Source organism: Parasphingorhabdus sp., assembly GCF_059726685.1.
This window is the reverse complement of record NZ_AP041068.1, coordinates 1-55,944: the sequence shown is the minus strand read 5'-3', so window position 1 is coordinate 55,944 and position 55,944 is coordinate 1. Positions and strand designations below refer to the sequence as shown.

53 protein-coding genes and 1 tRNA gene (1 of these 54 only partly in view) are annotated in these 55,944 nt (G+C 53.3%); 27 read left to right on the top strand and 27 right to left on the bottom strand.

Annotated elements, in window-relative coordinates; translation table 11 throughout:
* From fghA to AC6I9Z_RS00255, 4 genes are all read left to right on the top strand, one after another.
* On the top strand, positions 1–789 hold the 3' portion of the coding sequence (gene fghA / locus AC6I9Z_RS00270) for an S-formylglutathione hydrolase (protein ID WP_461458082.1). 69 nt of this gene lie to the left of the window's left edge; 789 of the gene's 858 nt are visible here — the last part of the coding sequence; the start codon falls outside the window, past its left edge; its stop codon occupies positions 787–789.
* Entirely contained in the window at positions 789–1,949 is a 1,161-nt protein-coding gene (locus tag AC6I9Z_RS00265; protein WP_461458084.1) for an acyl-CoA dehydrogenase family protein, read from the top strand. The genes fghA and AC6I9Z_RS00265 overlap by 1 nt, the downstream gene beginning before the upstream one ends.
* 112 nt (positions 1,950–2,061) lie before the next feature.
* Entirely contained in the window at positions 2,062–2,589 is a 528-nt protein-coding gene (locus tag AC6I9Z_RS00260; protein WP_461458086.1) for a c-type cytochrome, read from the top strand.
* A gap of 6 nt (positions 2,590–2,595) precedes the next feature.
* Complete coding sequence (locus AC6I9Z_RS00255) at positions 2,596–3,258, top strand: cytochrome b/b6 domain-containing protein (RefSeq protein WP_461458088.1); 663 nt, start codon at positions 2,596–2,598, stop codon at positions 3,256–3,258.
* A 4-nt stretch (positions 3,259–3,262) separates the two neighbouring features.
* On the opposite strand, the gene ggt is transcribed toward AC6I9Z_RS00255, so the two are convergent.
* On the bottom strand, positions 3,263–5,056 hold the full coding sequence (gene ggt, locus AC6I9Z_RS00250; RefSeq protein WP_461458089.1) for a gamma-glutamyltransferase: 1,794 nt from the start codon (positions 5,054–5,056) through the stop codon (positions 3,263–3,265).
* 364 nt (positions 5,057–5,420) lie between these two features.
* Here ggt and AC6I9Z_RS00245 point away from each other — a divergent pair, with 364 nt between their 5' ends.
* Positions 5,421–6,770: a DEAD/DEAH box helicase gene (locus tag AC6I9Z_RS00245; RefSeq protein ID WP_461458090.1), complete on the top strand. Its 1,350-nt coding sequence runs from the start codon at positions 5,421–5,423 to the stop codon at positions 6,768–6,770.
* Here the strand turns inward: AC6I9Z_RS00245 and AC6I9Z_RS00240 are convergent.
* The 3 genes from AC6I9Z_RS00240 to AC6I9Z_RS00230 form a co-directional block, all read right to left on the bottom strand.
* Positions 6,767–7,936, bottom strand: coding sequence for a CaiB/BaiF CoA transferase family protein (locus AC6I9Z_RS00240; RefSeq protein WP_461458092.1), 1,170 nt, complete (start codon positions 7,934–7,936; stop codon positions 6,767–6,769). The two genes, AC6I9Z_RS00245 and AC6I9Z_RS00240, sit on opposite strands and share 4 nt — an antisense overlap.
* A gap of 12 nt (positions 7,937–7,948) precedes the next feature.
* On the bottom strand, positions 7,949–9,403 hold the full coding sequence (locus AC6I9Z_RS00235) for a coniferyl aldehyde dehydrogenase (protein ID WP_254054214.1): 1,455 nt from the start codon (positions 9,401–9,403) through the stop codon (positions 7,949–7,951).
* Between the two features lie 96 nt (positions 9,404–9,499).
* Positions 9,500–10,375, bottom strand: coding sequence for an HpcH/HpaI aldolase/citrate lyase family protein (locus AC6I9Z_RS00230; RefSeq protein ID WP_461458095.1), 876 nt, complete (start codon positions 10,373–10,375; stop codon positions 9,500–9,502).
* A 212-nt stretch (positions 10,376–10,587) separates the two neighbouring features.
* Between AC6I9Z_RS00230 and AC6I9Z_RS00225 the strand changes: the two genes are divergently transcribed.
* Both AC6I9Z_RS00225 and AC6I9Z_RS00220 read left to right on the top strand, forming a co-directional pair.
* Positions 10,588–11,784 (top strand): O-antigen ligase family protein, encoded by a 1,197-nt coding sequence (locus AC6I9Z_RS00225; protein ID WP_461458097.1) that lies wholly within the window; start codon positions 10,588–10,590, stop codon positions 11,782–11,784.
* A gap of 204 nt (positions 11,785–11,988) precedes the next feature.
* Complete coding sequence (locus AC6I9Z_RS00220; RefSeq protein WP_461458099.1) at positions 11,989–12,342, top strand: hypothetical protein; 354 nt, start codon at positions 11,989–11,991, stop codon at positions 12,340–12,342.
* On the opposite strand, the gene AC6I9Z_RS00215 is transcribed toward AC6I9Z_RS00220, so the two are convergent.
* Genes AC6I9Z_RS00215 through AC6I9Z_RS00205 form a run of 3 tightly spaced genes read right to left on the bottom strand, consistent with a single transcriptional unit; the run spans position 12,339 to position 15,542 of the window.
* Entirely contained in the window at positions 12,339–13,406 is a 1,068-nt protein-coding gene (locus AC6I9Z_RS00215; RefSeq protein ID WP_461458101.1) for a mannose-1-phosphate guanylyltransferase/mannose-6-phosphate isomerase, read from the bottom strand. The genes AC6I9Z_RS00220 and AC6I9Z_RS00215 overlap by 4 nt on opposite strands.
* Positions 13,407–13,416: 10 nt before the next feature.
* Positions 13,417–14,175 carry a class I mannose-6-phosphate isomerase gene (locus AC6I9Z_RS00210; RefSeq protein WP_461458103.1) on the bottom strand — a complete coding sequence of 253 codons (759 nt, stop codon included), beginning with the start codon at positions 14,173–14,175 and terminating at the stop codon, positions 13,417–13,419.
* A 41-nt stretch (positions 14,176–14,216) separates the two neighbouring features.
* Complete coding sequence (locus AC6I9Z_RS00205; RefSeq protein ID WP_461458104.1) at positions 14,217–15,542, bottom strand: UDP-glucose dehydrogenase family protein; 1,326 nt, start codon at positions 15,540–15,542, stop codon at positions 14,217–14,219.
* Between the two features lie 306 nt (positions 15,543–15,848).
* Between AC6I9Z_RS00205 and AC6I9Z_RS00200 the strand changes: the two genes are divergently transcribed.
* Positions 15,849–17,756 carry a polysaccharide biosynthesis protein gene (locus AC6I9Z_RS00200; RefSeq protein WP_461458106.1) on the top strand — a complete coding sequence of 636 codons (1,908 nt, stop codon included), beginning with the start codon at positions 15,849–15,851 and terminating at the stop codon, positions 17,754–17,756.
* Between the two features lie 34 nt (positions 17,757–17,790).
* Here the strand turns inward: AC6I9Z_RS00200 and AC6I9Z_RS00195 are convergent, their stop codons facing one another.
* Genes AC6I9Z_RS00195 through cysD form a run of 3 tightly spaced genes read right to left on the bottom strand, consistent with a single transcriptional unit; the run spans position 17,791 to position 21,373 of the window.
* Positions 17,791–18,519 (bottom strand): 3'(2'),5'-bisphosphate nucleotidase CysQ, encoded by a 729-nt coding sequence (locus tag AC6I9Z_RS00195; RefSeq protein WP_461458108.1) that lies wholly within the window; start codon positions 18,517–18,519, stop codon positions 17,791–17,793.
* The gene (cysN, locus tag AC6I9Z_RS00190; protein WP_461458110.1) at positions 18,516–20,456 is read right to left on the bottom strand and encodes a sulfate adenylyltransferase subunit CysN; all 1,941 of its coding nucleotides are present in this window, start codon (positions 20,454–20,456) and stop codon (positions 18,516–18,518) included. Before cysN ends, AC6I9Z_RS00195 begins: the two co-directional genes overlap by 4 nt.
* Positions 20,456–21,373, bottom strand: a complete 918-nt coding sequence (gene cysD / locus AC6I9Z_RS00185; RefSeq protein ID WP_461458112.1) for a sulfate adenylyltransferase subunit CysD — start codon at positions 21,371–21,373, stop codon at positions 20,456–20,458. Before cysD ends, cysN begins: the two co-directional genes overlap by 1 nt.
* Before the next feature lie 251 nt (positions 21,374–21,624).
* Here cysD and AC6I9Z_RS00180 point away from each other — a divergent pair, with 251 nt between their 5' ends.
* Both AC6I9Z_RS00180 and AC6I9Z_RS00175 read left to right on the top strand, forming a co-directional pair.
* A complete protein-coding gene (locus AC6I9Z_RS00180) occupies positions 21,625–24,009 on the top strand; it encodes a xanthine dehydrogenase family protein molybdopterin-binding subunit (RefSeq protein WP_461458114.1) in 2,385 nt (794 codons plus the stop codon).
* 14 nt (positions 24,010–24,023) lie between these two features.
* Positions 24,024–24,479, top strand: a complete 456-nt coding sequence (locus AC6I9Z_RS00175) for a (2Fe-2S)-binding protein (RefSeq protein ID WP_461458116.1) — start codon at positions 24,024–24,026, stop codon at positions 24,477–24,479.
* Between the two features lie 22 nt (positions 24,480–24,501).
* Here AC6I9Z_RS00175 and AC6I9Z_RS00170 read toward each other — a convergent pair whose 3' ends face one another.
* On the bottom strand, positions 24,502–24,894 hold the full coding sequence (locus AC6I9Z_RS00170; RefSeq protein ID WP_461458118.1) for a hypothetical protein: 393 nt from the start codon (positions 24,892–24,894) through the stop codon (positions 24,502–24,504).
* 343 nt (positions 24,895–25,237) lie between these two features.
* Here AC6I9Z_RS00170 and AC6I9Z_RS00165 point away from each other — a divergent pair, with 343 nt between their 5' ends.
* From AC6I9Z_RS00165 to AC6I9Z_RS00145, 5 genes are all read left to right on the top strand, one after another.
* Complete coding sequence (locus AC6I9Z_RS00165) at positions 25,238–25,750, top strand: RNA polymerase sigma factor (protein ID WP_461458120.1); 513 nt, start codon at positions 25,238–25,240, stop codon at positions 25,748–25,750.
* Positions 25,751–25,798: 48 nt separating this feature from the next.
* Positions 25,799–26,812, top strand: a complete 1,014-nt coding sequence (locus AC6I9Z_RS00160; RefSeq protein WP_461458122.1) for a FecR family protein — start codon at positions 25,799–25,801, stop codon at positions 26,810–26,812.
* The gene (locus AC6I9Z_RS00155; RefSeq protein ID WP_461458124.1) at positions 26,796–29,228 is read left to right on the top strand and encodes a TonB-dependent receptor; all 2,433 of its coding nucleotides are present in this window, start codon (positions 26,796–26,798) and stop codon (positions 29,226–29,228) included. The genes AC6I9Z_RS00160 and AC6I9Z_RS00155 overlap by 17 nt, the downstream gene beginning before the upstream one ends.
* A gap of 208 nt (positions 29,229–29,436) precedes the next feature.
* Positions 29,437–30,012 (top strand): LCCL domain-containing protein, encoded by a 576-nt coding sequence (locus AC6I9Z_RS00150; protein WP_461458126.1) that lies wholly within the window; start codon positions 29,437–29,439, stop codon positions 30,010–30,012.
* 735 nt (positions 30,013–30,747) lie between these two features.
* The gene (locus AC6I9Z_RS00145) at positions 30,748–30,936 is read left to right on the top strand and encodes a hypothetical protein (RefSeq protein WP_461458127.1); all 189 of its coding nucleotides are present in this window, start codon (positions 30,748–30,750) and stop codon (positions 30,934–30,936) included.
* A 375-nt stretch (positions 30,937–31,311) separates the two neighbouring features.
* On the opposite strand, the gene AC6I9Z_RS00140 is transcribed toward AC6I9Z_RS00145, so the two are convergent.
* Complete coding sequence (locus tag AC6I9Z_RS00140) at positions 31,312–32,187, bottom strand: LysR family transcriptional regulator (protein ID WP_461458129.1); 876 nt, start codon at positions 32,185–32,187, stop codon at positions 31,312–31,314.
* Positions 32,188–32,272: 85 nt separating this feature from the next.
* Between AC6I9Z_RS00140 and AC6I9Z_RS00135 the strand changes: the two genes are divergently transcribed.
* The 4 genes from AC6I9Z_RS00135 (at position 32,273) to AC6I9Z_RS00120 (ending at position 37,142) form a co-directional block, all read left to right on the top strand.
* The gene (locus AC6I9Z_RS00135; protein WP_461458131.1) at positions 32,273–32,965 is read left to right on the top strand and encodes a hypothetical protein; all 693 of its coding nucleotides are present in this window, start codon (positions 32,273–32,275) and stop codon (positions 32,963–32,965) included.
* A 286-nt stretch (positions 32,966–33,251) separates the two neighbouring features.
* On the top strand, positions 33,252–33,671 hold the full coding sequence (locus tag AC6I9Z_RS00130; RefSeq protein WP_461458133.1) for a MarR family winged helix-turn-helix transcriptional regulator: 420 nt from the start codon (positions 33,252–33,254) through the stop codon (positions 33,669–33,671).
* A 157-nt stretch (positions 33,672–33,828) separates the two neighbouring features.
* Complete coding sequence (locus tag AC6I9Z_RS00125; protein ID WP_497811086.1) at positions 33,829–35,748, top strand: MBL fold metallo-hydrolase; 1,920 nt, start codon at positions 33,829–33,831, stop codon at positions 35,746–35,748.
* Positions 35,749–35,843: 95 nt separating this feature from the next.
* Complete coding sequence (locus AC6I9Z_RS00120) at positions 35,844–37,142, top strand: DcaP family trimeric outer membrane transporter (protein WP_461458136.1); 1,299 nt, start codon at positions 35,844–35,846, stop codon at positions 37,140–37,142.
* A 13-nt stretch (positions 37,143–37,155) separates the two neighbouring features.
* Here the strand turns inward: AC6I9Z_RS00120 and AC6I9Z_RS00115 are convergent, their stop codons facing one another.
* Positions 37,156–38,241, bottom strand: a complete 1,086-nt coding sequence (locus AC6I9Z_RS00115) for an AraC family transcriptional regulator (RefSeq protein ID WP_461458138.1) — start codon at positions 38,239–38,241, stop codon at positions 37,156–37,158.
* A gap of 128 nt (positions 38,242–38,369) precedes the next feature.
* Between AC6I9Z_RS00115 and AC6I9Z_RS00110 the strand changes: the two genes are divergently transcribed.
* From AC6I9Z_RS00110 to AC6I9Z_RS00100, 3 genes are all read left to right on the top strand, one after another.
* The gene (locus AC6I9Z_RS00110) at positions 38,370–38,807 is read left to right on the top strand and encodes a hypothetical protein (protein WP_461458140.1); all 438 of its coding nucleotides are present in this window, start codon (positions 38,370–38,372) and stop codon (positions 38,805–38,807) included.
* Positions 38,808–38,946: 139 nt separating this feature from the next.
* Positions 38,947–39,636, top strand: a complete 690-nt coding sequence (locus AC6I9Z_RS00105; protein ID WP_461458142.1) for an SDR family NAD(P)-dependent oxidoreductase — start codon at positions 38,947–38,949, stop codon at positions 39,634–39,636.
* 212 nt (positions 39,637–39,848) lie between these two features.
* Positions 39,849–40,274, top strand: coding sequence for a hypothetical protein (locus AC6I9Z_RS00100; RefSeq protein WP_461458144.1), 426 nt, complete (start codon positions 39,849–39,851; stop codon positions 40,272–40,274).
* A gap of 455 nt (positions 40,275–40,729) precedes the next feature.
* Here AC6I9Z_RS00100 and AC6I9Z_RS00095 read toward each other — a convergent pair.
* From AC6I9Z_RS00095 to dapB, 5 genes are all read right to left on the bottom strand, one after another.
* A tRNA-Arg gene (locus AC6I9Z_RS00095) sits at positions 40,730–40,806 on the bottom strand.
* 80 nt (positions 40,807–40,886) lie between these two features.
* Positions 40,887–41,303, bottom strand: a complete 417-nt coding sequence (locus AC6I9Z_RS00090; RefSeq protein ID WP_461458146.1) for a hypothetical protein — start codon at positions 41,301–41,303, stop codon at positions 40,887–40,889.
* 109 nt (positions 41,304–41,412) lie between these two features.
* On the bottom strand, positions 41,413–42,051 hold the full coding sequence (nth, locus tag AC6I9Z_RS00085) for an endonuclease III (RefSeq protein ID WP_109354132.1): 639 nt from the start codon (positions 42,049–42,051) through the stop codon (positions 41,413–41,415).
* The gene (locus tag AC6I9Z_RS00080; RefSeq protein WP_461458149.1) at positions 42,048–43,244 is read right to left on the bottom strand and encodes a M48 family metallopeptidase; all 1,197 of its coding nucleotides are present in this window, start codon (positions 43,242–43,244) and stop codon (positions 42,048–42,050) included. The genes nth and AC6I9Z_RS00080 overlap by 4 nt, the downstream gene beginning before the upstream one ends.
* A 37-nt stretch (positions 43,245–43,281) precedes the next feature.
* Positions 43,282–44,016 carry a 4-hydroxy-tetrahydrodipicolinate reductase gene (gene dapB / locus AC6I9Z_RS00075; RefSeq protein WP_461458151.1) on the bottom strand — a complete coding sequence of 245 codons (735 nt, stop codon included), beginning with the start codon at positions 44,014–44,016 and terminating at the stop codon, positions 43,282–43,284.
* Positions 44,017–44,068: 52 nt separating this feature from the next.
* Here dapB and AC6I9Z_RS00070 point away from each other — a divergent pair, with 52 nt between their 5' ends.
* Together AC6I9Z_RS00070 and AC6I9Z_RS00065 are read left to right on the top strand one after the other, a co-directional pair.
* Entirely contained in the window at positions 44,069–44,773 is a 705-nt protein-coding gene (locus AC6I9Z_RS00070) for an NAD-dependent deacylase (RefSeq protein WP_461458153.1), read from the top strand.
* Between the two features lie 14 nt (positions 44,774–44,787).
* On the top strand, positions 44,788–45,126 hold the full coding sequence (locus tag AC6I9Z_RS00065) for a GFA family protein (protein ID WP_461458155.1): 339 nt from the start codon (positions 44,788–44,790) through the stop codon (positions 45,124–45,126).
* On the opposite strand, the gene AC6I9Z_RS00060 is transcribed toward AC6I9Z_RS00065, so the two are convergent.
* The 7 genes from AC6I9Z_RS00060 to AC6I9Z_RS00030 form a co-directional block, all read right to left on the bottom strand.
* Positions 45,123–45,533: an MAPEG family protein gene (locus tag AC6I9Z_RS00060; protein WP_109354126.1), complete on the bottom strand. Its 411-nt coding sequence runs from the start codon at positions 45,531–45,533 to the stop codon at positions 45,123–45,125. The genes AC6I9Z_RS00065 and AC6I9Z_RS00060 overlap by 4 nt on opposite strands.
* A 67-nt stretch (positions 45,534–45,600) precedes the next feature.
* Positions 45,601–46,383: a HesA/MoeB/ThiF family protein gene (locus AC6I9Z_RS00055; protein ID WP_461458157.1), complete on the bottom strand. Its 783-nt coding sequence runs from the start codon at positions 46,381–46,383 to the stop codon at positions 45,601–45,603.
* The gene (locus AC6I9Z_RS00050; RefSeq protein ID WP_461458159.1) at positions 46,380–46,784 is read right to left on the bottom strand and encodes a hypothetical protein; all 405 of its coding nucleotides are present in this window, start codon (positions 46,782–46,784) and stop codon (positions 46,380–46,382) included. The genes AC6I9Z_RS00055 and AC6I9Z_RS00050 overlap by 4 nt, the downstream gene beginning before the upstream one ends.
* Positions 46,785–46,819: 35 nt before the next feature.
* On the bottom strand, positions 46,820–47,266 hold the full coding sequence (gene dut / locus AC6I9Z_RS00045) for a dUTP diphosphatase (protein WP_461458161.1): 447 nt from the start codon (positions 47,264–47,266) through the stop codon (positions 46,820–46,822).
* Positions 47,267–47,273: 7 nt separating this feature from the next.
* A complete protein-coding gene (locus AC6I9Z_RS00040; RefSeq protein ID WP_461458163.1) occupies positions 47,274–48,545 on the bottom strand; it encodes a bifunctional phosphopantothenoylcysteine decarboxylase/phosphopantothenate synthase in 1,272 nt (423 codons plus the stop codon).
* A complete protein-coding gene (gene ubiB, locus AC6I9Z_RS00035) occupies positions 48,542–50,107 on the bottom strand; it encodes a 2-polyprenylphenol 6-hydroxylase (protein WP_461458165.1) in 1,566 nt (521 codons plus the stop codon). Before ubiB ends, AC6I9Z_RS00040 begins: the two co-directional genes overlap by 4 nt.
* 13 nt (positions 50,108–50,120) lie before the next feature.
* Entirely contained in the window at positions 50,121–50,858 is a 738-nt protein-coding gene (locus AC6I9Z_RS00030; protein ID WP_461458167.1) for a class I SAM-dependent methyltransferase, read from the bottom strand.
* Positions 50,859–51,004: 146 nt separating this feature from the next.
* Here AC6I9Z_RS00030 and mutM point away from each other — a divergent pair, with 146 nt between their 5' ends.
* Together mutM and rpsT are read left to right on the top strand one after the other, a co-directional pair.
* Entirely contained in the window at positions 51,005–51,817 is an 813-nt protein-coding gene (gene mutM / locus AC6I9Z_RS00025; protein WP_461458169.1) for a bifunctional DNA-formamidopyrimidine glycosylase/DNA-(apurinic or apyrimidinic site) lyase, read from the top strand.
* A 127-nt stretch (positions 51,818–51,944) separates the two neighbouring features.
* Complete coding sequence (rpsT, locus tag AC6I9Z_RS00020) at positions 51,945–52,208, top strand: 30S ribosomal protein S20 (RefSeq protein WP_108811207.1); 264 nt, start codon at positions 51,945–51,947, stop codon at positions 52,206–52,208.
* A gap of 79 nt (positions 52,209–52,287) precedes the next feature.
* Here the strand turns inward: rpsT and AC6I9Z_RS00015 are convergent, their stop codons facing one another.
* Positions 52,288–53,304 carry a hypothetical protein gene (locus AC6I9Z_RS00015; protein ID WP_461458171.1) on the bottom strand — a complete coding sequence of 339 codons (1,017 nt, stop codon included), beginning with the start codon at positions 53,302–53,304 and terminating at the stop codon, positions 52,288–52,290.
* 413 nt (positions 53,305–53,717) lie between these two features.
* Between AC6I9Z_RS00015 and AC6I9Z_RS00010 the strand changes: the two genes are divergently transcribed.
* Positions 53,718–54,401 (top strand): DUF4136 domain-containing protein, encoded by a 684-nt coding sequence (locus tag AC6I9Z_RS00010; RefSeq protein WP_461458173.1) that lies wholly within the window; start codon positions 53,718–53,720, stop codon positions 54,399–54,401.
* A 51-nt stretch (positions 54,402–54,452) separates the two neighbouring features.
* On the opposite strand, the gene dnaA is transcribed toward AC6I9Z_RS00010, so the two are convergent.
* A complete protein-coding gene (gene dnaA / locus AC6I9Z_RS00005; protein WP_461458175.1) occupies positions 54,453–55,844 on the bottom strand; it encodes a chromosomal replication initiator protein DnaA in 1,392 nt (463 codons plus the stop codon).
* Positions 55,845–55,944 lie beyond the last annotated feature (100 nt).

The following is a 55,944-nucleotide window of genomic DNA, read 5'->3' as shown; positions in this document are numbered from 1 at the left end:
CAGGGGGTTTATTCCCATGCCTCCGCCGAAACCAAAACGGATATGGCTTTCGCTGTTTTTGTGCCCGCGTATGAGGATGGCGCGGCGCTGCCTGTGCTCTGGTATTTATCCGGTCTGACCTGCACCCATGCTAATGTGATGGATAAGGGCGAATATCGAAGGTTAGCGAAGGAATTGGGACTGATCATTGTCTGCCCTGATACGTCGCCACGCGGTGACGATATGGCGGACGATGAAGCCTATGATATGGGGCAAGGCGCAGGCTTCTATGTTGATGCGACAGAACAGCCTTGGTCAACCAATTTCCGGATGCGCAGCTATATTGAGCAGGAATTGCCTGCTTTGATCGCTGAAGCATTTCCGGCGGACATGAAGCGGCAGGGCATATTTGGTCATAGCATGGGCGGCCATGGAGCTCTCACCATTGCGCTGCGCAATCCTGATCGTTTCAAAAGTGTCTCGGCCTTTGCACCGATTGTGTCCCCGCTAAATTGTCCATGGGGACACAAAGCGCTGGGCGGATATCTCGGTGCCGATCAGAACGTTTGGCGAGACTATGATGCTTGTGCGCTAATTGAAGACGGGGCGCGGGTTGCGGATATTCTTGTCGATCAAGGCACGGCAGATCAGTTTCTCGAAGAGCAGCTTAAACCAAATTTGTTAGTGGCGGCATGTGAACGGGCGGCTATCCCTCTGACGCTGAATATGCGCGAAGGATATGATCATAGTTATTTCACGATCTCGACATTCATGGATGATCATTTGCGCTGGCATGCGGAGCGGCTCTGATGTGGAATGATACGCCAGAAATAGCGCAAATGCGCGAAGCCGTGCGCGCCTTGTGCAGCGATTTCCCTGGCCGTTATTGGCGGGAGAAAGATCGGGAGCGCGCCTATCCCAGAGAATTTGTCGATGCTCTCACAAAGGCTGGCTTTCTTGCTGCGCTGATCCCTGAGGAATATGGCGGAAGCGGGCTTGGTTTGTCGGCTGCAGCGGCCATCCTTGAGGAAATTCATGGCAGTGGCTGCAATGCCAGTGCGTGCCATGCGCAGATGTATATCATGGGTACGATCTTGCGCGATGGCAGCGAGGCGCAGAAGCAGCAATATCTTCCCAAGATCGCAACCGGTGAACTGCGATTGCAAGCCTTTGGTGTGACCGAGCCGGGGAGCGGAACCAATACCTTAGGTCTCAAAACCACCGCGGTTCGCGATGGCGACGACTATGTAATCAACGGCCAAAAGGTATGGACCAGCCGTGCGGAATATAGCGACCTAATGGTCCTGCTCGCTCGGACAACACCGCAGGATCAGGTGCAGAAGCGGACCGATGGTCTGTCTGTCTTTATCGTCGATATGCGTGAGGCGGTTGGCAATGGACTGACCATCAAGCCTATTCGAACCATGATCAATCACAGCACAACCGAGGTCTATTTCGATGATCTGCGTGTGCCTGCGAAGAACATCATTGGCGAGGAAGGCAAGGGGCTGCGCTATATTCTCAACGGTATGAATGCCGAGCGGGTTTTGATCGCGGCTGAATGTATCGGTGATGCGCGCTGGTTTACCAGAAAGGCGTCACATTATGCCAGTGAGCGAGAGGTGTTTGATCGTCCTATCGGCCAAAACCAGGGCGTTCAGTTCCCCATCGCGCGCAGCTATGCGCAAACCGAGGCAGCAGATCTGATGGTACGCAAGGCAGCAGCCATGTTCGATGCTGGCGAAGGCATGGCTGCGGAAGCGAATATGGCAAAAATGCTCGCGTCCGAAGCATCATGGGCGGCCGGCGAAGCGTGCATGCAGACCCATGGCGGTTTCGCCTTTGCCGAGGATTATGACATTGAACGCAAATGGCGCGAGACCCGGCTCTACCAAATTGCGCCGATCTCGACGAACCTGATCCTTTCCTATCTGGCGGAGCATGTATTGGATCTTCCGCGCTCCTATTAGTGATTATCCCCGGTATTATTGTTTTTATGGGGACTGGTCAGATTGGCAGTTTTCCTGTAATTCTTTCTAATCTCGACATTTCTCGGGAAGCTTAAAAGATATGGAGGCCTTGATGAAAACGCTTAGGGTAAAGATTGTAGCTCCGGCTATCGCAACAATGATGTTGCTAAGTGCATGTGGCGAAAGTGGCGGATCCGACGCTGCTTCAGAAGCCTCCAGCGAAGCGGCCACCGTACAACTACCCAATGGCATGACGATCCAGCAGCAGATTGAGGCACGACAGGGTCAGCTTGAAAAAGTGGGCGACGCGTTCAAGGCGATCAGCGATCAACTGAAAGCCAGCAGTCCCGATATTGCTGTCATCCAGGAAGCCGCAGCTGCGGTTCCGGAAGCCACCGAAGGCATGGCGGACTGGTGGCCGGAAAGCAGTGGTCCTGAGTCCGGTGTTGAAACGGACGCGCTCCCCGCCATCTGGGAAAATATGACAGACTTCCAGGAGAAGGTCGGCAATATGCAGGAGGCCGCCGCGACACTTAACACGACTGCACAGGGCGGCGATATGGCGGCCATTGGTGAGGCGTTCAAGGCAACAGGCGGCACCTGCAAGGCCTGTCATGATGACTATCGTCTGGACGACTAGCTTGCGATGACCTCCGGTACGCCGCAGACGCTGGTCTGGGACTGGACGATCCGCCTGTTTCACTGGCTGATCGTCCTGCTCATCCCGTTTCTTTGGTGGACCGCTGAAGAAGGCATGATGGACTGGCACCGGCGGCTGGGTCTGACCATGTTTACCCTCGTGCTGTTTCGTCTGATTTGGGGCTTTGCGGGCACATGGACAGCTCGTTTTGTCCCTATGATCAAAAGACTGGGATCGCTCCCTACCTATGTTCGCGGCCTGATCGCACGCCAGAACAGTCCATCTTTCGGCCATAGCCCGGTTGGCACATTAGCGGTTTTTGCGCTGTTGACGGCTTTGTCCATTCAGGTTGGAACCGGCCTGTTTTCTGTCGATGTCGATGGCCTGGAATCCGGGCCTTTGGCGATTCTGGTGAGCTTCAAGACCGGCCGCGAGATTGCCGACTTTCACGAACTGAACTTCGATATATTGGTAGCGCTGATTGCACTGCATATCATCGCTGTCGCCACCTACCGGTTGGTACTGAAAAATGATCTGGTTCGCCCGATGGTGACAGGCCGCCGCGGCGATGTCGAGCCGGTTTCGGTCGTGAAGATACGCCCTGTTGCCCTCATCGTCAGCGTGGCTATCGCCGCGGCCGGTCTATACGTGGTTATGAACGCCGGTTAGCCGCTCAATAGCCCAGCGCCTGCCCATCCTTCCGCATTTCGGTGGCGCCATGATAGACGCCTGTTTCCGGATCGCGGACTATCGCCTGATAGCCGCCGAACATCACGCCGTTATCAACCCGCTTGACCTTGTGACCCATCGCCTTGAGCCGCTCAACCGTGGCATCTGAAATGCCCGGTTCCACATTCAGCGTGCCGAGCAGATCCGCGCCAGTACCGGCCAGATCGTTGGTCGGTTGCCGTCCGCCATCATGGTTGAGCCGCGCGGCATCACCCGCTTCCTGCAGATTCATGCCATAATCGACCATGTTGATCATCACCTGCACATGACCCTGTGGTTGCATGCCGCCGCCCATCAAGCCGAAAGACATATAGGGTTTGCCGTCTTTTTTCATGAACGCGGGGATGATTGTCTGGAACGGGCGTTTGCCCGGCGCATAGACATTGGGATGGGCGGGATCGAGCGAGTAAAGCTCCCCGCGATCCTGAAACATGAAACCCAGACCATCTGCAACCAGACCACTGCCCATGCCGCGATAGTTGGACTGGATCAGTGACACCATCATGCCGTCCTTGTCGGCAACGGTCAGATAGGTCGTATCCCCTTCGCCTTCCAGCTTGGGCTCGCCCGGACCAAATTCCGGCGACGCCTTGGCTGGATCGATCAGCGCGAACCGCTCCTTGCCGTAAGCATCACTGAGCAGCCAATCTAGAGGGGCCGGCGACATGTCCGGATCCGCATAGAAACGCGCAACATCTTCAAAGGCCAGTCGTTTGGCTTCGGTGATATAATGCAGCACCTCGGCGCTGCCGCGTGGATATTGCGCGAGGTCGATATTCTTAAGGATATTGGCCATTTGCAGCGCCGCAAAGCCCTGGCTGTTCGGTGGAAGTTCACACAATTCATAGCCCTTGCGATAGGTCACACAGCCCGGTTCAACCCATTTGCTGCTATGGGCCGCAAAATCCTCATAGCGCAAATTGCCACCGATGCGTTTGAAATAGCTATCCATTGTCCGGGCGATTTCACCTTCGTAAAACACATCGCGGCCACCTTCGGCAATCTTCGTCAATGTGCTGGCGAGGTCCGGATTTTTGAAAATCTTTCCTTCCTTCGGCGGGCCATCCGCAAAATAGGTCGCGCGTGCATTGTCAAACTCTCCGATCATATCGAGACGTTCTTCAAAGCGTTTCAGATTGCGGCTGAAATAATAGCCGATGACTGGTGAAACGGGGTGGCCGTCATTGGCATAGTCAATCGTCGGCGCGAGTATATCGGCCATACTCAGCTTGCCAAACCGTTGATGCATTTCAAACCAGCCATCGATTGTGCCGGGTACCGTCACCGGTAAGGGGCCAAAAGGCGGGATGCTCTTTCGTCCATCAAGCTGCGCGATAAATTCATCATAGGATGTGCCCATCGGGCTTTTGCCCGAAGCATTGAGACCATAGAGCTTTTGCGTTTTGGGATCCCAGATGATGGCAAAAAGATCGCCGCCAATACCGTTGCCAGTAGGTTCCATCAGACCAAGCGCCGCATTGGCGGCAATGGCGGCATCGACGGCCGTACCGCCTTTCTTGAGGATATCAATCGCTACCTGGCTAGCCAAGGGATGGGCCGTCGCGGCCATGCCATTGGCCGCATAAACGGGACTGCGGGCCCACGCTTCGCCAACCGGCCGTCCACCGCCGCCAATTTCCAATACCGGTTTTGCGGCAGTTTCTTTTCCTTCTTGCGCAGAGGCAGGAGTGATGCTGAGCATCGAAACGAGCAAGGCTGGGAAGATGATTTTATTCATAAGAAAGTCCCTTGGGCTGGTGCGTTGCGTCCCTTGCAGGGCGACAGATGAGACAGCACTCTACCCACTCTGCGTGATGCATCAACAGGTTTCGGTCGTTCCGTGGCAAGTTATGATCAAGGCGGCGCAACAATCACAAAGCTTGACTTCGGCACGATAGTCCCTATGTTGCATTGCAGCAAAGGCAGATATCTGTCTGGCGAGAGTTCTGCGTGAGAGATAGAGAGCTATCTCGAACCTATCGCCTTCATTGCTTCTCATTTTCCGGCAGCCTGATCACGCGGGTCGTCTTAACCGACGGCGAACGCGCGCACGAGTTTTGCTCGTGCTGCGCCCACTGGCTGCTTATTTTAAGGTATTATTTTTGACATTATTTTCTGATTTCGCTCTGGCGAAACCTATTCAAACGCGTGTAGCCGAAGGCGGCTACACCAAACCGTCCCCCATTCAGCAGCAGGCCATTCCGCCAGCGCTTGAAGGCAAGGATATCCTTGGTATCGCACAGACCGGCACCGGCAAGACCGCTGCTTTCTCGCTGCCTTCTATCCATCACCTGTTGGACAACAAGCGCAAGCCTGGCCGTAACGAATGCCGGATGCTGGTACTCGCGCCAACGCGGGAACTGGCGCGGCAGATTGCCGACAGCATGACCGGCTATTCCAAGGGTCTTGGCATGTATGTGACATCTGCTTTTGGTGGTGTGCCGATCAATCGGCAGAAACGCATTTTGCAGCGCGGTGTGGACGTACTCGTCGCAACTCCGGGCCGCTTGCTTGACCTAGTTGATCAGCGCAGTCTTGACCTCAGCAAGGTCGAAATATTGGTGCTCGATGAGGCGGACCAAATGCTCGATCTTGGCTTTATCGTACCGCTGAAAAAGATTGTGCCGATGTTGCCAAAAAAGCGGCAGAGCCTGTTCTTCTCGGCCACGATGCCCAAAACAATTTCCGAGCTGGCCGACCGGTTCCTAACCGATCCGGTTCAGGTATCGGTGGCACCGCAATCGACGACTGCCGAGCGGGTTGATCAGCGAGTTACCTATATCAACCAGGACGACAAGCAGCGTCTGTTGAAGGATTTTGTGAACCAGGAAAACCCGGATCACATGCTGGTCTTCACCCAGACCAAACATGGGGCGGACAAGGTTGTGAAAAATCTGAACGCGGTCGGCATCCATAGCGCTGCGATCCACGGCAACAAAAGCCAGCCGCAGCGCGAACGTGCTCTGGGTGATTTCCGCAAGGGCAAGATCAATATTCTGGTCGCTACCGACATTGCCGCGCGCGGTATTGATGTCGATGGCGTCAGCCATGTGATCAACTTTGATATGCCCAATGTGCCGGAGCAATATGTTCACCGTATCGGCCGGACTGCACGGGCAGGCGCTTCAGGTATTTCCTATTCGATGGTTGCTCCAGACGAACGCCAGTTTCTGCGTGACGTAGTGAAGCTAACTGGCGTGAAACCGGAAGTTGTTGCACTGCCCGAAGGCTATGACGAACCGCCTCGCGAAGAAGTGGCGCCCCGTATCTATGGTCAAAAGCCAAAGAAATACGGTGCGAAACCAACCCGTGGTGGTCCGCCGAAGAATAAGCATAGTTCGCGCAAGGGTCGTCCCGGTGGAAAACCGGGTGGCAATAAAGGCGGTCCCAAGCATTGGAATAATGGCGCGAAATCATTCAAGCGCCGGCAGGCACGCAAAGCGGACGCCTAGTCGCTACGCAACGCCTTGGTATCCGACAGATGGGTTATTTCCCCATCTGTCAGGCCCAGCCAGTTTTTAAGCGCGGCGACATTATGTTCGCCGCGTTTCGCTGTTTTGGCGCTGCTGTCGATGCCGCTTTTCGATTTTGAAAACCGATAGGGCGACTGGACAGTCCTACGGGCATTGCCGGCATCGTCGGTGACATCGACAATGGTGCCGAGATGCCCGATACTCGGCTGGTCATAAACATCCGGGCCAAAGGGATGCACTTCACCCCAGGCCAGATTGAGCCGGTCGAGCGTCGCGGTCAGCGAATCAAAGCTGTCATGGGACCGGATATGCTGTTCCATGGCCTCTCGCCGTAACTTGACCTTGGTCGGAATATCCGCGCCCTCCGGTGTCGGATCTGCAAGGCCGTCTTTCGTCGAGAACATCAGCCACAGCCATTTCATGTCGCCGACAATCAGGATCTGGCGATCTTCAGGTGCTTCCCAGACCAGAGTTTCCGGCGGTTTCGGCCAGATATCATCCAGTGCGAAATGCGCATAATCATCGGCTGAGTGCAGGACATTGAGCATCGCGAGATCGATATGTTGCCCTTCGCCGGTCTGATCGAGCGTGCGCAAGGCCGACAGGATCGCGATAATCCCGTGCAGGGAGCTGTAACTGTCTGCCATCGCAAACTGGATATCGGTGGGATGGCCGCCACTCATTTCGGCTTGTCGCGCAATCAAACCGGTCTCAGCATGAAGGACTGGCGCATAGGCGGCTTTTTCCTTCTCCGGCCCGTTCTGACCATAGCCGGAGATGGACAGCATGATGAGCCGCGGATTGACCTTCGACAGATCGTCCCAGCCAACACCAAATTTGTCCATGATGCCCGGGCGGAAATTCTCCACGACAATATCGGCCTGCGCCGCGAGCTTCCTCACCAGTTCTGGCGCGCCTTCCGCTTTGAGATCGAGACAGATATTCTGTTTACCGATATTGAGCTGCAGATAATTGCCGCTGACGCCGCTTTCGCGTTTGGCCAGCTTCCGGGTGACGTCACCTTCCGGTGGTTCGACCTTCAATACTTCTGCGCCGAGATCGGACAGCATCCGTGTCGCATAAGGACCCGCGACCACGCGCGAGAAATCCAGGACCTTGAGCCCTGCTAAAGGGAAATCTGCCATATCCGTCTGACTTCAGAGTTTCATCTGCTGTTTCATGGTCTTTTCGGTAGCGGAACCATAAGGCGGCAGGAAACCGGCAATTTTGGCAATATTGACTTTCGGTTGACGGTAAACGGCCTTGGCGTGACTGAACTCCTTGAAGCCGTCTGGCCCGGTATAGGCGCCCATGCCTGAAGGACCTACGCCGCCAAAGGGCAGGTCGTGCTGCGCGATGTGGAAGATCACGTCGTTGACCGTGACGCCGCCTGATATCGTTTTGTCGAGCACCTTGCGTTTGTCCGATTCCGTTTCACCGAAATAATAGAGGCCGAGTGGACGGTCATGATCGTTCACATAATCGACAACTTCATCGAGGTTGCGGTAGGTTTTGACCGGCAAAACCGGACCAAAAATCTCTTCCTGCATCACCCGCATGTCTTCATTGACATTTTGCAACACGGTGAGCGGCATCTTGTTGCTGTTGGTGTTTGCGAAATCCTCATCGCCGGGATTGACCACGGTCTGTTTCGCACCCTTGGCAACCGCATCGTCGATCAAGCCCTGAAGGCGTTCCTTGTGCCGCCCGTTGATCACGGACGTATAATCGTCATTGGCAATCATTGTCGGATATTGCTCTGCGACATTGCTGGCGATGCCTTCAACGACGGCTTCTTCCTTGTCCTGCGGCACCATCAGATAATCGGGCGCCAGACAGATTTGCCCGGCATTCATCATCTTGCCCATGGCAATCCGCTGGGTCGTTTTCTGGACATCCGCATCCGGGCCGACAATGGTTGGCGACTTGCCACCGAGTTCCAGTGTAACCGGCGTCAGATTCTGTGCTGCTGCTGCCATCACATGCTTGGCAATTCCGCCGCCGCCGGTGAAGATCAGGTGATCCCAAGGAATTTCCGAAAATGCCTTGCCGGTTTCCGGACCACCGGTGATGACGACCATCTCTTCGGGCGCGAAATATTCGGAGACGAGCTTCTTCACCAGCTCGCCGGTTTCCGGACAGAATTCGGAAAATTTGATGATCACCCGGTTACCGGCGCCGAAAGCACCGATGGCCGGATCAAAAGCGAGGTTAATCGGGAAATTCCATGGCGAGATCACGCCGACCACGCCCTTTGGCTGATACTCCACCGCCCCGCTGGCACCAAGCAAACCAAGCGGGAAATCCATCTTGCGCTTCTCGGGCCGCATCCATTTGCGCAGGTTTTTTTTGTGATCCTTGGCATGGCCGACCACGGACATCAGGTCGGTCATAACAGTTTGAACCGAGCTGCGATGGCCAAAGTCATTGGATACTGCTTCACACAGCGCATCTTTATGATCAATGATCATTTGGGCAGTGCGGTTGATCCGGTCCATGCGGGTTTCATAACTGACCGGCAGTTCGGCATGAAAAGCATCGCGCTGCGCCTGAAATGCCGCCATGATTTCGTCTTTGCTGACTTCGCCAGCTGCTGCTTCCAATGCTTCCACGTCTCTTCTCCTGCAAAGCGCCAGTTTGCGCGCATCATTTTTGGTTTCAATTAACCACTTAAACCATATTTTTGCGGTTTGTCGAGATCGAACGGATTATTGGGTGCCGGATTGGTCGGCGGCTGCAATTGCTTCCGCCATCGCTATGGTCTGTTCTGCCTGCTCCAAATGCAGCCGCTCGGTCATCTTGCCATTGACGGTTATCACGCCTTTGTCCGCATTTTCTGGATCTTTGAACGCGGCGACGATCGCCTGTGCTTCTGCAACCTTGGCGTCATCGGGCGCGAATTCGCGATTTGCAATGTCGACCTGGGAGGGGTGGATCAGCGTCTTTCCGTCAAATCCATATGCTTTCGCCTGGCGGCATTCCTGTTCGAACCCGGCCGGATCCTTGAAATCATTATACACACTGTCGAGAATATTCAGTCCATAAGCCCGCCCCGCCATGATGGTTTGAGCCATGGCGGGCGTGAATAAGGCCCGATCTTGCTCGGCCCGCATTTCCTTCGCGAGATCGTTAAAGCCCATGACGAAAGTCGTCAGCCGGGTCGAAGCGACCGCTTCAGCAATGCTGGCTATGTTCAGAACAGCTATCGGCATTTCGATCATGGCCCACAGGCTCAATTTTTCGGTAGCTTTTTCCCCGTCCATGATCCCGGATATCTCTGCAATATCGCTGGCGCTGCGTATTTTTGGTACCAGTATCGCGTCGGTTTTGCTGGCGCAGATGCTTTCCATGTCCTGCGCAAACCACGGCGTATCCATAGCGTTCACGCGCACGACCATTTCCCGCTTGCCGTAACCGCCTTCGGCAAGAGCGTCGCATGCGGCCTTGCGGGCGTCATCCTTGGCATCAAGCGCTACCGCATCCTCCAAATCAAGGATGATCGTATCGGCTGGCAGTGTCTTTGCTTTTTCAAGAGCCCGCGCATTGGACGCCGGCATATAAAGACAGGAACGGCGTGGCTTCATAACTTCTTCTTTCGAACTTCTGATCGCTTCATGTTTCGGCTTAAAACGAGTTGGTGGTTAATGTTAAACTCTACCTAGTTAACCATAAAGTGACAAATGAGTGTTAAGCGAAATCGTTTGATCAAATATGTGAGGATGATCGCTTGATAAATGGGGCTATCTTAAAGTCGCGACCGACCACAAAGTCGCGGACATATTTTCTGTATATTTTGATGGCTTTGACTCCAGTTTTATCGATTCTGATCCCTTGGGATTTCGGACCTCATGAGGGGTTTTATCGTAAGGTTATTGCAGGAAACTCACTGGCGATTCCAATTGTAGAATTACTACTTTGCTGCATATTCTTTCGCGGTGATAGCGCTCCAAAGCGGTTCTTCAATGGAACCAATAAGCTTGATTTACTGGTATTGGCGATATTCCTGCTATCAATAACATATGTTTATATATTTGTTTCTGTGAACCCTGCTGCGGCGGCCTTGGGTCTCATCAGTCTTATCGTTCATGCGCTATTTGCGATCGGACTGTATGATGTCATGCGACGTGAACAGCCCCGGTTGTTTGAGTGTTTTTGGACGATACTGGGGATATCTGTCCTGGCCTATACTTTATTATGGGCTATCGATTTTAGCATCTATCCACCCTCGGAGTCTGATTGGATAAACAGAGTTCCGGGTGTTACCAATGTCCGGTGGGCCGGATTTTTCTGGTTGTCGATATTTGCCGCTGGTTTAGCCCTAATCAACAAAGAGGGAATCCATGGAAAATTGCTGGCGTATGTTTTTGGCAGTTTTGGATTGGCTATGACTCTGTGGACCGGATCGCGAGGCAGTTTGCTCGCTATTCTTGCGGCATTGTTGATAGCCGTTTTGTTTTTTCCGAAGAACCGCAAAACACTTGCCAAGTATTTTCTGATTTCTCTTACGTTTTCAGTTGCGACCAATTTAGTCAGCCCAGCGCCGATGTCACAATATGGGATGGAAAGAATTCTGTCATCCAGTCAACAGACTGATGATATGTATAAAGTCAGTAGCGGCAGAAGTGAACTTTGGGCTTCATCTCTCAGAATTTTTCTCGACAATCCTGTTGCCGGCCATGGCATTGATCAGTTTCAAAGAATGGGTCCTCGAAAAACACTCGGTTTTAAGGGACCACATAGTTTCCCGGTACAACTGTTATTTTCGGTCGGCATCATTGGCCTGTTCTCGCTATTGTATGCAATATTTCGAATGATAACGATCTTCAAAATCGAGATCAGGGATCCGCATCAGATGGCTGCTTTGGCATTTTTTGGCGGCGGTTCCATCTACATGCTATATGATAACTTTCTATATTACCCCTATCCAATAGCCATATATACGATATCGATCCTGATGCTGTTGGTGCCAAGGAAAACCAGTTTGCCCAATTGAGTATTTTCATGGTTTGAAGCCGCGGTCATAAAGGGCCAGCACAGCCGGGCTGTTGGAAAAACTCACAGTTCTCTCAAGTTTAGCAAGGCTAGGCAAACATTAGGCCATTGGCGAATTGATATGGTTCAATTGCGGTATTTGTTCATTGACGGTTAGGGATCACTTCGCCAAGGGTCACCCATGTTGTGGTTGGATATAAAAATAATGCTCGAGAACGTCACGGGCCTAGACCGTGACGCGCTTCACATCTACGGAGCGTTGGCCATACAATTTTCACTTGCTTTGCTTTTTCGCCGGTCACTTGGAAGTCTGTGGCCATGGACAGTTGTTCTTGCTGCGGCATTAGCCAATGAATATTTAGACTATCAACGCCTCGGCTTGAGCAAAGCGCCAGAAGCGCTATTGAGACAGGAAGCATATCATGATCTTTGGAACACGATGCTGATTCCGACGGTACTAATGCTCATTGCCCGGTTCTGGCCCACATGGATGATTGGCAAATCTACGGAAATTGACGGCGTCCATACCAATGGGCTTCAATCAGAGACTGCTGTTTAGTCGTTTTTCTGTCGCTCGCTGACGATCTTCCTGACATCTTGCGACTGGCCCCTGGGCATGATCATCACCTTGTCTCCACTGGCTACTATGATCAGATCATTTACACCAAGTGTTACGACCTCAATTCCATCGGTGTGAATCAGGTTGTCCTTTGCATCAATCGCCAAAACGTCGCCAGTGGTTACGTTAGATTGGTCATCTGAAGCACTGATCTCAAACAGCGAATCCCAGCTGCCGACATCGGACCAACCTGGATTTACCGGGGTAACGGCAACTTTCTCAGCTTTTTCCATAACGGCATAGTCAATGGAATCAGAAGGCGCGCGCGAAAAGCTGCCTTCATCCGGGCTTGTCTGACTTCCGTCTTTATGCGCCTGTCTCATAGCATTTTGTGCTGCTTCCAGCATTTCTGGCGCATGATCTTTCAGAGCTTGCAAATAGGTATCGGCCCTGAACAGGAAGATTCCCGCATTCCAGAAATAATCGCCGCTGGCGAGCATTTTTTCGGCATTTTCGCGGTTCGGCTTCTCAACAAATTTTTGTGCGGCAAAGCTATTGGTACTGCCGAAAATCGGTTCGCCTTGCCGGATGTAGCCATAGCCGGTTTCAGGGCCGTCGGGTTCGATGCCGAAAGTCACCAGCCACCGTGCTTTTGCCAGGGGCAGTGACTCCCTGACAGCATCATGGAATGCTGCTACGTTCTTGATGACGTGGTCACTGGGCATCACAAGCATCGGACTTTGCGGATTATTGCAGGCAAGAGCGGCTAAAGCGATTGCTGGCGCGGTATTTCTCGCACAGGGTTCGAGTATATGAACGGCCGATGCCGCGCCAATTTCATCCATTTGTTCTTCAACGAGCGCAGCGTGTTTGGCACTGCCAACGATGATTGGTGATCCGAATACATGAGGTTCCTGACATCTTTCCAATGTCATCTGGAACATGCTGAGTGGGCCGGTCAGGTTCAAAAACTGCTTGGGCCGTTTATCTGTCGACAGCGGCCATAGACGAGTGCCCGAGCCGCCTGATAGAATTACCGGGGTTATGAGATTATCGTTACTCATGTTGTCATGTTCATTTCATGGTACACGCAATCAGGCATCTGATATTTTTGGATAGATCGATTTCGGTAACTTTGGTGCAAAGTCCGCATCCCCCGGCGCTAATAGTTTTACCTCTGGCAGTTACCTTACCTTCTAGCGGTATGACTTGCCATTCCCCTGCAACAGTAGCTGTTAATATATCGTGATCGTCGCCAACAACCTGAAACAGTCTGAAATGTGGCCCATCGACCAGTTTGGCAGACTGATCCGGCACAGTTTCACGATAGTTTTCCATATCATAGGGGGCCGGTGTCGCTACCGATATAGCGTCGGCTAGATGCAGTTCGCGCGGGCGTCCATAGTCGTAAAGCCGGTAAGTAATATCGGAATTTTGTTGCACTTCAATCAGCTGTATTCCGGGTCCAATCGCGTGGATGGTACCAGCAGGCACGTAGAACAGATCGCCCGGTTTAACGGGTTTCCAGTCAATCAGCTGTTCAATCTGGCCGCATGCAACCGCTGCGTGTAATTTGGTCGGGCTGACTTCTTTGGTCAGTCCGATGCCCAGGACAGCATCCGGTTCGGCAGCCAATATGTACCAGCATTCTTCTTTGCCAACGGGAGCTCCCTGCCGACGCGCCTGACGATCATTCGGGTGCACCTGAACGGATAGTTTTTCACTGGTGAACAAATATTTGACCAAGAGGGCAGGCGTTATAGCCTTGGGTGGTGCAAACCAGATTTCGCCGACTTTTTCCTTTTGTTTTCCACCAAATACCTCGGGTAACATCGATTGCCCCCATGGCTTTCTGACCTTTTTCTGTCTTAGTTTCATAGGTTGCCCATGGGACCTCGACTACGGCCAACACCTGTATATTCTAGTCCGCTTTTGCCGACATCAGCAGGATGATATATATTTCGTAAATCAACCAGCACTTTGCCGGTCATCAAAGAAGACAATCTGTTGAGATCAAGGGCCCGAAACGCATCCCATTCGGTTACGATCACAACCGCATCGGCATCAGTTGCCGCTTGATAGCTGCTTTCCGTCATTGTGACATCCGGCATGATTTCTGCCGCTATTTCCATGCCTTCAGGATCATAGGCGCTGACCTGAGCACCAGCATCAATCAGAGTCTGGGCAATGGCGATAGACGGCGCATCACGCATGTCATCCGTATTGGGTTTGAACGTCAGGCCCAGCAGTGCCACTTTCTTGTCGCGGGCTTCTCCGCCCAGCGCCTGGATAACTTTTCGACCCATTGCGCGTTTGCGCTGGTCATTTACCTGTACGACGGCTTCGACAATCCGCACCGGACTTTCATTGTCCTGAGCGGTTTTCAGCAATGCCAGGGTATCTTTTGGAAAACAGCTACCGCCATAGCCGGGTCCGGCATGGAGAAATTTAGCGCCGATCCGGTTGTCCAATCCGATACCGCGAGAGACTTCTTGCACGTCTGCGCCAACTTTTTCGCACAAATCGGCAATTTCATTGATGAACGTGATTTTGGTGGCCAGAAAGGCGTTGGCAGCATATTTGATCAATTCTGCGGTCCGGCGGCCTGTGAAAAGGATGGGCGATTCATTGAGAAACAGTGGTCGGTAAATCTCACTCATGACATCTTTGGCCCATTCGGTTTCAGCACCAATCACAATGCGATCAGGTCGTTTGAAATCATTAATGGCCGCACCTTCCCGAAGAAATTCGGGATTGGATACCACGGCAAACTGATCGGCATTGAGCTTTTTCGATAATATCAGTTCAACCTCGTCCCCTGTTCCGACGGGCACAGTGGACTTTGTGACGACGACGGTCGGTTTGGTAATGGAATCAGCAATTTCTTCGCTCGCGGCATGAACATAGCTTAGGTCGGCATGACCGTCACCGCGCCGGGATGGTGTGCCAACGGCAATAAATACGGCATCGCAATCCTTGACCGACTCTTTGAGGTCACCCGAAAAGGACAGTCGCCCGCTGGTGACGTTGCGCTCGACCAGGCTGGCAAGTCCGGGCTCAAAAATGGGCATGATATTTTGTTCAAGCTTTTCAATTTTACGCGGATCCTTGTCCACGCAGACGACTTCATGCCCAAAATCAGCAAAACATGCGCCAGAAACCAAACCGACATAGCCGGAGCCGATCATTGCAATTTTCATATTTATCCTTTGGCGTGATTGATATTGAGTCGGTTATGACACAGTATTCCTGTTTCTGTGGCCCGTTCAAGAATGTCGGTCAAGCATGGCCGCTTATTCCGACCGCTTTAAGGTGCATTCTGTCTTTATATTAATGGGTTCAAGTAAAAATTGTGAGCCAGCTTACATTAATGCCTCAGCCGGTTGATATGCCAATTCGAACTGCGCAATTGAAATATTTGGAAAATGCGGTGAAGTCGTTTATTGGGAAATAGTCGCTTTTGACGCAGCGGTTCAACTAGTTCAGGATTTAGTAAAATCGAAACCATGACCGCCCTTGCCATCTCCATCTTGGAGCGAATAGCAGATATTTCGCGCCGACAGAAACAGGCCATCGTTCTGGTATTGGACATGATTCTTTGCGTCCAGTCGATATGGATAGCCTATTCGCTACGCGTGGGAGTCTGGATTTACTGGGATCTGGCAATTCAGAAAGTAGTGCTTGGCGCCCTGTTGATCATGATTCCGGTATTTTACCTGATCGGTGTCTACAATGCGATTTTTCGCTATGCGGGCTCTGGTATGATGAAGACATTGGTGCGGGCTTTTGCAGTCTATGGTGTGCCAATGGTGATAATTTTTTCGGTTATCGGGATTGCCGGTGTTCCGCGGACCATTGGTGTTATTCAACCCATTATCTTCTTCATAATGGTCGGTTTTTCACGTGTTACCGCACGTTATCTAATGGTCGATATATTGGGGCGCAACCGCTTTGGAGGGCAGGTAAAAACGGTGATCATCTATGGGGCGGGCAATGCGGGCCAGCAACTAGCATCATCCATGCGCTCTGAACCCGCAATGCGATTGCGCGGCTATGTTGATGATGATCAGCGTCTGGATGGCCAAAAGCTCGACGGTGACAAGGTTTTCTGGAGTGGTAACCTGCCGGAAATAATCAACAGATATGCGGTTACTGATATCCTGCTGGCTCTTCCAAACATCTCCCGAAAAAAAAGGCGGGCGATTGTTGATCAGATTCAGAAGTTCAAGGTTCACGTTCAAACCCTTCCAAACATGAAAGATATCATAGACGGTCAAGTGTCATTCAACGATATTCGTGAGTTGGACATAGAAGACCTGCTTGGCCGAGAAACGGTTCCGCCGAATGAACTGCTGTTCGGCCGGACAATAGTTGGCAAGACGGTAATGGTGACCGGAGCCGGAGGCTCTATTGGTAGCGAGCTTTGTCGGCAAATTGCAAAATCGGGGGCACGTCAGCTCATATTGTTCGAGCTGTCGGAGTTTTCGCTCTACGCTATTGAAAAAGAGCTTAAAAACTATCTCGAGCAACATGGCTCTGAAAATATGGAAATCATTCCTGTGCTGGGGTCAGCGACCGATAAGAATCGTGTGAAGGAAATCCTCGCACTCTGGCGACCCGATACAATTTTTCACGCTGCAGCCTACAAGCATGTACCGTTGGTGGAAGCCAACCCAGTCGAAGGTGCAAGAAACAACATATTGGGGACCTATGAGGTTGCTCATGCGGCTCATCTGGCGAAAGTCAGCGACTTTATCTTGATCAGCACGGACAAGGCCGTTCGTCCAACCAATGTCATGGGTGCGACGAAACGCGGTGCTGAACAGATTGTGCAAGCGCTTGCGGATATCAGCGAAACCAGGTTTTCCATGGTCCGCTTCGGCAATGTCCTGGGTTCTAGTGGTTCGGTCGTTCCTCTGTTCCGGCAACAGATTGAAACCGGCGGGCCGATCACTCTTACCCACCGCGATGTGACCCGGTATTTTATGACAATTCCAGAGGCGGCTCAGCTGGTTATTCAGGCCGGTGGGATGGCCAAGGGTGGTGAGGTCTTCGTGCTGGACATGGGCAAATCAGTCCGGATCATGGATTTGGCGAAGACCATGGTCCAACTGTCCGGTTTGACCATTCGTGATGATGCAGATCCTGACGGTGATATCGAAATAGAGGAAGTAGGCTTGCGGCCTGGCGAGAAGCTTTATGAAGAGCTGATTATCGGCAATGATCCAAAGCCGACGGTCCATAACCGAATCATGATGGCCCATGAAAGTCATCTGGGGGCGGCCGATCTGGATGAGTTGCTGAGCAATCTCAGGCAATGTCGTTCGTCTGATGAGACAATAGCACTTTTGAAAATACTGGTTCCGGAATTCGAACATGAACGGGACAATATGAAAGTCGAAAAAGCGTCCTGAAGTTTGTTCAGATCGTCAGGTGTCGTTGCAAGTCTTAGAGCTTCGCAACCAAATCCAGTATTCTATCCGCATCTTGTATATGGCAGATCAACAGGTCGGGCAGATATGTGTCTTTCTGATTATATTGCAGCGTGCTGCCGTCAATGCGTGAGCAGTGTAGGCCATGCGCCTGTGCCACCGCCGCTGGCGCGCAATTGTCCCATTCATATTGACCGCCTGAATGGAGGTAAATGTCGGCCTCGCCGCGGACGATGGCCATAGCTTTGGCGCCTGCTGATCCCATGGGGACAAGCTCTGCATCCAGTATTTCCGCCACTACGACAGCCTCTTTGGCTGGTCGGGAACGACTGACAACCATGCGGAGTTTGTGCGGGCGAACAGGCGCTGCAATCGGAGAATCGCTGCGTAAGGTAAGGCCGAGCGCCGGCAGGGAAACTGCCCCGACTGATGGCTGTCCCTCGACCGCCAGCGCGACATGCACTGCCCAATCACTCCGCCCCTCACCATATTCGCGGGTGCCATCCACCGGATCGATTATCCAGACACGATCTTTGCCCAATCGCTCCTGCGTATCCCTGCTTTCTTCGGACAGCAAGCCATCTTCAGGGCGCAATTCGTGTAGCGCTGCCACAAGCATCTCATTTGCCGCCGTGTCTCCAGCATCGCCCAGTTCCCTTCCGGTCAAATCGGAGTTGTTGCGCAGGTTCAAAAGCAATTGGCCGGCATCTTCCGCCAGCTTTGCAGCCAATTCAGCATCCGTCATATCGTATAGGACCAACTACCGACAATTTTGTCCACGATAATCTCGGCGGCTTCTTCCGGACTCATCTTGGTCGTATCGATCCGCATTTCGGCATTTTCGGGGATTTCATAGTCGCTATCGATGCCGGTGAAATTTTTCAATTCCCCGGCCCGTGCTTTTTTATAAAGCCCTTTCACATCGCGCTCTTCGGCAACTGCCAGCGGCGTGTCCACAAACACCTCGATAAACTCATCCTCGGGCAGCATAGACCGGACGAGTTGTCGTTCTGCCCGGAATGGAGAGATAAAGGCGGTCAGGACAATGAGCCCAGCATCAGCCATTAACTTCGCCACTTCGCCAATGCGCCGGATATTTTCCACCCGGTCGGCATCGGTAAAGCCAAGGTCCTTGTTAAGCCCGTGACGCACATTGTCACCGTCCAGGAGAAAACTGTGCTTGCCAAGCGCGTGCAGCCGTTTTTCGACCATGTTCGCAATGGTCGATTTGCCGGAACCCGAAAGGCCGGTAAACCAGACCACTCGCGGTTCCTGGCGCTTTTGCAGGGCATGGGCCGCGCGGTCGATATCAACATCCTGCCAATGGACATTTTGTGACCGCCGCAAGCAGAAATGCAGCATACCGGCAGCGACCGTCGCGTTGCTGATCTTGTCGATCAGAATGAAGCCGCCAAGGTCGCGGTTATCCTCATAGGGTTCAAAGATAATCGGCCGGTCTGTCGCAATTTCGGCCACGCCGATGCCGTTTAACTCTAACGTCTTGGCCGCCAGCTGCTCCATATTGTTGACGTTGACCTGATATTTGGGTGACTGGACTGTGACGCTGACAAATTGCGTTCCGATCTTCATCCAGTAGCTGCGGCCGGGCAACAGCTCTGCTTCGTCCATCCAGACGATGGTTGATTCAAACTGATCGGCAACCTGCGGCGGTGCATCGGCCGCAGCGATCACATCACCGCGAGAACAATCAATCTCTTCCGCCAGTGTAAGTGTGACCGACTGGCCAGCCACGGCTTCGTCAAGATCACCGTCCATCGTGACAATGCGCTTGACCGTGGATGTTTTTCCGGAAGGCAGCACGCGGACCTCATCTCCGGGCCTTACCGTGCCGCTGGCAATCTGTCCGCTGAAACCCCTGAAATCGAGATTGGGCCGGTTGACCCACTGGACCGTCATGCGCAGCGGCTTTGCCTGATTGGCGGTCGCCATAACCTCTACATTTTCCAGATGCTCGACGAGCGCCGGCCCGTCATACCAAGGCGTATGGGTGGATTTGCTTGTGATATTGTCGCCGGCCAACCCGGAGATGGGAATGGGCGTGAAGGCTTCTATGCCGATTTCCCGTGCAAAAGCGGCATAATCGGCAATAATCTCATCATAGACGGCCTGATCATAGTCAACCAGATCCATCTTGTTCACGGCAACGACGAGATGTTTGATGCCAATCAGGTGCGCCAGATAGCTGTGGCGGCGCGTCTGGGTCAGGATTCCCTGACGCGCGTCAATGAGAATGATGGCCAGATCTGCTGTTGATGCACCCGTGACCATATTGCGGGTATATTGCTCATGTCCCGGCGTGTCCGCGACGATGAACTTTCGCTTTTCTGTTGCAAAGAAACGGTAAGCCACATCAATCGTGATGCCCTGTTCGCGCTCTGCCGCCAATCCGTCGACCAGCAAGGCAAAATCAATTTCCTGGCCTTGCGTCCCGACTTTCTTGCTGTCGGCTTCCAGGGTTGCCAGCTGATCCTCAAAGATCATTTTGGAATCATAGAGCAAACGCCCGATCAGCGTTGATTTGCCATCGTCTACCGAACCACACGTGATGAAGCGCAGCATTGTTTTATGCTGATGCGCTTCCAGATAGGCATCAATATCCTCAGCAATCAGGGCGTCGGTTTTGTAGATGGTTTCAGAATCGATATTTTCGGAATGGGTCATCAGAAATAGCCCTCCTGTTTCTTCTTCTCCATCGATGCCGCTTGATCGTGGTCAATCGCCCGCCCCTGTCGTTCCGAAGTGGTGGTGAGCAGCATTTCCTGAATGATCTGTGGAAGCGTGGTAGCCTCGCTCTCGACAGCGCCGGTCAGAGGATAGCAGCCCAAGGTGCGGAACCTGATAGAGCGTTCCACTGGCTCTTCTCCCTCTTCAAAGCGGAACCGCTCATCATCAACCATCAGGAGCATGCCGTCGCGTTTCACTGTCGGTCTTGGCGCCGAGAAATAAAGCGGCACGATATCGATATTCTCAAGGTGAATATATTGCCAGATATCAAGTTCGGTCCAGTTGCTGAGCGGAAAAACCCTTATGCTCTCGCCTTTGGCTTTCTGTGTATTGTAAAGTTTCCAGAGCTCCGGCCGCTGGTTTTTGGGGTCCCAGCGATGATTGGCAGAGCGGAAAGAGAATATCCGTTCTTTGGCCCTGCTTTTTTCTTCGTCTCTTCTGGCGCCGCCAAAGGCCGCGTCAAAACCATAGTGATCAAGGGCCTGCTTCAGGCCCTGGGTTTTCCACATATCAGTGTGAACAGCGCCATGGTCAAAGGGATTGATACCGCGTTCCTTGGCTTCCGGATTCTGATGGATCAGCAATTCCATACCCGCATCTTTGGCCGCTTTCTCTCTCATCCTGTACATTTCCTGGAATTTCCAGGTGGTATCGACATGCAGCAATGGAAAAGGTGGAGGCGAGGGGAAAAATGCCTTCTTCGCCACATGCAGCATCACCGCGCTATCCTTGCCAACAGAATAGAGCATAACCGGATTCTCTGCCTCGGCAGCAACCTCACGCATGATATGAATGGCTTCCGACTCAAGCCGTTGAAGATGGGTTAGGGGTGTTGCTGTTGCTGAATTCTGCACTGAGAAGGTTCCGATGACGATAGGGATAGCTGATTGCGCTTAGCAAATCCCGGATAAGAGTGGGCACAATAAATTCTTATCGAAGCCAAACCTCTATTATATTTCGTGATTCAAGCCAGAGTAAGGATGGTCTTGTCGTTCGTGCATTTGACACTATGCTGCCAGTTGATAGCCCTTCAAAAACCATCAAGTGGTGAACGGCAAAATGTCGAAGACGAGCAAACCGAAGCCAAACAGCCGGGAGATAATTGATGTTTCTGCATGATATCGGGATCATTCCCGGCGGGCAAAAGACCGACGCGGTTGGTAAAGATACACTCTCGATTACGAATCTCAGCCGCCGGGGCTTTGTGGTCGGTTCAAGTCTTTTTGTAGTTGGCGTCGCGCTAGCCGGTTGTTCAAGCTACGAAGAACCGAAAATTGATCCCGATGCCATTGATCTGCCGGAGGCCGGACCCAGCCCGCTGACCGAGGTCAAGGGCGGCGATGCAACGCCGGCCTTGTGGATTGCCATTGAAGAAGACGGCACTGTCAAAATTACCTGTCATCGTTCAGAAATGGGCCAGCAGGTGTGGACTTCCATGGCGCAGATTGTCGCTGACGAACTGGAAGCCGACTGGAGCAAGGTGCAAATCGTTCAGGCGGAAGGGCATGAGCGCTATGGCGATCAGAATACCGACGGGTCCCGTTCTGTGCGGTATAATTTCCATCGCCTTCGTCTCGCCGGCGCTGCGATGCGGCAAATGCTGACCGAAGCAGCGGCCGTGTACTGGAAGATGCAGCCATCCGAATGCTCGGCTTCGCAGGGGCTGGTCAGCAACAGCCAGAACAGCGACACCCTTTCCTATGGCAATCTCGCCAAGCTTGCCGCCAGACTGCAAGTGCCCGGCGAAGCCGATATCACGGTGAAGGATCCAAAAGACTGGCGCTATATCAACAAGGAAATCCCGTCTCTCACCATTCCACAGATCACGCGCGGTGAAGGGACATTTGGCATAGATGTCGACAAGCCGGGGATGGTCTATGCTGTTATTGCGCGTCCGCCGCAGCTATTCGGAAAGACCGGGGCGGTTCGAGATGCAGATACATTGGCCGTTCCCGGCGTGCTGCAGACGGTGAAGCTGCCTGATGCCAAACCACCGGCCCTGTTTCAGGCGCTGGGCGGGATAGCCGTTGTCGCAGAGGATACATGGGCGGCCATTCAGGGCCGCAATGCGCTGGAGGTGGACTGGATCGACGGACCGAATGCGGGATATGATTCGGAAGCTTTTGCCGAACAAATGCAACAGACCGCAAAGCGGTCAGGCACTGTCCGGCGCAAACGGGGCAATGTAGCCTCTGGGCTTTCGAGCGCAGCAAACAGAATTGAGGCTGAATATTACGCACCGCATTTGTCCCAGTCGCCCATGGAGCCGCCCGCGGCGACAGCCCAGTGGGACGGAGACAAGCTGGAATGCTGGGCATGCGTGCAGGACCCGCAAGCGACGCGTCAAACCCTGTCCGACCTGCTTAAAATCGATAAGGAAAACATTACCGTTAACGCGACATGGCTGGGCGGTGCATTTGGCCGCAAGTCCAAACCGGATTTTGTCGTCGAGGCCGCACTGATCGCCAAGGAAGTCGGCAAACCGGTCAAAGTCACCTGGACCAGGGAAGACGAAGTGCGCCACGGCTATTACCATTCCGTCAGCGCGCAGCGGCTGGAGGCCGGTATGGACGAAAACGGTAGGTGTACCAGCTATCTCCACCGCACGGTATTCCCGCCAATCGCTTCGACATTCGTGCCGGGAATGGACGTGCCGACAGATGGTGAAATGGGTCTGGGAGCTACTGATGTCCCCTTTGCCATGCCGAATCTGCAGGTGGAATCCGGTAATGCAAAGGGGCATTTGCGGATCGGATGGCTGCGGTCTGTTTCCAATATCTACCACGCCTTTGCGGTGCAGAGCTTTGCGGCTGAAATGGCACATGCTGCGGGGCGAGACCAGAAAGAATATCTGCTTGAACTGATCGGTGATGCACGCACTATTGATCCGGGGGATGAGGGCGCCACTTACCCCAATTATGATGCCTCGATCGAGGAATATCCGATTGAAACCGCACGATTGACCAACGTCGTCAACATGGCAGCCGACATGGCCAAGTGGGGGCGTGATTTGCCGTCCGGTCATGGCCTCGGCATTGCCGTTCACCGGTCCTTCCTTTCCTATATCGCGACCGTCATCGAAGTGGCTGTTGGTGCTGATGGCACGTTGACGATACCCGGTGTCTGGCTGGCGCTTGATGCAGGTACCGTGATCAATCCCCGCCATGCCCGGGCGCAGATGGAAGGCGGAACAATCTACGGTCTGTCCAACGCATTATTTGGAGAAATCACTGCCAAGGACGGTGCCGTGGTACAGGATAATTTCCCGTCATGGCGGGTCTTGCGCATGGGTGAGGCGCCGCGCGCATTTGAAGTCGAAATCGTCAAATCAAACAGCGCACCGGCCGGCGTCGGGGAACCGGCAACACCGCCAGCTGCTCCGGCTCTTACCAATGCGATATTCAATGCAACGGGACACCGAATCCGGAAATTGCCGATCATCGGCGCGAGCGGAAGCAAATTGTCATTGCCCGCAAAAGAAACCGCTTAAGTCAGGAGCTGCTCATGGCCACCACACTGAATATCAACGGAAAAGACGAAACCATCGATGCAGCGCCGGGTACGCCGTTGCTCTGGGTATTGCGGGATCATCTGAAGATGACCGGCACCAAATTTGGTTGTGGTGTCGCGCAATGCGGCGCCTGTACGGTCCATGTCGATGGCGCGCCGACGCGCTCTTGCATAACCGCTCATGACTCGCTTGACGGTGCAAAGGTCACGACAATTGAGGGTGTTCAAGGCCGGGCGGCCGACGCTATCCGGGAGGTTTGGGTAAAGAATGATGTCCCGCAATGCGGCTATTGCCAGTCGGGTCAGATCATGGCGGCCACTGCGCTGCTGGCGGAAAATTCAAGTCCCAGTGATGAAGATATCGATGCTGCGATGAGCGGCAATATCTGTCGATGCGCCACCTATATGAGCATACGCCGTGCAATCAAGGAAGCGGCTTCTGAGGTCTGATCAAGCGATCGATTAAAGTCTGTTACTCATTGCGGGTATAGCTGATAAATGGCCCCAGTGCGATGGCGCTGCGGAAGCCAACAGGGGAACTGTCCAGAAATCGCACGATATCCCCGGAGCATAGCATATTGCCATTTGTGCTGGTCACCATGACAAGATCATCATCAAGCATGGATGCCCCCCATTCAGGGCGATTGAGCCAGACCTTGCGGTCGGGCATTTCATAGGCAATGCCGACACGATCAATGACTCTGGTGGAACGCACCTTACGCAACTGGATACATTCCGTCGTTTCGTAAACCTCTACAGGAGGTACGAAAATCATCTCTGATCTATCGGCAATCCGACCAGTGGTCTCCGGGGACGCGCAGCCAGCAACTATGAACAGCACCATGAAAAGTCCAATGCGTATCATTTACTGACTCCTACTCAATCCAACTTTCCGAATAGGCCGGAGGAAGGTTGATACCTTCCTCCGGGATCCGAACTCTTCGGGGAAAGATTTCGGAAAATGGACCCGCAGGGTTCGGGGTGGGTCCAATAATTGAGACGTTGTCGGCTGGCGAAACCCGCAAAGTTTTTCCAAATTATTTTCCAGGCTGTTGAAACTGCCTGTATCTATGTGTAAATTTTATCCAAGACTCTGTTGCAAGATACGATATAACAGAGTCAAAAATAGCATCCCTCCGGGCTTGCGGAATGATATCGATACATTCACTAAAGCCCGCCAACCCCCAATTGCAGAGATTCGTCAGCTTATGACGCAACACGAACTTCAGGCGGTTTTCCTCAATCATCGTGACGCATTGTTGCGGTTTTTGCGCGCGCGCGGTGCGGGGGATAATGCCGAGGACATATTGCAGGACCTGTGGCTGCGGGTATCGGACATGGACGAGGGCAATATCGCCAGCCCGCTGCCCTATCTTTATCGCGCGGCGAATAATCTGATGCACGACCGCTACCGCATGACTCAGCGCTCGCGTCAGCGGGACCATGACTGGAGCGATGTTCACAGGGGAACCGGTGATGCCTCGGACCTGCCGCTTCCCGACCGCGCCCTGATCGCCCGCCAGCGCTTGGCCGAGATCGAAGCAACAATCCGCAGCGAGGGATCGCGTGTACTGAAGGTTTTTCGCCGTTTTCGGGTTGATGGCATTAGCCAGCGGCAGATTGCCGAAGAACTGGGTATCAGCCTGAGCTCGGTGGAGAAAGATCTGCAGAGAGCCTATCGCGCGCTGGCAAGGTGGCGGGAGGGTGAAGATGTCGAATGATATGCGGGATTCCGCTTGTGGTGACGTCTATGTCCCGGGAAAGAAATTATGGCTGATATGAATGACATGGTCCGGGAACAGGCGATCGCCTGGGCAATCCGCACCCGCGACGCGGATTTTACCGACTGGGATGGCTTCACGCTTTGGCTGGAGGCTGATCCACGGCACAATGTCGCCTATGAGCAAGCGCTCGCCGCAGAAGACCGGTTGGTGGCGCTATCCGACGACGTTGCATCGGCAGCAGAGCCGAAAGGCCTGCCAATTGATCAGGACGGGCAAATGGATGCTCCGATTCCGCAGCAACCGGCAAATGACGACTATCTGTTACCCCCCAGACAGACAAACCGCCGCCGTATGATGTTCGGGGCGCTTGCCGCATCGCTGGTTGTCGCTGTCAGCGCCGGTGTCTGGACCCAGATGCCGCAGCCTTATGATGTAATGACCGAGCCGGGTCAGCGAGAAATTGTTGCGCTTCCCGACGGGAGTCAAATTACGCTGAACGGCGATACAAGTATTGAACTGGACTATAAGAAACCTCGCTATGCCAGGCTCAATCGCGGTGAAGCCTTGTTCACGGTTGTGCACAATGATGATGATCCGTTCATTGTCGACACCGGAAAAATGCGCCTGATCGACGCCGGTACTGAGTTTAACGTCGTAAAAAGCGACGAGGCGCTGGATGTGGCGGTTTCCGAAGGTTTGGTCATTTACAATCCCGGGCGAGAGAATGTCAGCTTGCCAGCCGGCAAACGACTGTATCGCGATATATCCAGAAGCCGGGTGACCATATCCGATATTGCGATTGAACAGGTCGGCATTTGGCGCACCGGTCAGTTGAGCTTTACCCGAGCGACGTTGGGCGAAGTGGCTGAAGCGCTTGATCGGAATCTGGGCGTTACTGTCACAGCATCTGAAGCGATCGCGGCGCGGCCATTTAGCGGTGTGATACAGTTAAAAGACCGCGATCCGGAAGATATGGAACCGATTGCCGCCTTGTTGGGCGTGCGTGCTGAGAAACAAGCGAAGGGTTGGATATTGATAGGGGATGATGCGGTACCGTGAGTTGATCCCGGCCGCTGTGCTGGGTGTTGCCATTGCTGCTCCTGCTCATGCCGACAGTAAAGTTGAAATAGATATTGCCGCAGGTCGCCTCGATTCTGCGATTTTTGTGCTTGGCCAACAGGCAGGGATCAGCATCGGACTGTCTGACCCGCAAATGGGTGCGAAAAAGGTGCCGCCGATCAAGGGCCGGATGACCTCTCGCCAAGCTCTGACGCGGTTACTGGCGGGAAGCGGGACCAGGCCGGAGCGGGTTGATGATCGCCACTGGCGGATCGTACGTGTGCACAAAGGTGCGAACCCTGTGACCGCTTCTCCCGGAAATGCCGGAATCGGAGCGGCTCTTCCACCTGTAATCAATCCTGATATTGTTGTTACAGGTCTGCTGAATGACAGCGATATTGCCTTGGGCCAGCCAGGAATACTCCAGACGGTGACACTGGATGAAATGAGTCCAGCGGCTGAGTTGCGCGGTACTGACGCATTGATTGAAACCATACCGACGATCAGTTCGACACAATTTGGTCCAGGTCGTAACCGTCTTTTCATCCGGGGCATTGCCGATTCCAGTTTCAACGGTCCGAACCAGGCCGTGTCCGGTCAATATCTGGGTGAGGCCCGGTTGAACTACAACGCGCCGGATCCGGATTTGCGGTTGATTGATCTGAGCGCCATTGAAATTCATCAGGGGCCGCAAGGGACCCGCTTTGGCGCCGGAACCCTGGGCGGGGTCATTCGTCTGATCCCCAATGCCGTGCAGCTGAATGAAGTCAGCGGCAAGACGTCCATCGCCGTGGCTGCGACGCAGGACGGCGATCCGTCGGTCGATGCAAATGCGACCTTGAACTTGCCGGTAGTCGCAGGATCCGTCGGTATACGCGCTTCGGTATACGGCGGTCGTCAGGGCGGTTATATCGATGACCGGTTGCGCCGTTTGAATGACGTCAACCAGGTGGATACGATAGGCGGCCGGTTCATGCTGAGAGCTGATCCCGGTGCAGGCTGGTCGATTGACCTGATGGCGGCAGCGCAGGAAATTGACGGGCGGGATAGTCAATATGCCGACCGGCTTGGCGATGATCTCGATCGCGCTTCACCCTTTGCGCAACCTTATCGCAACCGCTTTGCTCTGGGGCAGCTGGTCGTTCGGAAAAATTGGGACGATCTGGAGTTCCTGTCCGAGGTCAGCTATGCCGACCAGCGGGTGTCGGAGACTTTTGACACGACATTACCGGGGATTGATCCTTTTCCGGCCATCCCCTCACTTTTCCGTCAACGCGGGAAAATCAAGCTGTTCACGTCTGAAACCCGGTTGTCAAAGTCGCTGGAAAATGGTGGTAGCTGGTTTGTCGGCACAAGCTTGGTGAACAACCGTTATCAGATTCGGCGTGCTCGCGAAGGTGGTTTGCTGACGACCAATATTGGCGGCATAGAAAATGAAGTGAATGAGGTTACCGGCTTTGGTGAAATCGTCTGGCCCTTGTCAAATCGCCTGACGGTCAACGCCGGCGGACGCGTCAGTCACGTCTGGACGATGGGCAGGACCTTGGATGCACCGGCCGGTTTCCGGATTGCTGCCAGTGACGAAGCGAAACGGAACCAAACCGCATTTCTGCCGTCCGTCGGTGCGCGCTATCGGCTCGCCGATGGCTTGATCGGCCATGTTCGCTATCAGGAGGGTTTTCGCGCGGGCGGTATCGCGGTGCGTGATGATATGGTGCAGCGCTTCTTCAATGACGAGGTCGCGGCGATTGAAGGCGGGCTCTCTTACACCAGCGGCGGTGAAACCGGCTTTGATGCCGGGATCACACTGGCCCATACCAGATGGAATGATATTCAGGCGGACCTCATCGACAATGACGGCCTTCCCGTGACCGAGAATATCGGGACGGGGCGGATATGGACGATTGATGCATCGGCCAGTTGGCGGCCGCTGCCCGGCCTGTCGATTGATGCATCAGCCATCTGGGCCGACAGCCGTTTGACCCAGCCCGCCGAGACTATTTTCGTCGGTGATCCGGAGTTTCTGTTTCTCGCCGATCTTCCGGCGGGCACGGTGGTCGTGGATAGCGACAATTTGCCCAATGTCGCTGATTTTTCCGGACGTTTGGGCCTGAGCTATGCGACCAGACTGTCGGAGGAGGCGGACCTGTCGCTTGCTACCTGGGCTCGCTATACGGGTAAATCGCGGCTTGGTATCGGTCCAGTACTGGGCGTGGAGCAGGGCGATGTGGTGGATACCGGCCTGTCTGCCAGCCTTGACCTCGGCCCGCGTACCGTCTGGCTGGAGGCGACCAATATTTTTAACGTCAGGGGTAATCGCTTTGGTCTAGGCTCTCCCTTCACATTGCCTTTTGCAGACCAAATTACACCTCTGCGCCCCCGCACTGTCCGAATTGGCTTTGACTTCAAATTTTAGACTTTGAGACTCACTCCGCACGTCAGAGTTAGTTTTATAACGGCATTTTTGCATAGCCTGCATGTGGTGATGCGGGTTCTGCCTGTGCGTGCCAACCGGTAAAGTCGCAGATGTTCAGGCCGGGTCGCTCTCCCCCACCCATTAGCGTTGGCGATCAGGTTTTTGACTGCTTCGAAAACTTTGAAGAACATCGAAAAAGGAATAGGTTATGACGAAGACACTCTTCAATCACGACATGCGACCAACAACGATTCTGGCGATCACTGTCGCATCGCTGACTTTGGCGGCGCCAGCACAGGCCGGGCCGCTTGATGGCCTGAAAAAGGCCGTCGAAGACACGGTCAAATCAACAGCGCGCAAAAAGGCTGGCGTGCCCGATATTGGCAGCGCGAACCGGTCGGGCGGCGCGGCGGAGGTCGCGGCAGCAGGAGGCAAACGTGGTCCCGGTGAGGCCCCGGCCAGCGATGCCCATCACGTCGACTGGGACACCAAATTTACCGCGACCGGACTCGCTGATCGCCACAAGACCGGGCATAGTTTCAAATTTTATTGCCCGCCTGCACCGGATCGCCTGACACCACGCCGCTTCAGCGGGATCGACCGATATGCCTTCCACACGTTGATCTGCCGGGCCGCAGTTCATGCGGGCAAGATCGACTTTGGCGGTGGCAACGTGACCCTGCGCATGGAGGCGGGCAGCGTGAAACTGAAAGGCAGCACACGCAACGGGATCACAACAAAGCCCGGAAGCAGCGGAGTCCGCACTCTGGTATTCGTCGACTGAATTTCTGGCGGGCGCCGAACTTTCGGCGCCCGTCTTCTAAAGTGATTGACTCCAAAGGCTGTAGCAGGCCGCTCCATTTCAGACGATGACAGTCTGAAGATCGGGATTTACGCCGAATTAGTTCGGGCCGGATCGCCGGCCAGGCTAGGTGACTCGCTTCTGGCGGCTCATATGGCCGACAAAGAGAGGACTTTAACGTCTTTCAAGAGGCCGCCATGGAAGCTTTGGCCAGCACAGTCGAGCGCGGCGCAGAAGCTGTCAAAGATGCACTTTCGGATTCGGGGATTGAATACTCCATGCATTGGGCCAAGCTAGGGGATCTCAATAAAGCTAAGGTGACAGAGGACTTCGGACCCCGCGGAAAAAGCCCGCCGTAGAATCTTGGCGCGAGACCAGAATGAAATTGGTTACCGGCACAAGCGACAAATTTTTTCGGAACCCAGCGGCTCTAAATTACGGCTTGCTGGAACCATTTGGTCCTGCACCGATACCAACCTCCCAGTGCAACGAAGAACCATAAGGTAGGCCGCCCCCAAGTGCTCAGCGAACCGCATCAGGATATCAAATTATGCACCTAATACGACCTTATCTGAGTGCGCTCTGTATCGTCGGCAGTTTGACGGCCTGTTCTCCAATAGGCGCTGACAGCGTGAGGATTTCGGTTGAACCTTCCGCGGCAGCATTAGTCGATACAGAAAGCGCTTCGAAACTTCGCCATTCACGCCGCCGAACCCCGTGAGTTTCGTGCGCAGTGACAGCAATGCCTGCCCCGATACAGAAGGAGGGGCAAAATGGTACGCCCAGCTCGACGGCATGGACGCTGTGCGGGTGACTTATGGTATCCGCTTTAATGGCGAATTTGATGGACGGCTCCATACGCTATCCCTCAACCCCCGGCTCTCTAGACAGTATCAGATGATGTGAGCCGGCGAAGGTGAAGCGTTAGACTGGGAACCCTTTGTCGTCGAGATCGAGGTCATCTGGTAAACGCCGCGATCAATATGGGCGACAGGCCACGCCCGCTATGGTCGCCTAGTTCTGATCCCATTCCGCCGCATACCCGACCGACAACTTCTACATTCCTAATGTCCGCTTTTGCCCAAAGCGGTTGCTGGGTCGGTCTATTGCGGACGTCTGCAATTGGGCCGTTAACGGACAGTCTGATTTCGTCTGATAACCCAAGGGGCTGGAAGTAAATGATCCGTGATCAAGCCTCGAGATCGTGCTAAGAGTTGGTTGGTTTGGAGCATCTTCATCAAGGAAGTGAATACCACCACTAATATGATGCATGTATGCACACTATTCTTGCATCAAGTTGGATTTGTTTAAAAGCGCCGCGACAAGATGCTGTCTCAATGCAGTCACTTTCGGAGAGTCTTTCAGGTCTGGGTGCGTTAACACCCAAATGTCCCGGTCTGGTTCTCTCATTGCTCCATCAAGCTGTACAAGTTCTGGTTCTTGATCAGCCAAAAAACAGGCTTCGAAAATTAGTCCAAGACCATGAACAGCGGCTATGTGGCGATCTAGTGGTCGATCAATTCGCAAAGCAATAGGAGCGTCAGGATAAGGTGAGTTTCTGATCCACTCAGGCTGGTTTGAATCGCTGGTCCATCCCAGCCATCGCGCTGCCTGTTCGCCCGTTGATATTTTCCTGAGATAGCTTTTCGATCCATAGAAGCTGCGGTCATATTTAAAAAGCTTCCTGCCGATCAAATGTTCAGGCGGGTTGTTGGAGATGCGAATTACTACGTCTGCATCTGCGCGATCGAGATCAACGAAATCAATCGAGCTGTGCAGGCTGAGATCGACGTTGGGATACCGTGCTATAAACTCGCCAATATCAGCGGCCAAAAAATATTGGGAAAGCGTTTCCGGCATCGACACTGAGATGGGGCCGCTGATTTCATCTCCTAATGCTTCAATTTTGCGCGCCGCTTCAAACTGCGCATCTTCCATTTTTTCGGCGGCTGCAACCAGGGCCAGGCCTTGTTTCGTGGCGAGATATTTTCCTTCACGCCGCTCGAAGGGGCTCGAACCGACCACAGATTCTACAATCGATATCCGGCGCAGCACTGTGGTGTGATTGACGCCCAAATATCTCGCGGCAGCTCTGATTGATCCTTCCCGATGAAGGGCGATAACGAACTGAAGATCACTCCAATTCAACTGGTGCATATTTCCACCAGAGTTTGGCGAAACAAAACCATGACTTATGCCTCCGACTGACTATTTTGGTTGTTATACGCACCAATTTGGAGAGATGAAAATGAAAAACTCGCGGCTTCCGGTAACAATTGGCAAAGTCATGGCGGTGATAGGCTGTTGCTCAGTGATAGCCACAGCGCCCACCCATGCCATTGCGAAGCGGTCCACTGGGATATTGGTACTTGGGGCGAAAAACGCGGACGATAATTATCGAAACGCGATCATTTGGTTAGATAAGAGGGGCTGCAAATTGTTTTTCTCGGGGAAAGTGGCCGGGATAAGAGGTGCTCTAGATGTTAAAGACCCTGGCAATATGGCGCTCTTGGGATGTCGCAAGCCTTCAGTAGCCCGGAAAATTGATGATTTGTCGGTTTCAATGCCAGAGTTGCAGATTATCATCGGGCAGTTTGATGGGGGACAATTCGACCAAAAAAGCAGCGCTGAAAAACATTATACCGTGAAGTTCAGCCGATTTAACAACAACGATGTCAGTCGGAGAAAACAAGACCTTCTTGCTCTAAACTCCGAAGCAAAATCTATTTCCAACGGCTGGAGGCAGGCAGGGATACTGATCCCGGATGCAGCATATGGAATGGCGAAACCCGATGCGATCGATTTCATTTACTATGAAAATCCTGCTGATGCTCAAAACTTCCGGTCGGACAACCCAACTGTCGTTCAAAAGGTGGGCAAATTTAATTCCGACCATGTGCTGGACTTTGCATATGTGAATTCGCGTCCGAAATAAATCCGGCTGGCATGCCTTCAGGATTCAGTCATGTTTGTTGCTGTTCGATACCGCATGCGTGTCTGCAACAACTGTCACTGCTATTTTGTCAACTTTTAGCGCCGGCTTTGGGCGTAAATGGGATGTTGAGATCAAGTCGAGGACACGGGACAATTTTCCTGATTTTAATCGAACCAGGTTGCTTTTTCATAACCCCTATGAAGCCTGATAGCGTCTCCACAGAACATAGTGTATTGACATTTAAGTGTATATACACATATATGTTTTTCGACTTGAAGGAGCCATCATGACCAGTGATCCAAGCGCGTGCGCCAATATGAATATCCGCAGGGCCGCTCGGCAGATCGGCCAGTTTTTCGATGACAGGATGAGTGGCGCGGACATACGAGCCACACAATTTTCGCTGCTGGTACTGGTAGGCCGCCATGCGCCTGCACCAATTTCTCACATTGCTGAAGCCATTAAAATGGAGCGGACTACCTTGACACGGAACTTGCATGTACTGGAACGTCAGGGGATGGTGGAAGCACAGGCAGGAACGGATGCCCGCATGCGGCTATATTCCCTTACCGAACAAGGCAAGAAAGCGGTTCAAGATACCCAATCTCTATGGAGCGAAGCACAAAGCGATTTTCTGTCGCGGTTCGGTGAGCGCCGATGGGAGGCGCTCCGCGCTGAGCTGAAAGCCCTCGAAGCCTGCTTATAACAGTGCCGAATCCACTATTTCGGCCTTTTCTTTAACAATTTAAGTGTAGATACACATATAGGAATTCAATATGATGATTAACTTCAAAGTTTCCCTCCGGTTGATGCTGTGTGTCGGAATGCTTCTCATCCCTTTGGCTGGATTCTCGACGCAATCAATGGCTGAAACCAAACCTGTCACAACCCCTCCACTGAAGATTGAATCCCTTTTGCCAGCGACTGGCTTTGAGAAGTTTGCAGACTTTTCCGGCGATCGGAGCTTTCACTCCAATATTGCCTTGTACGAAACTGTCCTGTCGTTCGGTCCGGTGGTGGATCCAAGACCGGTTTTCCTCCTCGCAAACGCCTATATTGTTACCAATCAACAGAAGATAGGAATCGCTTTTTTTGAACAGCAGTTCGAGTCTTACTCGGACAAAATGTCGCCCGAAACGGAAGCGGTTTATCTGAGTGCCTATGCACTATTGCGGGCAACCTACGCCGATGACGTAAACATTTTCCAGCGAATTGGCTGGGTGCTCGATACATTTGAAATTCTGGAGCGAGCTGATTCGCTTGCGGGCGGAAAGCATCCGCTTGTACATTGGGCTGCAGGGATCATTTATACGCAAGTACCTAGAATTTTCGGCATGCGCGATGAAGCTTATGCGCATCTGAAATGGCTGGAGGATCACCCCGAAACGGAACCCACGCCCGGTTTCTATCGTGAGGTTTATCGCCATCTCGCAATCCTGGAAAAAAACAAAGGCAACCAGCGGCAAGCTAGCAAATATCTCGCCAGAAGTGGATACGAAGCCGAAGCTCCGGAAACCTTGTTCATGGGGTGGTTCGCAAGTGACAGTGTTCGTGGACTGCGGTTCGCCCCCGCTCCCGAAATTGCAGAAATCGTACCCGGCCGGATTTTTGCAGTTCGTGGCTTTGGATTCTCGGAACTTCATTTCATGGTTTCTGAGGATGGCCAACACCTGATCTCAATCGACGCCGGGACGCAACCTTCCAGTTTACAGGAAGGGCTGGAGTATCTGAAGCGTTATCGGCCCAGGCTGCCGCCATTGACAACAGTCTTCGTGACGCATGCTCACTGGGACCATATTGGGGGGCATGGCTATTTCCGATCGCTGGATCAGGACGTTACATTTTACGGACGAGAAAATTTTGGCGGAACTGTCGAGAGAGCGGATCGAAAACACGCCTATAAGCAGTTTCGCGGTGCTGGTTTTAAGAGTGCGTGGATCACAGATTATTCGCCAGACGTCGTGGTTAGCGAAATACAGACGGTTTCGATCGGAGGCTCTCAGATTGAACTTGTTCCGGCCATGGGTGGAGAAACAGAAGATGCTCTGCTCGTCTTCGTGCCGGCGCTCGGCGTGGCCTTTGCCGGAGATGCTTTCATGCCTTTCTACGGCGAACCGTGGGTGGAAGAAGGCCATATCGAAGAAGCCATTCAAACGCTCGATGTGATAATTGAGCGACAGCCGGAACACATATTGCACGGGCACTACGGGCTGACCGAAATCTATGGAACGATGCCGCAATTGACATCCTATCGCGACGCTTATGCTTGGTTGATCGAAGCTGCGAAAAAGCTGTTCAGCAATGGCTATTCAACCGAGGAGATTCGCCGATTTAATCTGATACCGCCTGGACTCCAGAACCAGCCGGAAGGCTTGTTTGGCTATCTCGCTGCTCGCGATCATGTGATTGCCCGCATCGGAGACAAAATGACCGGTATTTGGAGAGAAAACAGCCTCGGCGATGACCCGCGCGGGCTCGATAATCTGACGCTGACTGAATATGGACGGATGCTCGATGTCTATCTCGATCTTTCGCCGAACGAAATTGAAGATGGCATAGAAAGGATGCTGGACGGCGGGGACAATGAGCTTGCCCTGAAAATGGCATCTGCGGCACTGCGCAGGTTTCCGGACAGCCGCGATGTTCGAGATCTTCGCAACTTGGCAGCGGACAGACTTCGAAGCGCTAATCAGTATTTCGATCCATTTCGCTTTGTGACTTATACCGAGATGAGTGATCAGAATCATCCATCTATGCCTTTGGAAACTAGCGAGCAAAAATGATGGTTTATGTGCAAGCTATCCATCAAAACTTATGCAAATCCGATGATAACAGACTTCCACTGTTGCAGTCAGGAAAACCGGGCAGACGAGCCGGGATGTTTGTTCAAGGTGTTTCGGTCGCCGTGTCATGTCTTGCCAGTTTTCCGATGACGTCCGCAGCACAGGCAGCTCCGGATTCAGACCTGGAAACCCGGATCAAGCTATTGGAAAATGAGCTGAGATCCGTCAAAAGAGAGTTGGCTGAGCGAGACGAAAAAGCTGAGCCGGTCTCAGAAAACGGGAAAAACGATGCTATTGTCGATGATTCAGCCTGGCGGGAGATCGAGATCGGTGAAACCAAGGTGGAAATTGGCGGGTTCGTAGACCTCGATGTCCACGTTTCCAGCTATAGTGACGGAGATGTGCCTTCCGGCAGCATTGGCAGAGATCTGTATCTGCCGCAGTTGACGCCAGTTAGTCCGGACAGACAGTCTTCAGGGGTTACATATACCGACTTTTCGGCCAAGACCAGCCGGATCAACCTAGCGACTGTCACGCCGATTGGAGAGCGCGCCATTTCCACGCGTATTGAACTTGACTTCCTGCTTTCGCCCGGCGGAAATGAGCGGATATCAAACTCATACAATCCCCGGCTTCGACGCGCTTATGTAGACTTGGACGGGTGGCGCATCGGTCAGGACTGGACGACCTTTCAGACGCTGCAGGCCATGCCTGAATCCGCGTCTTTTTTTGCACCTGCAGAAAGTCAGGTGTTCGTACGTCAACCAGTAATCAGATACACGACCGGCAATTTACAGCTGGCGCTGGAAAACCCGAATACGAATATTGAAGGGGTTGGCTTGACCGGTGATGGAGCCCTACCTGATGCTGTTTTGCGTTACAATTTTCGAGGCAAGAGCTATGATGTCGCTTTGTCAGCGCTGTTCCGGCAGCTTAGTTATCGTAAGGCCGGAGTTAAAGCCAAGGCATTCGGTTGGGGTGTCAGTCTGGCTGGTCGCTTTTACATTGGCGACGATGACATCCGATTTTCATTACAGGGTGGAGAGGGAATCGGACGATATGTCGGTCTGGGAATTGCACCAGCGGCCGTTCTCAATGCAGCATCCACGGATATTGTACCCATCCCGGTGCTAAGCGGCAACATCGCTTATCGATGGGTCCTTGGAAGCACCAGCATATCCGGCGGTTATTCCTTTATCAGGATCGACAATGACAAGAAATTGACAGCGCCGACTGCTACAGCCGGTTCGCAAAGCGTTTTTGTTGCTTTGACCAGGAGGCTGACACCTAAACTCTCCATCGGCGCAGAATTCCTCTACGGCCAACGAGAAATCGAATCAGAGTTTCAAGGCGATATTAGCCGGTTCACTTTTTCTGTCCGGCAAGGTTTCTAGTGGCCTTGGCCGGTTAGCGTCGATCAGTCTTCCAGTGTGATACAGCTTTGCGCAAAGCTTGTTGCCGAAACTCGCCGGGCGCAATCCCTGTCCATCGTTTGAACGCTCGGGTGAAAGAGGAGGCATCAGAAAAACCGACAAGATAGGCGACTTCGTTGAGCGACGCCTTTGAACCGTTCAAATAGGTTTTGGCCAATTCTTCGCGAAGTTCGCGCAGGACCGTGGTAAAATCCGTTCCTTCATTATCTAACCGCCGGAACAATGTTTGCCTACTCATACCCATATGCCGGGCTGCGCTTTCAGCAGTAATACTGCCTTCATGCAAAATGGCGGCAAGTAGATTCTGGAGCTCGGAACTGGTCCGCCTGACATCGCCCAATTCTTTGATGAGATGGTCGGCCCTGTCGGTCAGGATTCCAAATACATATTTTGGGTTTTGCCTGACCGGCCAGGACAATGATTCCGGCGCCATTTCGATCGCGTTCCATTCGCTTTCAAAATGTACCGGGCAGCGCAGTATCTTCTCATATGCTTGCCAGTGTTCCGGTTTAGGCCATGTCACGCTAGCCGAAATGACTGGCGATCGTTTCATGTAGCGGCGTGGCCCGCATGCCAGCCACGCAAAGGCACTTTCCGTCAGTTCCGGATACTCCTGAACCACGGGTTGTTCATCGGCTAGGAACAACCGATTGCCCTTTCTGATCAGTTCAAAGCGAGGATCCGCGCTAGAACCCGTTGCTTCGATCGCCAAGCGACCATAGCGGCGCATTTGAACATAAGCATCACCAACAGTTTCGGAAGCCTCCATGAGCAGTCCGACGATAGATAATTCCGACATGCCGGCGGCTTCGCCGAAAGCAAGAGGAAGTTCGGGGCGTCCTGTTGCCGTGATCGCAAAACGCATGGCTTGCATGTAAGCGCCCAGCGAGACACGTGCGTCAGGGTTTGCGAGATTCGCAATATCGATATCTGACACATCGGCAAGTATGTCCGGACTGACGCCCAGCTTACTGCAAAAATCGAAGAGTCCCGCGACCACGCCAGCTGCAACCGTCGCCCCATTGTTAACGGAGCGAGGGCGATACGGACGGTCAATCATATTGTTACGACGAGTAATGGCGCTGGTCTTCTGGTTATAGTAAAAATCGGCAACACCTTAAGAAATTGGTGGGTGTTTGTTTTTTTTCAACCATAGCGCTTTCACGCGCCGATTTTTGGGGTTTTTCTATGGCCAATTCTGGCATTGAATTCGAAGTTTCGACTTGGCGTCGGTGGGTAATGCGGGTACCGTTTTTTCTTACCGGAGTTTTGTTTGCCTTCACGGCCTGGGGCACGCTTATCGAGCACTGGGGAAATTTCGAGCCGACCGAGGGCGTCGCATTTGCTTTTTGGGGCGCACTCTCGCTGATCGCCATTATCGGATTACGGTTTCCAGTGAAGATGCTGCCGATACTGCTTTTGCAGTTTGGTTACAAAATTCTGTGGATTGCTGCTGTTGGCTATCCTTTGATGTCGCGTGGAGAACTTGATGCCGCTGGACAGGCACTCTTGCACGCAAACGCCGCCGGTGCATTGATAGATGCGATCGCAATCCCTTGGCTTTTTGTAGCTAGAACCTACGTCATCGACGCGGTTTCGGACTCTGCTCACGAACCGTCTCCTTAGCAGTTCAGACGATCCACAATATCTCCTTCGCGACCGACTGGCTTCTTCTTCGAGAAGGTGAATTGTCGCATGAAAATATTCGTCACACTGACCAACCACAACAATATTCCAACCATCAGCAAGAAGGCAGATCCAACCAATGCGTCAAGCAACTCTTATTATCGGGGCGGGGTCCGGACTTAGCGCTGCACTTGCAAGGCGATTTTCCCGAAGTGGCAACAAGGTCGTTCTCGCTGCCCGGGACACTACGGACCTGAGTAATCTGGCCGAAGAGATCGACGCTTTGACCATCAGGTGCGATGCAACCAAGCAACAAGACGTCGCCAACTTGTTTGAACAGATCGATAAAGCGGACCTTTCACTCTCGGAAATGATCTACAATGCCGGCGCGTATATCAGCGGGCCCGTGACAGAGCTCGACCCGGAGGAAATTCAGCAATCAGTTGATGTGAATGCAATTGGTGCTTTCCTTGCAGCCAGACAAAGTGCCCGCCGGATGCAAAAAACTGGAGCCGGAACTATGCTGTTCACCGGGGCCTCGGCAGCTATCAAGGGTTATGCAAATTCTTCTGCTTTTGCCATGGGGAAGTTTGCGCTGCGGGGTCTGTGCCAGAGCCTCGCACGCGAGCTTGCGCCACAGAATATCCATGTCGTGCATTTTGTCATCGACGGGCTGATACACCAACCAGATCGCGGCGAACCCTATGATGATTCGATAATCTGCCTTGATCCTCACGCCATTGCAGAATCTTATTTTCAGATCGCCGCGCAGGATCGAAGCGCCTGGACCTGGGAGATCGAGTTGCGTCCATGGCTAGAAAATTTCTAGCTTGCAGGCAGCAATCCGGACAAGCTGGATTGCACTTGTCCCATCGATTGAACTCGGCTCGCGGCTCTATGTGACCACGAATAATATGACAATTATATCGACAGTTGTTCACCCCGATTTGAGGTTTTTCCAAGCCGCTAACCGCCGATCTAAACGGAGCAAAATTGTTCGTGAAATTGAGTTTATCTGGAAATTAAATGGGAAAAGAAATCATGATCAAACAGTCTTTTTTGGCATCAACACTAGTGATGCTGGCTTTGACGCAATCACAAGCTGCTGCAACGGAAGTTAAGGACGAAGGTCAGCTTCAAACCGCTTGGCATCTGGTATATTCGCAAGACAGGGACGGCAATGCGACTGGCGGAACCAAAGAAAAACTGCTCACGGCAATCCGCTCAGGAAAATCTGTCCGTGTCCATTGGGCGGGCGGCAGGGTTGAACATTTTGTCGATGCCACTTTTCTGACGATTTTTGGCGGCGAGGTATTTGCGCAGATTCCGATCATCCGGGGGCAAAGGCCATCCAAAAGAGGCGAGCCGGCTTCCATAAAGTTGGCAGATGATGGCCAAGAATGGACCAGCATTGTTTCTACCAACGGTCAATTCCCATATCGAATAAAGTGGTTCGTTAGCAACTGAGGATTGACTTGATTTAGCTGAAAACGGTTAGAGTAGGTTTTTCATTTCGCTACTATAAACGGCGATGGTGAGTAGTTTGATCGACATGTTGGAAAGAGACAAAGTTTGATCAGATTGCCGATTCATTCAAAACCATGATCGCTCGAATGGAATAAAACAGATCCAGCGTCCGCTTTCGGGATAAAGCAGAATCCAAAAGAACGTCCGAAACTGGGGCGCAAATTTGCCCTTAACCTGTGAACCCAATTCAATTGTGAAGTCGATTCATCCAGAGGCCATGCCCGTCATGCTCTAGCCGGAAGATTCTGGTGCATGGTTTGTCTGGCGACGATGCGGTTCGATTCCAAGAGCCGTTTCCAAGTCACTTAATGTCTATCGTTGTTTGATACGTCCTACCCAGGTCCTGCCCAGACGCAATACGAGGTATTGGCAAGTCCGTTAAGTCATTGAAAAACTGGCGCACCCGAGAGGATTCGAACCTCTGACCTCTGCCTTCGGAGGGCAGCGCTCTATCCAGCTGAGCTACGGGTGCCGGGTATCAGATACCGACAGAGCGCTTAGCAGCGGGCAGGCCGCTTTGCCAATCACTAATTTTGCAGAAACAACGCTATTTCAGCTTTCGTTCTTTTCCGCCTTTTCGCGCTTGGTTTTGGTGATTTCCTGAAATTTCCCCAAACCACAGGCACCGCGGGTCTCTATCCGTCCGGCGGTGCTGTCCAGCACGCGGATGATATCGACGTTGCACAGCCGGTTGGTGGACGTGCGATAGGAAAAGGCCTCCTCAAAACGCAGTCCGCTGCATTTGTTCGGTAGATTATTGCGATAAATATCACCATTGCGCATTTTGAAATCGATCGTCCGGTCATCAATTACATCGGTGGAGCGGATCTGAGATCGGGTGATGCAGGTTTTGGGTTCGCCGACTTTCTCAATGATATATTTATCGTCTTTCGACCGCTTCTCACCTGCATAAGCGGCTCCAGCGACGGTTAGGGCGGCACCGATCAGGGCCGGAACTAATAGTTTCATTAGATTTCTCCTAATATTCAAAATTGACCCATCTCGAAAAAAATACGCCTCTCAGGATTTCTGAAAGCTGAACGGTGATCTGCGCTATTGGCGGGTCAGGACGTTTCGATCAGGGAGCGGGCGTTTTCTTTTTGAAGCGGCACAGGTCGATAACCGGACAGCGCCAGCATTCTGGTTTGCGCGCCTTGCAGATATAGCGGCCGTGCAGGATCAGCCAATGATGGGCATGGACGCGGAATGGACTCGGGGTTTGCTTTTCAAGCTTTTTCTCGACGGCCAATACGGTTTTGCCCGGCGCCAGTCCGGTGCGATTGCCGACCCGGAAAATATGAGTATCGACAGCAAACGTCTCGGCACCAAAGGCGCAGTTCATGACGACATTGGCGGTCTTGCGCCCCACGCCGGGCAACTTGGTCAACTCATCACGATCCGCTGGTACCTCTCCGCCATAGTCGGCGATCAGCAACTCAGACAGCGCGATGACGTTTTTCGCTTTGGTATTATAAAGCCCGATCGTCTTGATATGCTCTTTCAGGCCGTCCAGACCGAGATCGACCATTTGCCCTGGCGTCTTGACCTGTTCAAACAATAGCCGCGTCGCCTTGTTCACGCCAATATCGGTTGATTGCGCCGACAGGGCCACCGCGACCACCAGTTGATAGACGTTACCGTAGTTCAGCTCTGTCTCCGGCGACGGGTTATCCGCCGCCAGCCGTGAGTAAAATTCAAAAATATCGTCTTTCTTCATGGTGCGCTTTGCGTTTCCGCCGCTGATTTAGTGGGGGCCATGTTCGCCGCTTTCCATTCCATCGCGTTAAGCACGCGTTTCTCGACCGATGGATGGGTGTAGAAGATCATTTCCTGCACCGGATGCGGTCGGGCATAGCGATATTCAGCAGTTTTCAAGAGCGCGCTGGCCAGTGCGTCGGGAAGCTCGGCATGTTCCAGCGAATAGGCGTCCGCCTCGCGTTCACCGATGCGGGTAAGCGCATTGGTGATCGGCTGGGTCAGCAGAGAAAAGAGCGAAACAATGAAAATCAAAACGGGTAAGCCGCGCGGGTCGCCAATTTCCGCATCGCTGCCGAACAGCCTTGCGAAGCGCAGATAAAGCCGGTCGGCGAGGAAGAAGAGCGCGATGGCGAGTAGTGGAAAGATGATGACATAGCGCCAGATATGGCCGAGCACATAATGGCCGATTTCATGACCGGTCACGGCTTTCACTTCGTCCAAGGATGCCGAGGTCAAGGCTACGTCAGAAATGGCAATGCGCGCCGCGCCACCGATGCCGGCGACATTGGCGGTGAAATTTTCAGACTGACGGGAACCATCATAAACAAAAATGCGATCCTCCGAAATGCCAGCCTCTTCCGCCATGGCTACCAGCGCGGTTTTCACTTCGCCATCGGGTAGTGGTTTATATTCGTTGAACAAAGGCTCTATCAGGACCGGTCCCAGTAGCAGCAAGGCGAGTATGGTTGCTGCCGCCAGGCCGCCGGACCAGACCCACCAGCGCCGACCGGTCTTGCCGATCAGGGCATAGATACCAAGGAAGAACAGGCCGCCAAAAATAGCGGACATGATGAGCGAGATACCACCCTGCATAAGAAAATCGCCAAGTGGCTGGCTCGACAGATCGTAGGCATGTTGCCGGAAATGATCGGTATAAAGCGTCCAGGGTAGCGTTAATATTGTCGAGATCAGGAAAAAGACGGCGCAGATGATCCAGGTACGGACAACAAAGCCGCGCGCCGATAACTTACCAGCCAGCCGGTCGAGCAGGCCGGAACGGACGATGATCCAGGTGACCAGCGCGGAAACCAGCAGGCCCCAAAGCAGCAACCAGTGATTGCCGATGGTATAGTCGGCGGCCTTGGCCAGCGCGTCTGCGCCGAGGCCATCAATATAGGTGCGGGTTGCCGCCTCCGGATTAAATGCTGTCATTATGTCTCCCTCCCGATATTCAATGCTGCCAACTCCGTCAGTCGAGACCGAGCATATCGGTCATGTCATAGCGGCCTGGTTGCTGCTGCGTCAGCCATAGCGCCGCCTTTACCGCGCCGCGTGCGAAGATCATCCGGTTTTCGGCGCGATGGCCCAGTTCGATGCGTTCTTCATCGGTTGCCAAAATCACCTGATGGTCGCCGGCGACCGATCCACCGCGCAGCGATGCAAAACCGATAGCCCCTTTGGCCCGGGCGCCGGTCTGCCCGTCCCGCCCGCGCTCGCTATGATCGTTCAGATCAATCCCGCGCCCCTTGGCAGCTGCTTCACCGAGCAGGATCGCGGTGCCGGATGGCGCATCGACTTTATGCCGGTGATGCATTTCAACAATTTCAATGTCCCAGTCATCGCCCAGGCGTGCCGCAGCCTCTTTCACCAGGGCCGCCAGCATATTGACGCCCAGTGAGGTATTACCGGTCTGCAGCACGGGAACAGTCTTCGCAGCTGCATCAATCGACAGGTGGTGCGCGGGTTCAAGACCGGTGGTACCAACCAGCATGGGTTTGCCGACCGCTGCGCACAGGTCAAGACGATTGCTCAGGCCATCGGGCACCGAGAAATCGACCAGCACATCGCTCTGCGCAAGCAGTGCGGCAAAATCGTCATCCTGATCTACGCCGCCGGCGTGACTAAGCTCTTCCTGCTCGCCAATGGCATTCACAAGGGCATGGCCCATCCGGCCCTGACTGCCGATAATCCCGATTGATGTCATAACTTCCCACCCTAGGCTTGCATTATTTTGCAGAAGCTGCTGGCATAGCGTTATGCGCGAAATAAACAATATTGTCATTCTGACCGGGGCAGGGATTAGCGCCGAAAGCGGCGTCGCAACCTTTCGCGGACCCGATGGCCTTTGGGAAGGACACCGGGTCGAAGATGTCGCAACGCCGGAGGCGTTTCAGCGGGATCCAGCGCTGGTCCAGAAATTTTACGACGAGCGGCGCAGTAAATTGCAGACCGTGCATCCCAATGCCGCCCATAAGGCGCTGGCCAAGCTGGATGCAAACTGGGGCGGTGACCTTTTGGTGGTGACACAAAATGTCGATGATCTACATGACCGGGCCGGGTCGCAGAGGCTGGTTCATATGCATGGCGAGCTTTTGAGCGGACTATGTCTGGCTTGCGGGGAGCGTTCTGCCGTGACCGAAAGTCTGTCGAGCGGTCCTGCTTGCCCCAATTGTGGCCAGATCGCTCTCAGGCCCGATATCGTCTGGTTTGGCGAAATGCCTTATCAGATGGAGCGGATTGAACTGGCTCTGGCACAATGCGACCTGTTTGTTTCCATCGGAACCTCCGGAGCCGTTTATCCGGCGGCGGGATTTGTACGATCGGCGGCTCATTATGGTGCGCAGACGCTGGAAATGAATCTGGATCCGTCCGATGGCAGCCTCTACTTTGATGAAAGCCGTATGGGCAAGGCTGGGGAACTGGTACCCACATGGGTTGAGGATGTGTTGAACGATGGATGAAATAAGGGGTTGAAATGAAAGGCCAGTGTCATTGCGGCGCGGTGCAGATCACGGTCCCGTCACCGCCAAAAGAGACCATCCAGTGCAATTGTTCGCTGTGCCGGAAAAGCGGCTGGCGGGGTGGTTTCTGGAATCCAGAAGTGGTGACCATTGATGCACAGCCAGAGATTTTAAATAGCTATGTGCAAGGGGACAAGATGATCACGCTTTGGAACTGCAAGCGTTGCGGTACACACACCCATTGGACGCCGCGCACGGCGCCGCCTGACCGGATGGCAGTGAATATGCGCATATTCGAGCCGACCGACTGGCAGCACCTGCCAGTCCGCGAAGTGGATGGGGCGAGCTTTTAGTTCAGCAGATTGACCGTCACGAAAAGATAGATCACCCAAAGCGCCATTGCGAGAATGGACAGTGTCGAGCCCATAACACCAAGCTGGCGAAACCGAACGGTTTTGTCCGCGAAATGTTGATACATGCCATAGATGTGGATCACACGCGCAATCAGAAAAAGTGCAGCCAGTCCGGTAAGGGTCCAATGATGGGCATTGGTCATTTCGAGCAAAGCCAGCAACAATATCGCGATGGGTGCATTCTCCATCAAATTGGAATGACAGCCGCGGACCATGTCCATTTTCGGGTCGCTGCCTGCGCCAAATCCGGTTTCGGTACGCAGTCTCTGACCGATAACCCTGAACATCAGATATATCATCAGCAAAGCGCAAATGGCGGCGGTTAAGGCAGTTACTGGTAATGTCATGATTTTCTCCCCTGTTACCCGCAATCATTGCGCAATATCGGAAGAAAGGCAATTGGTTGCCCAGTTGCTAGCTCTCGGGCGTCGTTCCGCAGCTTTTACATTCCGGATCCTTGGGCAGATTGATGCTGCGCATCGAAGGCTTAAGTCCGTCAAACAATTGCAGCTTGCCAGCCGGGTCATCGCCAAAGCCGGTAACCACCCGTATTGCTTCCATGGCGGCAAAGCTGCCCATCAGGCCTACCATCGCCCCCAATACGCCAACTTCCGAACAATTGTCGCAATCATCCGGGTCTAGCGCATCGCCGACGAAGCATCGGTAACAGGGCTTGTCTGCTTCCCATCCGCGAAAAACGCCAAGCTGCCCCTGAAACTGCCCGATCGCGGCTGATACCAGCGGGACCTGATGGGCGATGGAATAGTCCGACACCAAAAGCCGCGTCTGATAATTGTCGGATCCGTCCAATATGGCATCAAACTGGCCAAAAAATGCTGCAGCATCATCGGAAAAATGCTGCGCGGTAAGTCGTTGATTAACTGTGTTTATTAATACTTCCGGATTTATCCGTTGCGCGGCACTTTCGGCAACATCGACCTTCGGCAATCCAATGTCCTCTGACGAAAACAAAACCTGCCGCTGAAGGTTGGACAAGGACACCACATCATCATCAACGATCGTCAACGCGCCGACGCCTGCAGCCGCGAGATACTGTATCGCAGGGCAGCCAATACCACCTGCGCCGACGATTAATATGTGCGCGTCCAGTATCTTCTTCTGACCAACACCACCGACGTCCCGCAAGACGATATGGCGCGCATATCGGTCAAGCTGCTCGTCTGTTAGACCGCTCATTCAGGCCAGCGAAAATGCATCGCCGTTTTATACCAGGTAGTTTCGCCACTCGTCGAGATTGGTCCTGCCTTCTTTCCATATTTGGAAAGATGATTAACCATGTACACTTCCAATTCCCGGCATCCGCTTTCGACGGGCACAATTTTGACGAGTTCGCCATTGGGTGCGACCAATATCGCCGCCTCTATTCGAGCATATACCCATTGCTCTGCTGTTGGTAACTTGCATTTGGCTTTTTTGGCAGCCCGTTCAGCCGCCATTTCATGGCGCTGTGCATAATAAATTGGTTTTCTGAATTGTGCCGTTTCCAGTACAGAATAATCCTCTGGCATGGCAGCAATAGTATCAGCATTCTGTGCCGTGGTACTGGCGAGAGCCATGGCAAGAAGAAGGTCAATCATCGGTTATTCCTTTCCAAAAGCGTTTCAACACAAATTCATACACCGGTAGAACCAAAACCGCCAGAACCCCGTGCAGTTTCATCCAGATTATCGACTTCTATCAGGTTCCCGCGTTGTACAGGCGCTACGACGATCTGCGCGATCCGGTCGCCTCGTTCGATGACAAAATCTTCTTCGCCCAGATTGGCCAAGATTACCTTGATTTCTCCGCGATAGTCGCTGTCGATCGTTCCCGGCGTATTGAGGACTGATATTCCCTTTTTCAATGCCAGCCCCGAGCGGGGACGCACCTGCACTTCATAACCTGTCGGTATGGCAAAAGCGAATCCTGTGCCGACCAGTCCGCGTTTTCCTGGTGCGATAGTGGTTGCTTCGGCTGCACGCACATCCATGCCAGCAGAGCCGCTGGTTTCATAACCGGGTAAAGGCAGATCGCCCGCCCCATCCAATCGTTTCACGGCTATCTCGATCGGTTCAAACATTCGTACCTCAAATTTCTTCAATGATCTTGTTCACCAGCCGTCGGGCGACTTCTGGCTTGGGAAGGCGTTCCCAGATTTCGGTGCCATTTTCGGTGACAATATGAACGCTGTTTTCTGCGCCGCCCATAACGTCGCCGGATACATCATTGGCGACGATCCAGTCGCAGCCTTTTTTGGTGAGCTTCGCACGCGCATGCTCTTCGATTTTCTCGGTTTCGGCAGCAAAACCTATCAGCAAACCAGGACGCTTGTCATGCTGTGCCAGGCCCGCCAATATATCCGGGTTCTCAACCAGTGCGAGCGGTGCTGGGTCATCGCCCTTTTGCTTCTTGATTTTCTGATCCGCGCGCGCATCTGACCGCCAGTCGGCGACAGCGGCTACCATAATCGCAACATCGGAGGGCAAAGCATCATGCACGGCGGCTTCCATTTCCAACGCAGTTTCCACATCGACCCGCATTACGCCCGCAGGGGTTGGCAGGTGGACCGGACCCGCCACCAATGTCACCTGCGCGCCGGCTGCGGCTGCGGCTGCGGCAATGGCAAAACCCTGACGACCGGATGACCTGTTGGCAATATAGCGCACCGGATCAATAGGTTCACGTGTCGGGCCTGCGGTTACAAGCACATGTTTGCCGTGGAGCGGTCGATGCTGATCAGGCGCAAAAGCAGGCTGTCCTTCCAGCGGATTGCGACCAAGTTCATTCTCACCGATGAGGGCAGATGGGTTATCATCACCGCCAAGATTTCGTTTGATTTCTTCCATCACGGCTGGCGGTTCGGGCAATCGGCCCGGACCGAATTCACCGCAAGCCATATCGCCTTCATCCGGTGGCATCACAATAATGCCGTCGGCGCGGAGTTGTTCAATGTTGCGCTGGGTCGCCGGATGGTCCCACATGCGTACGTTCATTGCCGGTACGGCCAGCACCTGCGTATCGGTTGCCAGCAATAAAGTTGTCGCCAGGTCATCCGCAACGCCGCCTGCCATCTTTGCCATCAGATTGGCGGTCGCCGGACAGACTACGACCAAATCGGCTTCGCGGGACAATTGGATGTGACCCATCTCCGTCTCGTCCTTCAACGACCAAAGCGTTGTGTGCACTTCATTTTCGGAAAGTGCAGCCAAGGTCATCGGCGTAACAAATTGCGCGCCCGACTCGGTCAGAACACAACGCACGGTCATACCCGCCTTACGGATCAGCCGGATCAACTCGCTGGCCTTATAGGCGGCGATGCCGCCGCCTATGATCAGCAGGATATGTTTGGGTTTTGTCATAGCCAGCTTTGTCCCCACATCCACAGCGCGCCTGCACCCGCTGATGCGGCGATAACAGCGGTCAAGGCATAACGCCAAAATCCGCCGCCACTGCCTGGCTTGCGGCGCTCCCAGAACAATTCCACTTCCGCCACGGGCGGTGGAGGCGGGGCGCCGCCTTGGCGGGGCAGTTGTTGATCCAGTCGCCGGACAATGTCGGGTAGCATCATCAGCGTATCCACGTCCGAATTAATCCGGTCGGCAATCGCGGCCTCTGGCCCCAGTTCACCGCGGATCCAGTTTTTCACATAAGGTCCACTGGCATCCCACATATTGATCCCGGGATTAAGGTCGGTCGCTATGCCTTCGACCATAACCATGGTTTTCTGAAGTAAGAGGAGGTGCGGCTGCGTCTCCATGTCGAAATCGCGGGTGATTGCGAACAGGCCGTCGAGCATGTCGCCGACAGAAAGCTCACTCACCGGTTTGCCGCGCATCGGTTCGCCCACAGCGCGAAGCGCGGTGGCAAAATCCTCCATATTGTGATGATCGGGCACATATTGTGCTTCAAAATGGATTTCGGCCACACGCTTATAATTACCTGTGGTCAATCCATACAAAATCTCTGCCAGCCAGAAGCGTGCTTTGCGATTGATGCGGCCCATGATGCCGAAATCGATGGCTACAATAGTACCATCGGCTTTCACGAACAAATTTCCCTGATGCATATCAGCGTGGAAATAACCGGCCTCAATCGCCTGTTTCAGGAAGGTGTGGACCAGCCGGTTGGCTAAATCGTTCAAATCATGACCGGCGGCGATCAGATCGTCACGCCGAGAGATCTTGATGCCATCGACCCAATCGAGCGTCAGAACCCGGCCCGACGTCCGGTCCCAGTCAATGGCCGGTATTTCAAACTGTTCGACATTGGCCATATGCTCATCAAGCTCTGATGCCGATGCGGCTTCGCGGCGGAGATCCAGCTCGCGCATTGTCCAGCGCCGGAAATTGGCGATGACCAGCTGTGGACGCAGCCGTTTTGCTTCTCCGCCCATTGCTTCAAGATGAGCCGCCGCCCATTCATAGGTTTCAATATCGGCGGTGAATTTCTTTATAATGCCGGGTCGCAGCACCTTAACCGCAACTTCTTTGCCTTCGATCGTGGTCGCGCGATGGACCTGTGCGATAGAGGCTGCGCCCACCGGCTCGGGATCAATATCACCGTAGAGCGCGTTGATCGGCTTGCCGAGGCTCGCTTCAATTTCATCCTTGATCTTGTCAAAAGCAACGGGCGGCAGATTATCCTGCAACTGTAACAGGTCCCGGGCCGCTTCTTCGCCGATAATATCCGGCCGTGTTGCCAATGTCTGGCCAAGCTTGATCGCTGCAGGACCAATGGCCTGCAAAGCAGCGGAATAATTTGGTGTCTTGGGCTGGATTGTGCCCAAGCGCGCGAAACGGCACAGGCGCCGGACCTGCGGCGGTGTTGCTTTGTGCTTCTCAATGTCGCGCAGCGCGCCATGTTTGGCGAGGGTACGACCCCATTTGAGCAGCCGAAAGATATGGGTGCGGGATGATGTCATGTCAGATGGGTGCTCAGACTTTCCAGCCGCTGTGGATGGCAACCAGGCCGCCCATCATCGGCTCCACCTTGGTCTGGGCGAAACCGGCATCTTTGATCATGCCGCGAAATTTCTCCATCGGCGGGAACCGGTCGATGGACTCGGCAAGATAGCGATAGCTGTCTTCATCATTTGCCACGGCCTTGCCGATTTTGGGCAGGACACGATGCGAGTAAAAATCATAAACCTTGTCAAATCCGGGCCACAGCGTCTTGGAAAATTCCATGCAATAGAAACGCCCGCCAAAACGCAAGACGCGGTGCGCTTCAGCCAGAGCCTTTTCGATATGGGTCACATTACGGATACCGAAGACAATCGTGTAAGCGTCAAAATGAGCATCGGGAAAATTGAGCTCCTCGGCATTCTGTTCGCTCCAGACCAGGCGGCCTTCGCCCTTTTTGATCGCGCGGTCGAGCCCTTCTGACAGCATATCGGGGTTGATATCAGCCACCGTGATGTTAGCGCCGCTATCGACCATACGAAAGGCGATATCGCCGGTACCTCCGGCCATATCCAGTATCTCTTCGCCTTCACGCGGCTTTACGCGGCGAACAAAGCGATCCTTCCACAATCGATGTGTGCCAGCACTCATGGCATCGTTCATCACATCATATTTGCTGGCAACATTGGAGAAGACTTGACCGACACGGCCCACCTTTTCGTCTTCATCCACCTCTTCATAGCCGAAGGAGACTGTCTTGGTTTCGATCATATACTGGTTGCTCGTATCTTTGGAATCAGTCCCCGGAATCTGTCCGGGCGCTATTTTCAATGACAAGCATTAGACGACGCTTGGCAGCACTGCAATCACCCTGTAGCTGCTGAACAGAGCGATATTGCGATATTTTGAGAGTCATGATGCCAGAATTACCAGAAGTTGAGACAACCGTCGCCGGTTTGCGGCCGGTATTGGAAGGCAAAAGGCTTACTCTGGTCGAGCCACGCCGGGCTGATTTGCGCCGTCCCATCCCGACCGATCTGCGCCAGCGGATGACGGGAGCCAGAGTGACGCAACTTGCGCGCCGCGCCAAATATGGTTTGATTGAGACGGATCGCGGGGACGTGATGATCTTTCATCTGGGCATGTCGGGGCGGTGGCGGATTGATCCGGCGGAGCTGGAAAAGCACGATCATCTGGTGTTGGAAACCGAAGAGGACCGGCGGCTGGTGCTCAATGATCCACGCCGCTTTGGCTCGCTGGATCTGATTCGGTTGGAGGATATGGGCCAATATGGACCGTTTGCGGCGATGGGACCGGAACCTTTGGGGGATGATTTTACCGGCGCCTATCTCAAAGGGGTCACCAGGGACCGCAAAGCACCAATCAAACAACTATTGCTCGATCAACGCAATGTTGCCGGACTGGGCAATATTTATGTGTGCGAGGCGCTGCATATGGCAGGGATTTTGCCAAGCCGGATGGGGGGCGGAATCTCGAAGCTCCGCTATGACAAGCTGGTCGTGGCGATCAAACAGGTGTTGGCATCGGCCATTGCCGCTGGCGGATCGTCGTTGCGAGATTTCGTCCAACCGGACGGGGAACTGGGTTATTTTGCCAAGGAATGGCTTGTATATGGCCGTGAAGGAGAGGATTGCGCGTGCGGTGGTTCTGTCTTGCGTAAGGTCGACAGTGGTCGATCCACCTTTTACTGTCGAAAATGCCAGAGCTGAAGGGCTGTTGCGGCTGTTTGACTAAGCTATTGACGGGAATCATCTAGGAAGCTAATGACCGCCGACTTGAGCCGAGGTTGCGTATGTAATCGGCGGCTACCCAGCATTTCAGTTTTGAGGAAATTTCATGGCTAATACGCCGCAAGCAAAGAAACGTATCCGTCGCAACGAGCGCCGCACGGTCATTAACAAGAACCGCGTGAGCCAGATTCGTACGAAGATCAAATCCGTTGAAGCTGCCCTGGAAGCAGGCGATAAAGCCGCCGCGACCACCGCACTTGCCGCAGTTCAGCCGGAATTGGCGCGTGGCGTAGCACGCGGTGTGTTTCACAAGAATACGGCATCTCGGAAATTCAGCCGCCTGACAAAACGGGTCGCTGCGTTGGGATAAGCGGTCTCGGCCAAGGCCGGACAGATTTTCGAAAAAAGAATCACCCGCCTGATTTCCGGCGGGTTTTCTTTTGCCTGAATCAGATCAGCATCAATCCGCTGCGCCGAATCATCGCGAAAAACCCGACCATCCCGGCCGTTGCTTCATCGCTAAGCTCAATAAATATCCGCCGGCCATCTTGTTCGTCGGCCTTGCGCAGGAAAATCTCTTCTTCGGTCATTGTCTTAATCCAGCGCAGGGCGGTTGTTGGCGGCACGCTTGCGGCAATACACAGGCTGGAAACCGCAACCTTGGTGCCTTCCAACCGCGCTGCCATCAGGTCCAGCAACATATCCCAGGCTGGATCGGCAAACAGTTCTGCATCAAAATATTGATCCCTAAGCCGTCTCGCTTTGATCAGGCCGCGTACTTCATCCGCTGATATTGGCCGAGAAAGGCTAACAGCCTGATTATCGGTTTCCCCGCCAGCCTCTGAAGTTGGCGGGGTTGATGGTCGCATCGGTTTGAAACTGACCGGAGGATCGGCCAGCTTTGTATCGTCATCCCGCTCGTGAAAAGGGTTGCCGATTAGATCCCTGTCACTGCCCGATTGATCCGGCCCGGATAATTTGACCAGCGCCCTGGCAATACGCTCTACGTCAGCTGAAATTTTCTTGAGATCCGCCAGATCTATTTCGTCCCGGTCGGCAAAAAGACTGCTGATCGATCGTTTGGTTCTGTGTTCAAGGGAGACAAATAGCTCTGCCACGCTGTCGCTTAACAGGTGTTCCACATGGGGATATTCGACCGCAGCCAAGGTCGAGTCTAGCAAGTCCAGATCTGTGCGAATCAGCATCGGCAGACTTGATGCCTCACAGAAGCGTTCAACCCTCCCTAGGGCTTCGGCCTGTGCTTCACTCCATTCGGTAATCTGAATAACAATGGCAGCCACATTAAGTCGCTCGGCAAATTCTTCATCCGGAGCGTCTATCGGTAGCGGCGCACACCGCCCGCCAAGCAATTCTATGGCATGGGTGTAAAGGGCCTGTAGCTGCGCATCGTCAGAAACCAATAATATCTGCCCGCCCCAAATATCATCATCTGTCGTTTGACCCATGTCGCTATAATACTCTTCTGAACAACCCTGCGAAATCTTATCGCCCGCTCCACCTAACATTATGGTGGCTTGTCTCCAAATAATATCGGTCGATTCGTATCTTGGTGTAAAACGACATGCTGCTCTGGCCTTTGCTATGTCTCATCCCGGTTAGACCAACCTTTGCCCTGGATCACGCGGAACATATATCGATGACGATCTCAGTGATTTTGTTTGTGCATCAAGTGGCTATTATTAAACATGAATATCGGAGAATTTGGCGAATTTTTGGCATGTCGCGGGCAGAAAAGCCGGCTCCTGGAGGGAATAAACTGTCGATGAACGGTACTATTTTATCGTTCAATGGTGGTTCAGCATGCTAAAGTTACTACATTACGAGGATGGCGGGTTAGTTGTAAGTTGAAGGAATGATCATGACAGCGTCCAAATTCAAAAGTCCGAAGGGCTTGAAGTTGAAAATTTTCATGCCGCTCGCGTTTCTGGCACTCGGTGCCTGTGCTTCTCCCTTTCGGGCCGACGTGCAGAGATTCGCAGCCCTGCCGCCGGCGCAGGGGCAAAGTTTTGCGGTGGTTGCTTCTGATCCAGAACTTGCCGGCGGACTGGAGTTTGCCCAATATGCAACGCTTGTCGAGCAGCGCATGGCAGACCTTGGTTACCAATTGACCGATGATCCCGCGCAGGCGCAGTTGATTGTCAGCATGGACTATGATGTCGACAAAGGCCGTGAAAAGGTTGTTGGCGATTATGATCCATTCTTTGCGACCAGCTTTTATGGGCGCCGCGGTTTTTACGGCCATCGCGGTTTCTATGGTCGTCATCGCTATCGTTATGGCTTCCATGACCCGTTCCTGTTCGGCGGCTACGGGTTTTCGGGTTATGGCGGGGTTCGCAGTTTTACTGTTTACACCACAGAACTGGATATGAAGATCGACCGGACAGCCGATGGAGAGCGCCTGTTTGAAGGCAAGGCAGAGGCAATGTCGCGGTCAAAGAACCTGACTTATCTGGTACCTAATCTGGTCGAAGCGATGTTCACTGACTTTCCAGGCAATAGCGGGGAACGTGTTCGCATCTCGGTAGCGCCGGAAAAGAACTAACCGACTTTTCAGCTTCCACTCTTTGAATGAACAGGATGTTTCTGTGTTCTGTCAGCTTTCGAGCTGACGGAGCAACATCCTTACATCATTGTCCATCTCGGTATCCTCACCGCGCAATTGTTCGACCAGCTTCACTGCATGGATAACCGTGCTGTGATCGCGTCCACCGAATTTTCGGCCAATTTCGGGATAGCTTCGCGGGGTCATTACCTTGGCGAGATACATGGCCACCTGACGAGGGCGGGCAACCGCACGAGCACGGCGCTTGGATGACATCTCGTTGCGGTCAAGGCGATAATATTCGCATACTGTGCGCTGGATTTCGTCAATCGTAATCCGGCGGCGACAAGCGCTCAATATATCCGACAACTGTTCCTCAGCCAATTCCTTGGTGATAGGTCTGCCGGTCAGTTGAGCGTAAGCGAGCAGTTTGTTGAGGCCTCCTTCCAGCTCCCGCAGGTTGCGACTTATCGTGCGTGCGAGAAATTCTATGACATCCTCGGACACTTCCTGATGCGGCAAGCTGGCAAGACGATGCTGCAAAATGTCGCGGCGCAACTCGAGACCGGCCGATTGTATATCAGCGACCAGCCCCATGGACAGGCGTGACAATAGCCGTTGGTCTACCCCGTCCAATGCCTGTGGCGGACGATCTGCAGCGACAACCACCCGCTTGCCCCGGCTGATCAGGGAATCGACAGTATGAAGAAACTCTTCCTGTGTAGAAATCTTACCGACGATGAACTGGATATCATCAATCATCAAAAGATCTGCTTCTCGCAGCGCGGCTTTGAATTCCATGGCCTCATTTCGCCGCATGGCTGACACAAATTCTACCATGAAACGCTCGGCAGACATGTAGATGACCCGTGCGCTCGGAAATTCGGTCCGGTAAGCATGGCCAATCGCATGCATCAAATGGGTTTTTCCCTGACCGGTAGAAGACTGCAGATATAATGGGCTGAATAGTGGTTTTTCGGGAGACGCCATGCGCTGTGATGCATTGAGCGCCAGAACATTGCTATGTCCTGCGATAAACTCATCAAAGGTCATCCGGGGATCAAGATCGAGCTGGAATTTTCCGGATGAAGTCTGGGCAATTGCTTCATTGGCAACGGCTTTGTCTTTTTTGACCTTTGCGATACGCGCGGTACCGGCCTTGGCCGAAAAATTAATGTTCTTTACCTCGGTAGAATGAGCCTTCCAAGCCAATGCCAATCGCTCTGCGTAGCGTTCGCGTACCCAATTGGCCGCAAATTCGGAAGGCAGGACCAGCTGCAATTCACCGCTGTCCGAATCGAATCGAGCAAGTTTAATTGGCTTTATCCACTGACCAAAAATTTGTGCACCCAGATCACGGCGCAGGCCGGAACATATTGTCTGCCATGTATCAGTCAGCTGAGATGCAACATCATCCTGACTTTGTGAATCTTGAATACGCACTTTCGCTGTTGTCGCCTTTGTGGCTGGATTGGTGCCCGCTTTTCCTGATCTTTGTACCACTAACATCCCCCGATTTATCTCTACCCGCGTCATCGCGGGG

Excerpts from the sequence above, each read along its gene's own strand:
- AC6I9Z_RS00150 (WP_461458126.1), top strand. The coding sequence starts at position 29,437 with ATGACGAAGACACTCTTCAATCACGACATGCGACCAACAACGATTCTG.
- mutM (WP_461458169.1), top strand. The coding sequence starts at position 51,005 with ATGCCAGAATTACCAGAAGTTGAGACAACCGTCGCCGGTTTGCGGCCG.
- AC6I9Z_RS00070 (WP_461458153.1), top strand. The coding sequence starts at position 44,069 with ATGCGCGAAATAAACAATATTGTCATTCTGACCGGGGCAGGGATTAGC.
- AC6I9Z_RS00015 (WP_461458171.1), bottom strand. The coding sequence starts at position 53,304 with ATGGGTCAAACGACAGATGATGATATTTGGGGCGGGCAGATATTATTG.
- AC6I9Z_RS00220 (WP_461458099.1), top strand. The coding sequence starts at position 11,989 with ATGCTCGAGAACGTCACGGGCCTAGACCGTGACGCGCTTCACATCTAC.
- AC6I9Z_RS00210 (WP_461458103.1), bottom strand. The coding sequence starts at position 14,175 with ATGTTACCCGAGGTATTTGGTGGAAAACAAAAGGAAAAAGTCGGCGAA.
- AC6I9Z_RS00065 (WP_461458155.1), top strand. The coding sequence starts at position 44,788 with ATGAAAGGCCAGTGTCATTGCGGCGCGGTGCAGATCACGGTCCCGTCA.
- AC6I9Z_RS00225 (WP_461458097.1), top strand. The coding sequence starts at position 10,588 with ATGGCTTTGACTCCAGTTTTATCGATTCTGATCCCTTGGGATTTCGGA.
- AC6I9Z_RS00200 (WP_461458106.1), top strand. The coding sequence starts at position 15,849 with ATGACCGCCCTTGCCATCTCCATCTTGGAGCGAATAGCAGATATTTCG.
- AC6I9Z_RS00195 (WP_461458108.1), bottom strand. The coding sequence starts at position 18,519 with ATGACGGATGCTGAATTGGCTGCAAAGCTGGCGGAAGATGCCGGCCAA.
- AC6I9Z_RS00255 (WP_461458088.1), top strand. The coding sequence starts at position 2,596 with ATGACCTCCGGTACGCCGCAGACGCTGGTCTGGGACTGGACGATCCGC.
- AC6I9Z_RS00055 (WP_461458157.1), bottom strand. The coding sequence starts at position 46,383 with ATGAGCGGTCTAACAGACGAGCAGCTTGACCGATATGCGCGCCATATC.
- AC6I9Z_RS00175 (WP_461458116.1), top strand. The coding sequence starts at position 24,024 with ATGGCCACCACACTGAATATCAACGGAAAAGACGAAACCATCGATGCA.
- AC6I9Z_RS00205 (WP_461458104.1), bottom strand. The coding sequence starts at position 15,542 with ATGAAAATTGCAATGATCGGCTCCGGCTATGTCGGTTTGGTTTCTGGC.
- AC6I9Z_RS00170 (WP_461458118.1), bottom strand. The coding sequence starts at position 24,894 with ATGATACGCATTGGACTTTTCATGGTGCTGTTCATAGTTGCTGGCTGC.
- AC6I9Z_RS00230 (WP_461458095.1), bottom strand. The coding sequence starts at position 10,375 with ATGAAGCCACGCCGTTCCTGTCTTTATATGCCGGCGTCCAATGCGCGG.
- AC6I9Z_RS00125 (WP_497811086.1), top strand. The coding sequence starts at position 33,829 with ATGGCTGAAACCAAACCTGTCACAACCCCTCCACTGAAGATTGAATCC.
- AC6I9Z_RS00180 (WP_461458114.1), top strand. The coding sequence starts at position 21,625 with ATGTTTCTGCATGATATCGGGATCATTCCCGGCGGGCAAAAGACCGAC.
- AC6I9Z_RS00010 (WP_461458173.1), top strand. The coding sequence starts at position 53,718 with ATGACAGCGTCCAAATTCAAAAGTCCGAAGGGCTTGAAGTTGAAAATT.
- AC6I9Z_RS00155 (WP_461458124.1), top strand. The coding sequence starts at position 26,796 with ATGATGCGGTACCGTGAGTTGATCCCGGCCGCTGTGCTGGGTGTTGCC.
- rpsT (WP_108811207.1), top strand. The coding sequence starts at position 51,945 with ATGGCTAATACGCCGCAAGCAAAGAAACGTATCCGTCGCAACGAGCGC.
- dut (WP_461458161.1), bottom strand. The coding sequence starts at position 47,266 with ATGTTTGAACCGATCGAGATAGCCGTGAAACGATTGGATGGGGCGGGC.
- AC6I9Z_RS00140 (WP_461458129.1), bottom strand. The coding sequence starts at position 32,187 with ATGCACCAGTTGAATTGGAGTGATCTTCAGTTCGTTATCGCCCTTCAT.
- AC6I9Z_RS00115 (WP_461458138.1), bottom strand. The coding sequence starts at position 38,241 with ATGATTGACCGTCCGTATCGCCCTCGCTCCGTTAACAATGGGGCGACG.
- AC6I9Z_RS00090 (WP_461458146.1), bottom strand. The coding sequence starts at position 41,303 with ATGAAACTATTAGTTCCGGCCCTGATCGGTGCCGCCCTAACCGTCGCT.
- AC6I9Z_RS00100 (WP_461458144.1), top strand. The coding sequence starts at position 39,849 with ATGATCAAACAGTCTTTTTTGGCATCAACACTAGTGATGCTGGCTTTG.
- AC6I9Z_RS00130 (WP_461458133.1), top strand. The coding sequence starts at position 33,252 with ATGACCAGTGATCCAAGCGCGTGCGCCAATATGAATATCCGCAGGGCC.
- cysN (WP_461458110.1), bottom strand. The coding sequence starts at position 20,456 with ATGACCCATTCCGAAAATATCGATTCTGAAACCATCTACAAAACCGAC.
- AC6I9Z_RS00160 (WP_461458122.1), top strand. The coding sequence starts at position 25,799 with ATGGCTGATATGAATGACATGGTCCGGGAACAGGCGATCGCCTGGGCA.
- AC6I9Z_RS00215 (WP_461458101.1), bottom strand. The coding sequence starts at position 13,406 with ATGAGTAACGATAATCTCATAACCCCGGTAATTCTATCAGGCGGCTCG.
- AC6I9Z_RS00050 (WP_461458159.1), bottom strand. The coding sequence starts at position 46,784 with ATGATTGACCTTCTTCTTGCCATGGCTCTCGCCAGTACCACGGCACAG.
- AC6I9Z_RS00040 (WP_461458163.1), bottom strand. The coding sequence starts at position 48,545 with ATGACAAAACCCAAACATATCCTGCTGATCATAGGCGGCGGCATCGCC.
- ubiB (WP_461458165.1), bottom strand. The coding sequence starts at position 50,107 with ATGACATCATCCCGCACCCATATCTTTCGGCTGCTCAAATGGGGTCGT.
- AC6I9Z_RS00105 (WP_461458142.1), top strand. The coding sequence starts at position 38,947 with ATGCGTCAAGCAACTCTTATTATCGGGGCGGGGTCCGGACTTAGCGCT.
- nth (WP_109354132.1), bottom strand. The coding sequence starts at position 42,051 with ATGAAGAAAGACGATATTTTTGAATTTTACTCACGGCTGGCGGCGGAT.
- dapB (WP_461458151.1), bottom strand. The coding sequence starts at position 44,016 with ATGACATCAATCGGGATTATCGGCAGTCAGGGCCGGATGGGCCATGCC.
- AC6I9Z_RS00060 (WP_109354126.1), bottom strand. The coding sequence starts at position 45,533 with ATGACATTACCAGTAACTGCCTTAACCGCCGCCATTTGCGCTTTGCTG.
- ggt (WP_461458089.1), bottom strand. The coding sequence starts at position 5,056 with ATGAATAAAATCATCTTCCCAGCCTTGCTCGTTTCGATGCTCAGCATC.
- AC6I9Z_RS00120 (WP_461458136.1), top strand. The coding sequence starts at position 35,844 with ATGTTTGTTCAAGGTGTTTCGGTCGCCGTGTCATGTCTTGCCAGTTTT.
- AC6I9Z_RS00265 (WP_461458084.1), top strand. The coding sequence starts at position 789 with ATGTGGAATGATACGCCAGAAATAGCGCAAATGCGCGAAGCCGTGCGC.
- AC6I9Z_RS00260 (WP_461458086.1), top strand. The coding sequence starts at position 2,062 with ATGAAAACGCTTAGGGTAAAGATTGTAGCTCCGGCTATCGCAACAATG.
- AC6I9Z_RS00030 (WP_461458167.1), bottom strand. The coding sequence starts at position 50,858 with ATGATCGAAACCAAGACAGTCTCCTTCGGCTATGAAGAGGTGGATGAA.
- AC6I9Z_RS00240 (WP_461458092.1), bottom strand. The coding sequence starts at position 7,936 with ATGGCAGATTTCCCTTTAGCAGGGCTCAAGGTCCTGGATTTCTCGCGC.
- AC6I9Z_RS00165 (WP_461458120.1), top strand. The coding sequence starts at position 25,238 with ATGACGCAACACGAACTTCAGGCGGTTTTCCTCAATCATCGTGACGCA.
- AC6I9Z_RS00135 (WP_461458131.1), top strand. The coding sequence starts at position 32,273 with ATGAAAATGAAAAACTCGCGGCTTCCGGTAACAATTGGCAAAGTCATG.
- AC6I9Z_RS00080 (WP_461458149.1), bottom strand. The coding sequence starts at position 43,244 with ATGACAGCATTTAATCCGGAGGCGGCAACCCGCACCTATATTGATGGC.
- AC6I9Z_RS00110 (WP_461458140.1), top strand. The coding sequence starts at position 38,370 with ATGGCCAATTCTGGCATTGAATTCGAAGTTTCGACTTGGCGTCGGTGG.